This window comes from Kitasatospora sp. NPDC048286, from assembly GCF_043201735.1.
In the GTDB taxonomy this organism is placed as follows: Bacteria; Actinomycetota; Actinomycetes; order Streptomycetales; family Streptomycetaceae; genus Kitasatospora.
The window spans coordinates 115343-173013 of record NZ_JBICZE010000016.1; the positions used below are offsets into that span (position 1 = coordinate 115343).

Annotated in this window: 31 protein-coding genes (2 of these 31 running past the window's edge); 17 read left to right on the forward strand and 14 right to left on the reverse strand. The window is 73.3% G+C overall.

All coding sequences use genetic code 11. From position 1 onward, the window contains the following. From ACGF13_RS32405 to ACGF13_RS32435, 7 genes are all read left to right on the forward strand, one after another. A protein-coding gene (locus ACGF13_RS32405) for an AAA family ATPase (protein ID WP_392882089.1) crosses the window boundary here: on the forward strand, positions 1 to 990 show its 3' end. 1758 nt of this gene lie to the left of the window's left edge; only the last 990 of its 2748 coding nucleotides appear in the window; its start codon lies off the left edge, out of view; the stop codon is at positions 988 to 990. A gap of 165 nt (positions 991 to 1155) precedes the next feature. Then, positions 1156 to 2415 (forward strand): ABC transporter substrate-binding protein, encoded by a 1260-nt coding sequence (locus ACGF13_RS32410; RefSeq protein WP_392882091.1) that lies wholly within the window; start codon positions 1156 to 1158, stop codon positions 2413 to 2415. Then, on the forward strand, positions 2387 to 3325 hold the full coding sequence (locus ACGF13_RS32415) for a carbohydrate ABC transporter permease (RefSeq protein WP_392882093.1): 939 nt from the start codon (positions 2387 to 2389) through the stop codon (positions 3323 to 3325). The genes ACGF13_RS32410 and ACGF13_RS32415 overlap by 29 nt, the downstream gene beginning before the upstream one ends. Further along, the gene (locus ACGF13_RS32420) at positions 3322 to 4140 is read left to right on the forward strand and encodes a carbohydrate ABC transporter permease (protein ID WP_392882095.1); all 819 of its coding nucleotides are present in this window, start codon (positions 3322 to 3324) and stop codon (positions 4138 to 4140) included. Before ACGF13_RS32415 ends, ACGF13_RS32420 begins: the two co-directional genes overlap by 4 nt. Positions 4141 to 4257: 117 nt before the next feature. Next, positions 4258 to 5019: a hypothetical protein gene (locus ACGF13_RS32425; protein ID WP_392882098.1), complete on the forward strand. Its 762-nt coding sequence runs from the start codon at positions 4258 to 4260 to the stop codon at positions 5017 to 5019. Further along, entirely contained in the window at positions 4968 to 5213 is a 246-nt protein-coding gene (locus ACGF13_RS32430) for a helix-turn-helix domain-containing protein (protein ID WP_392882101.1), read from the forward strand. The genes ACGF13_RS32425 and ACGF13_RS32430 overlap by 52 nt, the downstream gene beginning before the upstream one ends. A gap of 334 nt (positions 5214 to 5547) precedes the next feature. After that, complete coding sequence (locus tag ACGF13_RS32435; protein ID WP_392882103.1) at positions 5548 to 8256, forward strand: LuxR C-terminal-related transcriptional regulator; 2709 nt, start codon at positions 5548 to 5550, stop codon at positions 8254 to 8256. 78 nt (positions 8257 to 8334) lie between these two features. On the opposite strand, the gene ACGF13_RS32440 is transcribed toward ACGF13_RS32435, so the two are convergent. Then, on the reverse strand, positions 8335 to 9249 hold the full coding sequence (locus ACGF13_RS32440) for a Crystal protein ET79 (RefSeq protein WP_392882105.1): 915 nt from the start codon (positions 9247 to 9249) through the stop codon (positions 8335 to 8337). A gap of 105 nt (positions 9250 to 9354) precedes the next feature. After that, positions 9355 to 9675: a hypothetical protein gene (locus ACGF13_RS32445; protein ID WP_392882108.1), complete on the reverse strand. Its 321-nt coding sequence runs from the start codon at positions 9673 to 9675 to the stop codon at positions 9355 to 9357. A 368-nt stretch (positions 9676 to 10043) separates the two neighbouring features. Between ACGF13_RS32445 and dnaE the strand changes: the two genes are divergently transcribed. Further along, positions 10044 to 13607 (forward strand): DNA polymerase III subunit alpha, encoded by a 3564-nt coding sequence (dnaE, locus tag ACGF13_RS32450; protein WP_392882111.1) that lies wholly within the window; start codon positions 10044 to 10046, stop codon positions 13605 to 13607. Positions 13608 to 13757: 150 nt separating this feature from the next. On the opposite strand, the gene ACGF13_RS32455 is transcribed toward dnaE, so the two are convergent. Next, on the reverse strand, positions 13758 to 14588 hold the full coding sequence (locus ACGF13_RS32455) for an SAM-dependent methyltransferase (protein ID WP_392882113.1): 831 nt from the start codon (positions 14586 to 14588) through the stop codon (positions 13758 to 13760). A 406-nt stretch (positions 14589 to 14994) separates the two neighbouring features. On the opposite strand from ACGF13_RS32455, the gene ACGF13_RS32460 reads away from it, so the two are divergent. From ACGF13_RS32460 to ACGF13_RS32495, 8 genes are all read left to right on the forward strand, one after another. Beyond that, a complete protein-coding gene (locus tag ACGF13_RS32460; protein WP_392882116.1) occupies positions 14995 to 15558 on the forward strand; it encodes an RNA polymerase sigma factor in 564 nt (187 codons plus the stop codon). Continuing rightward, positions 15555 to 16253 (forward strand): hypothetical protein, encoded by a 699-nt coding sequence (locus ACGF13_RS32465; RefSeq protein WP_392882118.1) that lies wholly within the window; start codon positions 15555 to 15557, stop codon positions 16251 to 16253. Before ACGF13_RS32460 ends, ACGF13_RS32465 begins: the two co-directional genes overlap by 4 nt. Before the next feature lie 156 nt (positions 16254 to 16409). Beyond that, entirely contained in the window at positions 16410 to 17765 is a 1356-nt protein-coding gene (locus ACGF13_RS32470; RefSeq protein WP_392882121.1) for an alpha/beta hydrolase, read from the forward strand. A 50-nt stretch (positions 17766 to 17815) separates the two neighbouring features. After that, positions 17816 to 18889: a trypsin-like peptidase domain-containing protein gene (locus tag ACGF13_RS32475; RefSeq protein ID WP_392882123.1), complete on the forward strand. Its 1074-nt coding sequence runs from the start codon at positions 17816 to 17818 to the stop codon at positions 18887 to 18889. 4 nt (positions 18890 to 18893) lie between these two features. After that, positions 18894 to 19991 carry an effector-associated domain EAD1-containing protein gene (locus tag ACGF13_RS32480; RefSeq protein WP_392882126.1) on the forward strand — a complete coding sequence of 366 codons (1098 nt, stop codon included), beginning with the start codon at positions 18894 to 18896 and terminating at the stop codon, positions 19989 to 19991. A 5-nt stretch (positions 19992 to 19996) separates the two neighbouring features. After that, on the forward strand, positions 19997 to 24142 hold the full coding sequence (locus tag ACGF13_RS32485) for an AAA family ATPase (RefSeq protein ID WP_392882128.1): 4146 nt from the start codon (positions 19997 to 19999) through the stop codon (positions 24140 to 24142). 279 nt (positions 24143 to 24421) lie between these two features. Continuing rightward, positions 24422 to 29569, forward strand: a complete 5148-nt coding sequence (locus tag ACGF13_RS32490; protein WP_392882131.1) for a hypothetical protein — start codon at positions 24422 to 24424, stop codon at positions 29567 to 29569. Between the two features lie 344 nt (positions 29570 to 29913). Next, entirely contained in the window at positions 29914 to 30681 is a 768-nt protein-coding gene (locus ACGF13_RS32495; RefSeq protein WP_392882133.1) for a SpcZ, read from the forward strand. A 42-nt stretch (positions 30682 to 30723) separates the two neighbouring features. Here ACGF13_RS32495 and ACGF13_RS32500 read toward each other — a convergent pair whose 3' ends face one another. The 8 genes from ACGF13_RS32500 to ACGF13_RS32535 form a co-directional block, all read right to left on the reverse strand. Further along, a complete protein-coding gene (locus ACGF13_RS32500) occupies positions 30724 to 31596 on the reverse strand; it encodes a TauD/TfdA dioxygenase family protein (protein ID WP_392882135.1) in 873 nt (290 codons plus the stop codon). A gap of 32 nt (positions 31597 to 31628) precedes the next feature. Next, the gene (locus ACGF13_RS32505; RefSeq protein ID WP_392882137.1) at positions 31629 to 32321 is read right to left on the reverse strand and encodes a hypothetical protein; all 693 of its coding nucleotides are present in this window, start codon (positions 32319 to 32321) and stop codon (positions 31629 to 31631) included. After that, positions 32284 to 33351, reverse strand: a complete 1068-nt coding sequence (locus ACGF13_RS32510; RefSeq protein WP_392882139.1) for a GSCFA domain-containing protein — start codon at positions 33349 to 33351, stop codon at positions 32284 to 32286. Before ACGF13_RS32510 ends, ACGF13_RS32505 begins: the two co-directional genes overlap by 38 nt. A 92-nt stretch (positions 33352 to 33443) precedes the next feature. Beyond that, a complete protein-coding gene (locus tag ACGF13_RS32515; protein ID WP_392882141.1) occupies positions 33444 to 42842 on the reverse strand; it encodes an amino acid adenylation domain-containing protein in 9399 nt (3132 codons plus the stop codon). Further along, positions 42842 to 46927, reverse strand: a complete 4086-nt coding sequence (locus ACGF13_RS32520; RefSeq protein ID WP_392882143.1) for an amino acid adenylation domain-containing protein — start codon at positions 46925 to 46927, stop codon at positions 42842 to 42844. Before ACGF13_RS32520 ends, ACGF13_RS32515 begins: the two co-directional genes overlap by 1 nt. Before the next feature lie 464 nt (positions 46928 to 47391). Continuing rightward, positions 47392 to 48624 carry an alpha/beta hydrolase family protein gene (locus ACGF13_RS32525; protein WP_392882145.1) on the reverse strand — a complete coding sequence of 411 codons (1233 nt, stop codon included), beginning with the start codon at positions 48622 to 48624 and terminating at the stop codon, positions 47392 to 47394. A 236-nt stretch (positions 48625 to 48860) separates the two neighbouring features. Continuing rightward, entirely contained in the window at positions 48861 to 50288 is a 1428-nt protein-coding gene (locus ACGF13_RS32530; RefSeq protein WP_392882146.1) for an amino acid permease, read from the reverse strand. Next, positions 50285 to 51097 carry a gamma-glutamyl-gamma-aminobutyrate hydrolase family protein gene (locus ACGF13_RS32535; RefSeq protein WP_392882148.1) on the reverse strand — a complete coding sequence of 271 codons (813 nt, stop codon included), beginning with the start codon at positions 51095 to 51097 and terminating at the stop codon, positions 50285 to 50287. The genes ACGF13_RS32530 and ACGF13_RS32535 overlap by 4 nt, the downstream gene beginning before the upstream one ends. Before the next feature lie 56 nt (positions 51098 to 51153). On the opposite strand from ACGF13_RS32535, the gene ACGF13_RS32540 reads away from it, so the two are divergent. Next, positions 51154 to 51891: a FadR/GntR family transcriptional regulator gene (locus ACGF13_RS32540; RefSeq protein WP_392882151.1), complete on the forward strand. Its 738-nt coding sequence runs from the start codon at positions 51154 to 51156 to the stop codon at positions 51889 to 51891. Between the two features lie 75 nt (positions 51892 to 51966). Here ACGF13_RS32540 and ACGF13_RS32545 read toward each other — a convergent pair whose 3' ends face one another. The 3 genes from ACGF13_RS32545 to ACGF13_RS32555 all read right to left on the reverse strand — a co-directional run. Continuing rightward, complete coding sequence (locus tag ACGF13_RS32545) at positions 51967 to 53151, reverse strand: cytochrome P450 (RefSeq protein ID WP_392882153.1); 1185 nt, start codon at positions 53149 to 53151, stop codon at positions 51967 to 51969. 352 nt (positions 53152 to 53503) lie between these two features. Continuing rightward, the gene (locus tag ACGF13_RS32550; RefSeq protein WP_392882155.1) at positions 53504 to 55024 is read right to left on the reverse strand and encodes a hypothetical protein; all 1521 of its coding nucleotides are present in this window, start codon (positions 55022 to 55024) and stop codon (positions 53504 to 53506) included. After that, a protein-coding gene (locus ACGF13_RS32555) for a hypothetical protein (protein WP_392882158.1) crosses the window boundary here: on the reverse strand, positions 55021 to 57671 show its 3' end. 3274 nt of this gene lie beyond the right edge of the window; only the last 2651 of its 5925 coding nucleotides appear in the window; its start codon lies off the right edge, out of view; its stop codon occupies positions 55021 to 55023. Before ACGF13_RS32555 ends, ACGF13_RS32550 begins: the two co-directional genes overlap by 4 nt.

Consider the following 57671-nt stretch of genomic DNA (forward strand, 5'->3'; position numbering starts at 1 on the left):
GCCGTGGCGACGCGTCAGGCCATGCTGCTGTGGGCCCGTGGCCAGCACGACCTGGGGCTCGGCCGGCTCGACGACGCCGAGGCGGGCTTCGAGACCATGGAGCGCCTGGAGGACGAACTGCGGGTGCCCGTCCAGCAGGTGAACGGCCGGGTGATCCGCTCCCGGCTCGCCCTGCTGCGCGGCGACCGGGAGGCGGCGCGGGAGCACCTGGCCGCCGCGCGGGAACGCCTGGCGGTCAAGCCGAACCCGGGAAACACGGCCGCGGTGCGCTTCCTGGAGGCGGTGCACGCCGAGGCCGACGGGGACCTCGGGCTCGCCGTCGACCGGATCCGCCAGATCCAGCGGGAGGGGTTCTTCATGCGCTGGCGGCTGCTGCGGGACTGGGTCGACGCCGCGGTCCGGATGGCCCTGCGCGGCGGGGCGCCCGAACTCGCCGAGGACCTGGCCGCGCAGGCCGAGGCCCACGCCGGGCGCAACCCGTCGGTGCCGACCGCCACCGGCCTCGCGGCCCAGGCCCGCGGGCTGGTGGCGAACGACCCCGCCGTACTCGAACACGCCGTGGAGCTGCTCGCGGAGAGCCCCCGCCGGCTGGTCCGGGCCGCCGCGTACGCCGATCTCGGCCGGGCACTCCTGGCAGCCGGGCGGAAGGACCGCGCCACGGCGGCGCTGGCCCACGCCCGGGGCGCCTTCGCCGAGTCGGGCGCCCACGCCGCGGCCGAGGAGGTGCGACGCGCACTGGAGGGGCCGGAGGCCGGCCTGCGGAAGGCGGCCGCCGCGCCGCGCCCCGTCCAGGGGTGGGGGGCTCTGACGGCCTCGGAGCGGAAGGTCGCGCACCTCATCGCCCAGGGCCACACCAACCGGTCGGCCGCCGAGACGCTCGTCGTCTCCCCGCACACGGTCAACACCCACCTGACCGCCGTCTTCCGGAAACTGTCGATCAGCTCCCGGGTCCAGCTCGCCAACCTGGTCGCGTCGCTGCCCGAGGGCTGAGCGGGAGGGCCGTCGAGGAGGGTGGCGATCATGGCGGCGACAGCGACCTGTTTAATGGGCGTTCGAACGGAAGGGGCCGGCTGGACCGCGTTTGACGGCGCTCCTGGAGTCCGGTCCCTCCCGGCGACCGACCAGGTCACCCCGTCACTCGACAAAGGCACCAGCATGTTCTCACCGGCCCGCCCGCCGGCGCGGCGTACCGCCGCCCTCCTGACCGGAACCCTCCTCCTGGCGCTCTCCGCCACCGGGTGCGGCAGCGGTTCCGGCTCCGGCCCCGGTTCGGCCGGGGGCGAGGTCACCTCCATCACCGCGCTCGACTACTACACCGACGATGTCGAGCACGCCCAGTGGGGCGAGATGCTCGACGCCTGCGGCCGGAGCGTCGGTGTGAAGGTCGAGCAGACCAGCGTCCCCGGGGCGTCCCTCATCCCGAAGGTCCTCCAGCAGGCGTCGTCGCGGACCCTCCCCGACCTGCTGATGCTCGACAACCCCGACCTGCAGCAGATCGCCCGGACCGGCGCGCTGACCCCGCTGGACGCGTACGGCATCGACGCCGACGGCTTCGCCGAGGGCATCCGGTCCGCGGGCACCTACGAGGGCACGGTGTACGGGCTGGCCCCCAACGTCAGCACGGTCGCCCTGGTCTACAACAAGGACATGCTCGCCGAGGCCGGTGTCGCCGTCCCGAGGACCTGGGACGAGCTGAAGGCGGCGGCCGCCGCGCTGACCCGCCCCGGGCGCTACGGCATGGCGGTCGACGCGAACCCAACCTTCGAGGGCACCTGGCAGTTCCTGCCCTTCCTGTGGTCCAACGGCGGCGACGAGAAGCAGCTGGACACCCCCCAGGCCGCGCAGGCGCTCCGGTTGTGGGTGGACCTGGTGAACAGCGGGTCGATGTCGAAGTCCGTGCTGAACTGGACGCAGGCCGACGTCCACGACCAGTTCGTCGCCGGGAGGACCGCCATGATGATCAACGGACCGTGGCGGATCCCGGCCCTGAACCAGGACGCGAACCTGCACTGGGGAGTGGCCCCGGTGCCCGTGCCCCAGCTGGGGCAGACCCCGGTCACCCCGCTCGGCGGCGAGGTGTGGACGGTCCCGAAGGGCCCCTCCAAGGCCCGGCAGGAGAAGGCCGCCCAGGTCCTCGCCTGTCTGAACAGCCCGGCGAACATGCTCACCGCGGCCCGGCAGCACTTCACCGTACCCTCCCGCACCGCGGTGGCCGCCCAGTACACCGAGCAGACCCCGTCGATGGCCGCCTTCGTCGGGAGCGTGGAGGCGGCGCGGGCCCGTACCGGCGAACTCGGCGTCAGGTGGCCCCAGGCGGCGACCGGGATCTACACCGCGATCCAGTCCGCGCTGACGGGCGAGCAGACCCCGGAGGAAGCCCTCAGGCATGCGCAGCGGCTCGCGACCGAGAACTGACCCGGTCCCACCGCGGCGCCGGGAGCGGTCGGCGCGGTGGATGTTCCTCGCGCCGGCCGCGGCGTACCTGCTGCTGTTCTTCGGCTACCCGCTCGCCGAGAACGTCGTGACGAGCTTCCGGCACCACACCGTCACGACCTTCTACACCGGTGAGGCACCGTTCGTGGGGCTGCGGAACTACGCGGCGGTCCTCTCCTCGGAGCGGTTCCCCACCACCCTGCTGACCACGGTCCTGTTCACCGCCGGCTCGGTCCTGGGGCAGTTCGCCGTCGGTCTGGCCTTCGCCCTGTTCTTCCGGCGGCGCTTCCCGCTGGGTGGCCTGCTGCGCTCGCTCCTGCTGCTGCCGTGGCTGCTGCCGCTGGTCGTCTCCGGGACGACGTGGCGGTGGATGCTCGACCCCGACAGCGGGGTGATCAACGCGGTACTGCGCGGCCTCCACCTCTCGTCCTCCGGCGTCCCCTGGCTCACCGGCACCTCGCAGGCGCTGCTGGCGGTGGTCCTCGTCAACATCTGGGTCGGAATCCCCTTCAACACCGCGATCCTGTACGGCGGTCTGCAGGACATCCCCACGCAGGTGTACGAGGCGGCGGCGCTGGACGGCGCCGGCCGCCTGGCGACGTTCCGCCACATCACCTGGCCGCTGCTGCGGCCCGTGGTCAGCGTGGTGCTGGTGCTGGGCGTGGTCTACACGCTCAAGGTGCTGGACATCATCCTCGTGGTGACGGGCGGTGGGCCGGCCGAGGCCACGGAGACCCTCGCCACCCAGTCCTACGAACTGTCCTTCCGGCAGTACGACTTCGGGCGCGGTGCCGCGATGGGCAATCTGCTCGTCGTCCTGTCGCTGGTGTCCGCCCTCGCCTACCTGCGCGCCGACCGGCGTGCCCGCGCCGCCTGGGAGGCGAGCCCGTGAAACGCGCCCCCCGCCGCCGCGGCCCGCTCTCCACCGCCGTCGGGATCGCCCTGCTCGCGCTGATGCTGTTCCCCGTCTACTGGATGGTCAACGCCTCCCTCCAGCCCGCGGGCAACACCCTGCGGGGAGGGTGGTTCCCGCTCCACCCGGACCTCGGCGGCTACGCCACCGCGCTGCGCGACCAGGGGCGCAACCTCGTCACCAGTCTCGTCGTGGCCCTCGGCAGCGCGGCGTTCAGCCTCACCCTCGCCGCCCCGGCGGCGTACGCGCTGACGCGGCTGCGGCCGCGCGGCACCGACCTCGTACTGCTGGGCGTCCTGGTCACCCAGATGGTGCCGGGCATCGTCGTGGCCGACGCGCTCTACGGCGCGTACAGCGACCTGGGGCTCCTGAACTCCCACCTCGGGCTGGTCCTCGCCGACTCCACCGCGGGAGTCCCGTTCGCGATCGTCATCCTGCGGGCGTCCATGCGGACCATCCCCCGGGAGATCGTCGACGCCGCGCGCGTGGACGGCGCCGGCAGCCTGCGGATCCTCCGCTCCGTGGTGCTCCCGCTGAGCACCAACGCGTTGGTCACGGCCGCGGTGTTCACCTTCCTCTTCGCCTGGAGCGACTTCCTCTTCGCCCTCACCCTGACCACCACGGAGACGGTCCGGCCGATCACGCTGGGCGTGTACCAGTACATCGGCGCCCACACCACCCAGTGGAACGCCGTCATGGCCACCGCCGTCCTGGCGTCCGTGCCCGCCGCCGTCCTGCTGGTCGTCGCCCAGCGCCACGTCACCACCGCCGCGACCGACGGAGCCCTCAAGTGAGGCACGTGAGGACGGCTCCTCCCTGATCTCACGTGTTCACGCGATGCCCCGCCGCGGGCCGACCGGCAGGCTGTCCCGGAATCCCCGAACCGGGGCGACCGAGCTGAGAGGAACCCGGTGCCCGCGTCTCTCTCCACCGCACCGCTCTCCGCCTCCGACCGGGCGGAGGCGTGGCACGACGCGATGTGCCACACCTTCGTGCCGCTGGAGGTGGACCTCCTGGAGGAGGTGCCGTCGCCCGGGGAGATCGCCGGCCGCCCGCTCGGCCCGATGCGGATCTCGAGGGTCCAGGCGGGGCCCCAGACCTTGACCCGCAACCGGCGCCTGCTCACCGACGACGACTCGCCGACGCTCATCCTCAGCGTTCAGGAGCGGGGCACCTCGCTCAAGGAGCAGGACGGCAGGGAGACGTTCATCCGGCCCGGCGAGTTCTCCTTCACCGACACCTCCCGGGTGTTCCGCAAGAGGATCGACGAGGACTTCACCTTCACCTCCTTCCACTTCCCCCGCGCGGAACTCCACGTGCGGGAGGAGGACCTGCGGGCGCTCACCGCGACGGCGTTCAGCGGCACCGAGGGCAGCGCCGCGCTGCTGGCGACCTACCTCCGGCAGATGGCGCGCCAGGCGGCCGGGCTGGACGAGGCCCTCGGGCGCCGCGCCGCCGCCACGGCGCTCGACCTGCTGGCCCTGCTCGTCGACGACCGGGCCGGGCGCACCCGGCCACAGGACTCGCAGAGCGCGGCCTCGCTGGAGCGGGTCAAGGACCACATCCTGCGCAACCTGCGCGACCCGGACCTCTCCCGGCCACCATCGCGGAGGCGAACTTCATGTCGGTCCGCTTCCTCCACAAGCTGTTCCAGCAGGACGGCCTCACGGTAGGCGGGTGGATCAGGACCCAGCGGCTGAAGCGATGCAGCCGGGACCTGCTGCGCCCGATGGCCGCGGAGCTCGGCGTGGCGGGCATCGCCCGCCGCTGGGGCTTCGCCAACTCCAGCCACTTCAGCCGCGCCTTCCGCACGGCCTACGGCATGTCACCGAGGGACTGGCAGACGGACGGCAAGCCGACGGGCTGACGCCCCCGCGGTCACCGAACACGCGTCCGAGGAATGGCCGAGCCGGACCGTTCCGACGCGAACCACACCGCCGCGACGGATTTCCGCAGGCGGAAAGTTCGTGCGTGAAACGTGATAAAAGCAGCGGGATCCAGCATGGTCATGCACACGATCGCGCCGTTTTCCACACGCTGAGCGGACGCGCCCCGCACCCGGGTGAAGATCGACCAAGAACGAGTTCGTCACGGTGTTCCCGCGGACATCCGGCTCCGGTGCCACGGAGGCCGAATCCCGGCGGGTGGCGCGAGCCCCGACCGGCACCGCGGGACGAACAACCGAAGGGGTTGGTCGACACATGCTCTTGGAGCGCGACGAGGTGCTTGACATGGCCGCGGCAGCAGCGGCATCGGCCCGAGCGGGCAGCGGCCGCTGGGTCCTGCTCTCGGCGCCGGTGGCCGGCAGAGGGCGGAGCACCGCGTTGGAGGCGATCGTCCGGCAGCAGGCCGACGGCGACACCATGCGGATCGGACGCGCGCGCGGCGTACCGGAGGAGACGGCGTTCCCGTTCGGGCTCGTCCGGCAGCTGTTCCCGGACGACGAGGCCGTTCCCTTCTCCGCCCTGGCCGGACCGGACGAACAGCGGCTGTTCCACGGGCTGGTGACGCGACTGGCCCGGTCCGCCGCCGAACGGCCCGCCCTGCTCGCGGTGGACGACCTCCACCTCGCCGACGAGCAGTCCCGGCGCTGGATCGGCTACCTCGCCCGGCGCCTCGCCGACATCCCCGTCCTGCTGGTGCTCACCGAGTGCGCCGACCCGTCGGGCCCGGCGCCCTTCCCGCCCGCCACGGGCGTGTCCGTCGCCCTCCCCGCCCTCAGCGTGTCCGCCGTCGTCCGCCTCGCCCGGGCCGCCGGACTGGACCAGCAGTCCACCGTGACCTGCGTCGAGGCCGGCGCCGGCAACCCGACCCTGGTACGGGCGCTCGTCGCCGACCTCGCCGACGGGCCGCTCCCCCTCCTGCCGTCCGCCCGCCCGCGCGGCCGCTACCGCGACGCGATCGCCGACTGGCTGCGGCGGGAAGCCGATCCGTGCCTGCGCCACACCTGCATCGCCGTCGCCGTCGCGGCCGAGGGCGGGACGCCCGCCGACCCCGCCCTGCTCCACCGGCTCGCCGGCCTCTGCCCGTCCGGGCGGCCCCCGGGCGAGCGGTCGGTGCGCCGGCTGAGCCGGCTGCTGAGCCACCCCTTCGCCCGGGAGGCCGTGCTGGCCGCCGCCGAGCCGCAGGAGGTCGCCGCGCTGCACACCCGGATCGCGGAACTGCTCGACGAGAACGGCGCGCCCGCGACCGCCGTCGCCTCCCGGCTCCTGCACCTGGACCGGCCCGGCGAGCCGTGGATGACCCGCACCCTGGCCGAGGCCGCCGAGGAGGCACTGCGCGCCGGCCGGCCCGCGGAGTCCGCCGGGTACCTGCGCCACGCCCTGAGCGGCCCGCTCGACCCGCAACGGCGCGCCGCCCTCGCCCTGCGCCTCGGCGCCCTGGAGCTGCCGAACAACGCGACCGCGGCCATCCGCCGGCTCCACACCGGCCTGGACCTGCACACCTGCCACCGGGAACGGGCGACCGCGGCGACCGCGCTCAGCGCGGCCCTGGTCGCGGGCCGGGATCCCGACACCGCGCTACGGGTCCTGCGCCAAGCCAGTCTCGTCGCCGACGGCGACGAGCTCGTCCAGGTGCTGCAGACCCTCGGCGCGCTCGTCTCCTCGCACGACAACGACGCCTGGCGCGGCGCCGTCGCCGGTCTGCGCGCGCTCGCCCCGACCGCACCCCCCGCCATCGAGCCGCTGGTGTGCGGGCTGATCACCGAGTACGAGGCCGGGGCCGGCCTCTGCTCGGCGGCCGAGGCGCTCGCCCGGGTCCGGCCGCGCCTGGCGGCCCCGGTGGACCCGCGGCTGCGGACCGCCTGGCTCGGCAGCGCCGCCACCCTGCTGCAGTGGGCGGACTGCCTGGAGGAGGCCCGCAAGCTGGCCGCCCTGTGCCTGCCCGTCCCGCCCGTCCCCCCGGACCTCACGGACGTGGGACTGCAGTGCCTGCTCAGCGTCCGGGCCGAGGCGGCACTCTGGGCGGGCGAGTTCGACCGCGTCATCGCCGAGAACGCCCCGCTGGTGGAGGCGACCGCCGGACAGGGCGTCCGGCTGCCGCACCTGGCGGCCATGGTGGCGACCGCCCGGCGCGAGACCGGTCGGCGCGCCGAGGCGTGGGAGGCGGTGGCCCTGGTCGGCCCGTCCGGCAGCGACAGCTCCTGGGAGTGGAACGAACTCGGCTACACCCGGGCCCTGTTGCACGCGGCGGACGGCGACTGGCAGGCGGCCCTCGACGACTACCTGGCCTGCGGAGCCGGCCAGAGCGCCCATGACTTCGTCAGCCCGGTCGCCACGCCGTGGCGCTCCGGGGCGGCACTGGCCCTGGTGCGGCTCGGCCGGCGGGAGGAGGCCCGCGAACTCGCCGAGGAGGAACTTCGCCACGCCCGGACCTGGGGCACGCCCCGCACCGTCGGCCGGGCGCTGCGGGCGTACGCCGCGGCCGTGGGCGGCAAGCTGGCCCTGGGCTCGCTGACCGAGGGCGCCGAACTGCTCAGGACGAGTCCCGCGCCGGTGGAACTCGCCGAAACCCTGGTCGACCTCGGCCGGGCCCACCTGGAAGCGGGCAACGGCCGCAAGGGCCGCGACACCCTGCGCGAGGCGCACACCGTGGCCCAGCGGCTGGCCGGACCCGTACGGGTGCCCGGCGACCCGGCCGGCGGACCGGGCGCCGACGGCCGTCCCGCCGGCCGCCTCCTCGACCTGACGGAGCAGGCACTGCGCGGCGGCGGAGTGCGGAACAGGAACGGCGGGCACACGCTGACCTCCGCCGAACGGCGGGTGGCCGAACTGGCGGCGGCGGGGCACACCAACGCCCAGATCTCCTCCGCGCTGTGCCTCACCCGCCGCACCGTGGAGACCCACCTCACCAACGCCTACCGGAAGCTGCGGATCGCCCGGCGCACCCAACTCGTGGCAGCGCTCTAGCCAGGACGCGCGCCGCCCTCGCCCGGGGTGCGGAGCACCCGGCCCGGACGAGGGCGGCACCGGTTCGATCCGGCGTGATCAGGCCTTGGACAGGGTGAAGGAGACCGCGGCGTTGTCACCGCTGCCGCCCTGCCAGGTGCACTTGTAGCCGGACGGCGCGTCGCAGCTGTAGCCGTTGCCGCCCCAGTAGGGGTTGTTCCAGTGCACCGTGACACCGTTCTGCTCGCCGACCACGTTGAAGGTGACCGTGCCCTCCGTGCCGGTCATGAAGCCCTCCGACTCACTCGCCCACTTCGCGGTGACACCGGACTGGACCATGGAGGGCGGCATCATGCCGTCGGACCAGATCCCCCACTGCAGGCTCGCGCCGGAACGGGTGAGCAGCTTCCCCGAGTTGTTGGTCAGGTTGACGCTCGTGCTCCGGGAGGCGCTCATCAGGGCGGGCGCCGCGGCGGCCTTGGACTTCTTCCCGATGCTGAACGTGGTGGAGGCGTTGTCCCCGCTGCCGCCGCTCCTGGAACAGGTGTAGCCGTCCGGGACGTCGCAGCTGTAGCCGTTGCTGCCCCAGTAGGGGTTGTTCCAGTGCAGCTTGACCTCGCCGCCGTCGGCGAGGGTGTAGGTGATGCTCCCCTCCGTCCCGGTCGCGAACCCGCAGGACTCGCTCTGCCAGCTGGCCGACTTGCCGTTGGGGATGTAGTCGGACGGCAGCATGTCGTTCGTCCAGCAGCCGTGGTCGAGCTTCTCCCACGTCTTGGTCAGGCCGGACCCGGTGCTGTTGGACAGCGTGACCTTCGTGGAACGATCCGCGGCGAGCAGCGGCACGCCCGCCGACGGGCTCCCGGCGGCCGGGCCCTGCTCCGCGGACGCCTGCGGCCCGGTGGCCTGTCCGGCGGCGGCCTGCGCGGACGGGGCGAGGGCGACCGCTCCGGCCGCCATCAGCACGGCGGTGAGCGCTCCTGCGGCCGTACGGCCCAGACCGGTCATGGAGGTCATGCGCATGGGTCTACCAACTCTCTTCGAGGCTGGGCGAACGGACGTGTGTCACGCTCGCCTTGTTCGCATCGGCGGGCGGCGCGGCTCGGTGCCGGCGCCGGGGGCTCACTGGATGTAGAGCTCCCACCTCGGCGCGTTGTCGGCGTAGGTCTGCTCGATCTTCATCATCACGGCGCTCCCCATGCCGTACAGCACCCAGTACGCCACCTCCGCGGCGAGGTGCGAGTCGTACCGGCCGACCCAGCGCCAGATGTCGATCGCGAGCGCCGACGCGCCTTCCTGGGCGACGGGCGTGACGGCCGCGGGCGCCGCGGCCGGTGCCTGGGCGGGGGAGGCCGCGGCCGCGTAGGCCTGGGCCGTACCGCCGACGAGGACCGCGGCGGCGAGCACGGCGCAGAGCGAGGCCGCACGGATTCGCCTGTTCATGACAATTTCCTTCCTGGAGTTCCCCGCGAACGGCCGGTCCCCTGTGACGGATCCGCCCGGCCCGGTCGCGGGCTGCGGTGGCAGTCACAGACTGGCACGCGGCCACCACGCCCGGGCATCGTGGAAAACCGCGAACTTGGCCCGCCCTGGCTCCCGCGGGCACCCGAACGGCGCGCAACGGCCCACCCGCTGCAACGAGTTCGGTCGACGGTGGTCCCGGCTCCGTCGCGAACGCGCAGGGCCCGTCAGGGAAGCGGGAAGGATGCGTCAAGGTCTCGGCAACCGACCCCCGCCCGGCGCGTCACCGCCGCCGATCGGCTAGCGTGGACCGCTCCCCCTCCCGACACCCGTCCCAGGAGCACAGCGCCGTGTCCGACAGCTTCGCGCACCTGCACGTCCACACCGAGTACTCGATGCTGGACGGAGCGGCGAAGAACGGCAAGCTGTTCGCCGAGGCGGAGAGACAGGGCATGCCCGCCATCGCGATGAGCGACCACGGCAACATGTTCGGCGCCTACGAGTTCTTCCACGCCGCCGCGAAGACCGGCGTCAAGCCGATCATCGGCATCGAGGCGTACGTGGCGCCGTCCTCGCGCTTCCTGAAGAAGCAGGTGTTCTGGTCGCCCGGCGGCCAGCGCCCGACCGGCGCCGACGGCGAGGGCGGCAAGGACGTGTCCGGCGGCGGCCGCTACACCCACATGACGATGTGGGCACAGAACGCCACCGGCCTGCGCAACCTGTTCAAGCTCTCCTCCCTCGCGTCGATGGAGGGCTACTACATGAAGCCCCGGATGGACCGCGAGCTGATCGCCGCGAACGCCGAGGGCATCATCGCCACCACCGGCTGCCCCTCCGGCGAGGTGCAGACCCGGCTGCGGCTCGGCCAGTACGAGGAGGCCGTGAAGGCCGCGGGCGCGTACCAGGACATCTTCGGCAAGGAGAACTACTTCCTGGAGCTGATGGACCACGGCCTGGACATCGAGCGCGACGTCCGCGAGGACCTGCTCCGGCTCGCCAAGCAGCTGAACATCCCCCTGCTGGCCACCAACGACTCGCACTACGTGACCGCCGACCAGGCCGACGCCCACGACAGCCTGCTCTGCGTCGGCGTGGGCAAGAACAAGGACGACCCGAACCGCTTCAAGTTCAACGGCTCGGGCTACTACGTGAAGACCGCCGAGGAGATGCGCGAGCTGTTCCGCGACCTCCCGGAGGCCTGCGACAACACCCTGGCCATCGCCGAGCGGGTCGAGTCGTACGAGGAGGTCTTCACCTACGTCGACCGGATGCCGCAGTTCGACGTGCCCGAGGGCGAGACCCAGGCCTCGTACCTGCGCAAGAAGATCGCGGCCGGCCTCCAGCACCGCTACGGCGACAACCCGAGCCAGGAGGTGCTTGACCGGGTCGAGCTGGAGATGGGCGTGATCACCCCGATGGGGTTCGACGCCTACTTCCTCGTGGTCGCCGACATCTGCCAGTACGGCCGCGACAACGGCATCCCGGTCGGCCCCGGCCGTGGCTCGGCGGCCGGCTCGATGGTCGCCTACCTGACCGGCATCACCCAGCTCGACCCGCTGGAACACGACCTGCTGTTCGAGCGCTTCCTCAACCCCGAGCGCATCAACCCGCCGGACGTCGACATCGACTTCGACGATCGCCAACGCGACCAGATGGTGCGCTACGTCACCGAGAAGTACGGCTCCGCGTACACCGCGCAGGTCAACACCTTCGGCACGATCAAGGCCAAGGCGGCCGTCAAGGACGCCAACCGGATCCTCGGCTACCCGTTCTCGATGGGCGACCGGATCACCAAGGCGATGCCGCCGGACGTGATGGGCAAGGGCGTCCCGCTGGCCGACCTCTTCAACGAGAAGCACCCCCGGTACAACGAGGGCACCGAGATCCGGGGGCTCTACGCGAACGAGCCGGACGTCAAGAAGATCATCGACACCGGCCTCGGCATCGAGGGCCTGATCCGCGGCACCGGCGTGCACGCGGCCGCGGTGATCCTCTCCTCGACGCCGCTGCTCGACCTGATCCCGCTGCACATGCGGGACAAGGACGGCACCATCATCACCGGCTTCGACTACCCGTCGTGCGAAGCCATGGGCCTGATCAAGATGGACTTCCTGGGTCTGCGGAACCTGGGCATCATCGACCACTGCATCAAGATCGTGAAGGCCAACCGGGGCGTCGACGTCGACATCGAGAAGATCCCGATCGACGACCCCACCACCTACCAGCTGCTCGCCCGCGGCGACACCCTCGGCGTGTTCCAGCTCGACGGCGGCCCCATGCGCGCCCTGCTCAAGCTGATGAAGCCCACCGAGTTCGCCGACATCTCCGCCGTCTCGGCGCTGTACCGGCCCGGCCCGATGGGCATGAACTCGCACACCAACTACGCGCTGCGCAAGAACGCCCAGCAGGAGATCATCCCGATCCACCCCGAGCTGGAGGAGCCCCTCAAGGAGGTCCTCGGCCCCACCTACGGCCTGATCGTCTACCAGGAGCAGGTCCAGCGTGCCGCCCAGGTCCTCGCCGGCTACTCGCTCGGCCAGGCCGACCTGCTCCGCCGGGCGATGGGCAAGAAGAAGAAGGAGGTGCTGGAGAAGGAGTTCGTCCCCTTCCACGCCGGCTGCAAGGAACGCGGCTACTCCGACGAGGCCATCCAGGCGGTCTGGGACGTCCTGGTCCCGTTCGCCGGCTACGCGTTCAACAAGTCGCACTCCGCCGCGTACGGCCTGGTCTCCTACCAGACCGCCTACCTCAAGGCCAACTACCCCGCCGAGTACATGGCCGCCCTGCTCACGTCGGTCGCCGACGACAAGGACAAGATGGCGGTCTACCTGGCCGAGTGCCGGCAGATGGGCATCAAGATGCTCTCCCCCGACGTCAACGAGTCGGTGGTCGACTTCACCGCCGTCGGCAGCGACGTCCGCTTCGGCCTCAAGGCGGTGCGCAACGTCGGCGTGCCCGTGATCGAGTCCCTCGTGCGCACCCGCGACGAACAGGGCAAGTACACCTCCTTCGCCGACTTCCTGGACAAGGTCGAACTGGTGGTGTGCAACAAGCGCACCGTCGACTCCCTGATCAAGGCCGGCGCCTTCGACTCGCTCGGCCACTCCCGGCTCTCGCTCAGCACCGTGCACGAGAGCGCGATCGACGCCGTCACCGGGGTGAAGAAGCAGCAGGCCATCGGGCAGGACGACCTGTTCGGCGCCCTCGACGGCGGCGACGGCGGGCCCAGCATCGGACTGGACTTCCAGCTCACCGAGAACGAGTGGCCGCGCCGCCAACTCCTCGCCCTGGAACGCGAGATGCTCGGCCTCTACGTCTCCAGCCACCCGCTCGACGGCGCCGAGCACATCCTCTCCCAGAGCCGCGACACCTCGATCGCCGAACTCCTCGGCTCCGGCCGCTCCGAGGGCGAGGTGCGCCTCGCCGGGCTGATCACCGGCGTCGACCGGCGGATCAACAAGGCCGGCAACGCGTGGGCGATCATCACCCTCGCCGACCGCGACGGCTCGGTCGAGGTGCTGTTCTTCCCCGCGACCTACAACCTGATGGCCGAGCAGATGATCGAGGACAACGTGATCTCGATCCGCGGCCGGCTCAACGAGCGCGACGGGTCACTGAGCGTCTTCGGCCAGGAGATCACCACCCTCGACGTCTCCTCCGCCGAACTCGGCACCAAGCCGCCCGTGCACATCACCGTCCCCGCCGCCCGGATCAACCCCCGGGTCGTCGCCGAACTCAAACTCGCCCTCCAGTCCCACCCCGGCGACGTCCCGGTCCGGCTGCTCACCACCAACTGGGACAAGAACACCCTCTACGAGCTCGGATTCCGGGTGAACCCGGACAACGGGCTCGCCTCGGACATCAAGACCCTCCTGGGCAACCGGGCCTGGGCGGGAGCGAGCATCCGGTCCTGACCCAGGGCGTCACGGTCCGGGCCCGGACGTCACGGTCCGGGCCCGGGGGCGCCGACTCCTTCGGAGGGCGGTCGAAGGTCCGGTGCGAATTCGTCGCGACGGCCTTTCACATCGGGGGCGGCGGCCTGCCAGACTGGCGTCGAGGGCCGGTCAGGGACGGACGGCCACGGCGGCCAGGCAGGACGCCTGAGCGTCGCTGATCCGTTCGGCGTCCGGCTCGGGGCGCCAGCGGGGGGTGGAGGTGATGCCGGGGTCGAGGAGGTCCCAGCCGGTGAAGAACCGGCTGAACTCGTCGTGGTCGCGGGCCCGGACGGGGTTGCCGTTGTCGCGGTAGACCCGTTCCATGCGGGCCGCGTCCTGGGGGGCGTAGTCGGGGGTGAAGTGGCTCATCACGAGAGCCGAACCGCGGACCGTCATCGCGTTCCTGAGGGTCTCGGCGATCTCGTGGGCGCCCTCGGGGACGAAGTGGAGCAGGGCGACCAGGCTCAGGGCTATCGGCCGGGTGAAGTCGAGCACACCGGTGGCCCGGACCGCCTCCAACAGGGCCTCGGGCTCGCGGACGTCGGCCTGGACGTACGCGGTGCGCCCTTCGGGGCTGCTGTGGAGGAGGGCCTGGGCGTGGGTGAGGACGATGGGGTCGTTGTCGGCGTAGACGATCCTGGCCCGCGGTTCGGTCCGCTGGGCGATCTCGTGGAGGTTGGGCGAGGTGGGGATCCCGGTGCCGATGTCGAGGAACTGGGTGATGCCGCTCCGGGCGAGCGCGCGGGTGGCGCGGTGCATGAAGGCCCGGTTGGCGCGGGCCGCGAACGGGGCCTGCGGGAAGACGGCGAGGGCGTGTCCGGCGGCCTCCCGGTCGGCGGGGAAGTTGGTCGTGCCGTCGAGGAAGTAGTCGTACATCCGTGCCGTGTGCGGGCGGTGGATGGCGAGGTTGACCTCGGCGTCCGACGGTGTGACGGTGTCGTCGTGCTGCTCTGCTGCCATGCGTTTCCCCCTGCGTCGGCTGTTGTCACGCCCGCAGGCCGGCGCGCACCACGAACCCCGTGGCGAGGTGTGGCGAACCCCTGGCGCGGGCCATCGTCCACTATGCCCACACCCCGCCGCGGACAATCAAGGTGCCGTCCCGCCCCGCCGGGCGCGGGCTGCCCGGCTCGACGTGGTGCGGCCGACCCGGAGCCCAACCCGATTGCTTCCGATCGAATATGACTGATCATCATTTAACTCATCGTCATATGTCAGGTCGTATAAGCCTTTTTGTGATTGCCTTCACATTCGACTCCCCGGAACGATTGGATGTCCGTAGGGAGGACGGCGAGTCCTCCACGGACCCCACCGTGCCCGACCCCGGGTCGGCCGAACGTCGTCCCCCCGGGGCCGACGAGGAGGATCATTGACCAGTGACGACGAGTGGGCAGCGGTTCGGCCCACTCACCGACTGTCGTACCGGCCGTTCTGCGAGCGCCACGAGAAGGCCTGGCGCGCGGTCGCCCGGGCGCGGCTGCACGACCCGGAACTCGTCGACCAGGCGGTCCGCAGCATCCGCCGGGAACTGCGACAGAACTGGGTCGGCGTCCTGAGCCAGCCCGACGTCGAGGCCCACGCCTGGATGATCGCCAAACGGTGCATCGCCGACCGGGAGTTGAGCACCGGCCAGACCCCGCCCAGGGCGGTCCTCCCGGACTGGGCCGTCGCCATCCGGCGCGCCCACGCTCAGGCCCGGATCAGCCTGGAGAACCTCGACAACGACTACGAGGCGCTCTACAAGGCGATCCTGCGTCTGCCGGAGCGCCAGTACGACATGATCGTCCTCCGCTACATGCTGGAAATCGACTACCCGCTGATCGCCACCTACCTCGGCATCACCGAGACCAACGCCCGCACCACCACCAGTCAGGGCCTGGCCAGGCTCCGCCGGCTCCTCGGCGCCGAAACCACCACGGAGGACATGAAGTGACACGGGGACACGACCGCCGGGCAGCCGCCCCCTGGAACTGGCCCTACGGGTACGACGACGAACCCGATCAACCGGTCGAGCTGCCCGACGGCGTGTCCACCCCCGACCTGCGCCGCCTCGTCCGCGCCCGATCCCCCCTGGGCGCCGAACACCTCCAGGCCCGCCACGAACTCGACCTCGCCGCGGCCCTGATCATCGCCCAGCCCGAGGCCCCCGACTCCCTGAAGGCCCTCACCAACAACCGGCAGCGCGTCCACCCCGGCGGCGCGCTCGTCCTGGCGGCGCTGCTCCACCTGACCGGACACGACGACGGCTGCCAGTTCTGGCTGCAGTTCGCCGCCGGCGGCGGCAGCACCACCGCCGCCAGCTGCCTGTCCTTCCTGCACGCCAGCCGCGGCGAGTTCCGCGACTCCGACTACTGGCGCAACCAGGCCGACCGGCTCGCCGCCGAACCCCGCGACCGGGCCGCGCCGACCGCGCCCTGGCCCGGCCGGCCGCTCCCGCCCGCCGTGTGGGCCGAGACCCTCGCCGCCTGCCACGAGGGCCTGACACTGCGCCTGCCGGCCCGCGTCGCCGCCGTCGTCCACCAGCTGCCCGTCCACTCCGACGACGAGGACCACGGCGAGATCCCCCAGCCCTCCCCCACCCTCGTGGACGACCTCGCCCACGCCTCCAGACACTCCCGCCACCTCTGACCCCCGGCCCGGACCCGCCCCTGGCACCCGCCCCGGGCATCCGCTTCGACCCGCCGTTCGACGTGCCCGTCCACCCAGGCCCTATGATGCGATCGATCCGGTTCGATACCGTTGTCACACCGTCGGGTTCATCGCGAACGATCCAGTTGGGGGCCGATGTTGGACGCGTGGGAAGTGCTGGAGCCGGCCGTCGCCCGGGTCTGGCCGAAGGTGCCCGACAGTCTGTCCGAAGCCGAGCGCGAACGCCTGGAGGCCGAGGTCCTGGTGGCGCTGCGCGCCCTGGAGGCCGCGCTCGACCAGGCGCCGTCGGCCCTGTCCGGCGCGCCCGGGGATGGTGCGCCCGGAAACGGCGCGCCCGACGCCGTCGAGCAGGCCGCCCACACGGTGGCCGCCGCCTTCGAGGCGCACCCGCCGCTGGGCGACCTCCTGGCCGCCGAGTTCGACGCGCTCACCGAGGGCCGGGAACGCTTCGGTCCGGACGCCCCGCCGCCCTCCTGGGACACGATGCCGCGGTCGCTGCTCGTCCCCGTCCTCTACGCCACCGACCGCGCGCCGGCCACCGGGAACGGCGGCCCCCGGACGGGGCCGGGGTACGGCGGCGAGCGCGGACAACTGTCGTACGGGCAGGCCCTGGTGAACGTCCCCGACGACCACCGGGTCGGCGCCGTCGAGAAGCCCCGCTGGTGGCGGCTGCACTTCCGCACCAACCCGGCCCGGGACACCCACCTCGGCGACGTCAGCCCGCTCACCGCCACCGAGTTCGCCGAGCTGGCCCGGGGCCACCACCTCCCGGAGGGCGCCGGCGGCCCCCGGTCGGCGCTGGTGTTCGTCCACGGCTACAACGTCTCCTTCGCCGACGCCGCCGTCCGCGCCGCCCAGATCGCCTACGACCTGAACTTCACCGGCCTGCCCATGCTGTACAGCTGGCCGTCCAAGGCCTCCGTCACGGACTACGCGGCCGACGGCAACGCCGCCCGCCGGGCCGTCCCGTACTTCCAGGAGTTCCTGCGGCACGTGCTGACGGACACCGGCGTCGACGAGCTGCACATCGTCGCCCACAGCATGGGCAACCGGGTGGTCGTCGACGCCCTGGCAGACCTGGACACCACCGCCCTCCCCGCGGGCGCGGGCCGGCTCGGGCAGGTCGTCTTCACCGCGCCCGACGTCGACGCCGAGGTGTTCCGTCAGCTCCTGCCGCGGATCGTCCGCCAGGCGCGCGGCTGCACCCTCTACGTCTCCACCAACGACCTGGCGCTCGCCGCCTCCCACCGCCTGGCCGAACACCCGCGGGCGGGCCAGGCCGGACCGAGCCTGGTGGTCGCCCCCGGCCTGGACACCGTCGACGTCTCCGACCTCGACACCGGCCTGATGGGCCACTCCTACCCGGGCGACCACCGGTCCGTCCTGTCCGACCTGCACGGGCTGCTGCGCCACGGCCACGGGCCCTCCCAGCGCTACGGGCTGGCCCGGGTCCCGCACCCGGACGGCGCGTACTGGGCCTTCCAGCCGTAGCCCGCCAGATGGCGGCCCCTCCCCCTCCCCGACGAACGAACACACAGGGCATGGCGACGACGATCCCCTCGCAGGGCGGGACCCCCTCCCCGCGACCCCACTTCCTGGACAGCTACCCCTTCCGGTGGACCGACCCCGGCGCCGTCGAGCTCCGCGACCTGCTCGCGTCCGTCCACTTCCGGGTCAACCCGGTGCTGGAGCTGGCCCAACAGGCGGGCATCCCCCCGGCCGCGATCAACTGGGATCAGCCGATGACGCTCGTCTGGTTCGAGCTGATCACCGTCGCCCGGAACCAGGAGAAGCTCCGCCCCCTGCTCGAACGAATCGCCGCCGGCCCGGACGTGGCCCTCGCCACCCGCATCCGCGAACTGCTCGCCGCCCGACCCGTGCTCCCCGCCCCCGAACCGGAGCCCCCGGCCGACACCTGGGCCGCCTTCCGGGACCCGGACGAGCAGGAACGCCAGATCTTCCGCACCTCCGAGTACCAGGACGTCGCGTTCCTGCGCCGCGGCGCCGAACTCGCCACCGCCGTCTGCCGACTGCTGGTCACCCACGCCGACGGCACGAGCTGCTACGGCACCGCCTTCCGGATCGGCCCCGAGCTCCTGCTGACCAACCACCACGTGCTGTACTCCGGGAACCGGCCCGCGAAGGCGGTCGAGGCCTGGTTCGGCTACGAGCAGGACCTCGACGGAAGGGAACTCACCTACCGCACCGTCCGGTGCTACGCCGGCACGGCCGTCGGCCGGCCGGAAGCCGACTGGGCCGTGATCCGCGCCGCCGACCCCCTGCCCGAGGACGCCCTGGTGGTGACGCTCCCCGAACGGGTCTCCGTCGCCGAGGGCGACCGGGTCTGCATCATCCAGCACCCGCACGGCCTGGTGAAGAAGCTCGCCGCCCGCCACAACGTGGTCCGGCACGTGGACGAGCAGGTCGTGCAGTACTGGACGGACACCGCGTACGGCTCCTCCGGCTCCCCCGTCTTCGACGAGCGCTGGCAGTTGGTCGCCCTGCACCGGCGCAACACCCGCGTCGGAGGGCTGCTCAGCACGTCGGAGTTCCGCAACGAGGGCCTGCGCATCGAACGGGTGGCCGCGGACCTGGCCGCCGCCGGGGTGAGGTGAGCCGGTGGCACTGCTGGACCAACGCTCGTTCCCGCAGGACGACCCGAGAGCCCAGAGGCTGCTCAACACCCTCATGGATTCCTACGGCCTCCAGCCCGCGTCCCGGCAGCTCGCCGCCCTCGCGGGCATCGGCGCGGCGGAGATCCACTGGCAGGAAAGGATGTTCGACGTCTGGCCGGACATCGTCGAGCTGGCGGCCGCGACCGGGCGGCTGCGCAAGCTCGTCCAGGCCGCCGCCGACGATCCCAACTCCCAGGCCAACGCGGTGGTCTTCAGGTACCTGCTCACCGAGGAGGCGGCCGAGCAGCCCACCGACCCGTTCGGCCACGGCCTGATCAACGACCGGCAGCGCGCCTTCTTCGACCGGAAGTCCCTCCGTGACCGGCTGCGGGAGATGGTCCAGGACCGCGGCCAGCGCGTGCTCACCGTCGAAGGCGGTCCGCGGACCGGGCGGACCTTCACCTGGTTCCTCCTCCACCACGTGCTCACCAGCCAGGGGATCGACCCGTGCCGGATCCGGATGAGCCTGTACACCGAGCCGGTCCGGGTGGCCGAACTGACCGCGTTCCTCAACGACGAGTTCCGGGAGTGGAGCATGGACATCGACCACCACTCCTCCGAGGACCAGCAGGCCGACCGGCTGATCAGCCAGCTCAGGGGGCTGATGCGCGAGGAGAGGCGGTCCGGCCCGGCGCGGCCCCGGCACTGGCTCGTCTTCGACGACTCGGAGTCCCTCCGCTTCACCGAACCCGCCCTGCGCGCGGTCAGCCGGCTGGTCGAGGCGGTGGTCGAGGAGGAGATGGCGGACCGGCTGCGGATCGTACTGCTCGCCTACGACGGCTGGCTGCCACCCGACATCGAGTGGCACGCGGCCAGGGAACGGCTGACCCCGATCGGCGTCGCGGACCTCCACGAGTACTTCCACGCGGTCGCCGCGGACGCCGGCTGCCCGATCGACGCCGAGACGGCCGGCGACCTCACCGCCAAGCTCCTGAACGAGACCGGCCACGACGCCTGCCTCCCCGACGGCCCGCTCCCCCTGACCGCCGCGATCCAGCACACGGCTGTCGGCCTCGGCCGAAGCCTCTACCAGGGACGTTGACGACGGTGACCGAGACCATCACCCTGCCGCCCCGCGCCGGCTACCGCGAACGGACCGCCCTGCTCGGCGCGTTCACCGCCGAGAGCCTGGAGACGGCCACGGCGGAGACAGCCGCCGCGGCGAGGGACGCGGACGAAGTCGACGCGTCCCTGCGGGACTTCCTCACCCAGGACTGCGAACGGGTCACCACCCGGGAGGGTCGCCGCTGGCGGCTCACCCCCGAGGTGCGCACCCTCACCATCGAGGCCCTGGGCGGCCCGGAACGCCTGCGGGCCGCCCTCACCGCCGCGCCCCGCGCGGATCGCGACGCCGCCCGCGACTGGGTCGAGCGGTTCCTCACCGAACGGAACCCCCCGCTGGAGCAGCAGGGCTTCGACGAGCTCTACGCCGCCCTCACCGTGGTCGGCTGGTTCCGTGACACCCCCGGCACCCGGGCCGCGCTCGCCGACCACGGACTGACCCTGCCGTCCACCGACGAGCTGCAGCACAACCTCAAGCGCGCCCGGCTGCTGCAACCGCTCCGGGCGCTCGCCGACGAGACGTTCACGGGCCGGCGGGACGAACTGAGCACCCTCGGCGGGTACGTGGACGGCCAGGACGGCTACTCCCCCTGGCTCCTGGTCCACGGACCGGGCGGCGTCGGCAAGTCCACACTGCTGTCGCGCTTCCTGCTGGACCGTGACGCCCGGGGCTCCGTCGCCCACCTCTACCTGACCTTCGAGCGTCCCGAGCTGGCGCCGGAACGCCCGCTCACCGTCCTGATCGAGGCCGTCCGCCAAGTCGCCTTGCTGGCACCCTGGTTGAGCCCCAGGGCCGAGGCCCTGGAGCGTTCCCTCCGGCGCGCCGTCGCCGCCGACCTAGGCGCGGAGCAGGACCGCAGTTCCTCGTCCAAACACCGAGGCTCACAGGCACGGGACACCGACCTGCTGCTCCACCGGTTCGGCTCCTTCCTGACCGCCTTCGGGTCCGAGTACGGCGGCCAGGTGCCACTGCTCGTCCTGGACACCTTCGAGCGGGTGCAGCGCCGCGGCCGACACGCCCAGGAACGTCTGCTGCACGCCCTGGACAGCCTGCGCTGGACCTGCCCGAATCTGCGCGTCATCGCCGCCGGCCGCGCGCCGGTCGACGACCCCCGCTTCCGTCACGTTCCGCTCGACGGCTTCGACCCGGCGACGGCCCGCCGCTTCCTGCGCCGGCACGTCACCGAACTCACCCGGGCCACCGACGAGGAGCTGGACCTGGTCACCGACACGGTCGGCCGGAGCCCGCTCAACCTCAAGCTGGCCGCCGCCCTGCTCCGCCACGAGTCCGACGCCCTGCGGGACCCAGCGCTACATGACCAGCTGCGGGAGAAGCTGGAGGCCGAGACCGTCCAGGGCGTGCTGTACCGGCGCATCCTCGACCACCTGGACGACCCGGACCTGCGCCGCATCGCCAGCCCCGGCCTGGTCGTCCGGAAGGTCACGCCGGAGGTCATCCGGCACGTCCTGGCCGATCCCTGCGGCCTCGGCACCGTGGACGAGGACCGCGCTTGGGAGCTGTTCGACCGGTTCCGGAAGGAGGTCTCCCTGGTCGAGGAGGTACCGGGGCAGTTCTCGGTCGTCCACCGGGCGGACGTCCGCGCCGTCATGCTGCCACTGCTCCGGCACGACCATCCCGAGGTCGTGGAGCTGATCCACCAGCGGGCGGTCGCCCACTACGAGGAGAACGGCGACCGGGTCGAGGAGCTGTACCACCGGCTGGCCCTGGGCGAGCCGACCGCGACCCTCGACGACCGGTGGGACGAGGAGGCGGGCCGACTGCTGGAGCCGGCCTACGACGAACTGCCACCGCGCTCACAGGCCTACCTCGCCGAACAGTTGGGGAACATCGCCCCCGAGGAGATCCGGGCGCAGGCCGACGACGAGACCTGGGCCCGACAGGCGCTGCGGGCAGCGGATCAGCTCCTCGTCGACGGCCATCCTGACGAGGCGCTGGCGGTCCTTCAGGAACGTCCCCAACAGGTGGGCGAGAATGGCCTACTCGCCGCTCAGTACATCAACGTCCTGGCCGCCTTGCGCCGCTGGGACGAGGTGGACGCCATGGCCGACGCCATTCTCGACGACGAGACCGACCCGATCACCACCGCCGCCATGCTCATTCTGCGCGCCCAAAGTGCCACGGGTCGTGGAGACTTCGGCCTGGCTCACGAACTGCTCAACCGAGCCCTGCTCGCGGCGGAAGCCATCCAGGACACGTTGGTCCTGCTCGGCATCAATGTGGTCCTCCTACGCCTGCACAGGACGGGCGGTTCGCTGGACTCGCTCGACGCCCGGCGACTTCGCACCCGCACACTCGCCATCGTCAGCGAGCTGGACCCGCGCGACATCGCCCGGAATCCTGACCTCGTTCGCAAGATCGCCGCTGAACTCGGCGACGATGCACCCGAGTTGGTCGCCATGACTGCCCAGCAGTCCGGCGTCGACCTCTCCGACGGGGGTGACGCCGCCCTGCGCGACACCCTCACCCCTGACGAGTTGCAGGACTTCACCCGGACCACCGGCGTCGACGTCCCGGTCGCCACGACCGACGCGGACACCGACACCGACCCGTCGGGCCCCGCTCTCACCAGCGTGGACTTCGGCGACGCCGTCAACACCTACCTCGGCCGGGACGGCGAGTACCCCGAAGCCTGGAACACAGCAGTGGTCCACAACCTCCGGCACGAGGTGGACACCGTACTGCTGCCCCCCGCCGCCGACCACCCGACGGCCCGTGACATCACCCACGACGCCGTCGTCTTCCTTCCCGGCTTCATGGGCAGTGCGCTCCTCGACACCGAGACCGGCCGACGCGTCTGGGGCGATCCGAAACCCTCCAACCTCCTCCGGCTGGGTCTCCGCAACCTCCCCTCGCTGCACGTCACCCCCGCCGAGCGCGCGGGCAGGCCCGGCCGCCTGCGCCCCGACGGTCTGCTGCGCGCCCCGGCCTGGCTCTCGACACTCGGCGGCCTGGAAAACTACCAACCCCTGCTCGACGTCCTGCACACCACCGTCCCCCACCAGGACGCCGTCCTGCCCTTCCCCTACGACTGGCGACTCTCCGCCGAGGTGAACGCGCGCCTGCTGGCCGAGGCCGCCCACCACCACCTGGCCGCCTGGCGCGCCAGCCCGCACCGCCTCCGGGCAGCAGGGCCCGGCGAGGAACCCCGGCTGGTCTTCGTCGCCCACTCCACCGGCGGACTCGTCGCCCGGGCGGCGCTGGCGGCCGACTCCCGGCTCGCCGCGCTCACCCGCGACCTGGTGACCATCGGCACGCCCTTCCACGGCACCCCCGCCGTCGCCGAGATGCTCAGCAGCCGCCGCCGGTTCCTGCCGCGCTCCCTGCACGGCCTGGCCGCCACTCTGCCCGGGGTGTACGACCTGCTGCCCGACTTCCGCTGCGTCGAGACCGACGACGGACCGCGCCGACTCCACCTCAACGACATCCGCCGTCTCGGCGGCAACCCGAACCTAGCCGCCGCCGCCCTGGCCGCACGGGCCGCGGAGTCCCGCGCGCCCTTCCTGCCCCGCACCCGCGCCGTGGTCGGCATCGGCCAGCCGACCGTCCAGGGCTTGCGGCTCACCGAGGACGGCGTCGAGCCGCTGCTGACGGCGCCACGCACCCACGCCGACGGCCACCCGTACCGGAGCGAGACCGGCGAGATCGTCCGCTGGGACCGCGGCGGGGACGGTCTCGTCCCCCGCGATGCCGCCGCGCCCTCCGCCTCGAACGCCGTCCTGTACGTGTCCGGCCGGCACGGCACCCTCCCCTCGGATCCGAACGTCCTGGAGCTCGTCCGGTCCGTGCTCACCGACCGGCGGCCGGCCGCCCACCGACCCCGCCCGGCCACGGGCGCCCTCCAGCGCCCCGGGCTCGGCCTGTCCCTCCCCGAAACGGCCGTCTCCGGGCAGCCGTGGGCGCTGATGGTGCACGGCGCGCCGCCGGAGGGCACCGCCTGCCACATCGTCGACGAGGCCACCGGGGTGACCGTGGCCGCACCCCGACTCCTCCTCAGCGAGGAGACCCTGGTCGCCGCCGTCACCCTCCCCCGGCCGGGCCTCTACCGAGTCACCGTCACCTCGGGCGCCGAACGGGTCAGCGACCTCCTCCTGGCCACGGGCCTCGTCTGACAGCACCACAGGAAGGGCGGCCGGGGCGCACTGCTCCGGCCGCCCTTCCGCATCCCCGGGGCCGATCGGCCCGCTCTCCCACACACCAGGGTGAATGCCTTCTCATTTGGAGGAATTAAAGCTATTTGTCGGATTTTCAGACGTCATACTACACCCGTACGGTCACTGTGGGTAGCGACTCATTCACTGCACGCCCCTGCCCCACGGTTGCCCGCCCACATCACCACCACCGCCCAGCACACCGTGTGACACCGGGTCACTCAATCGAAGGGAACCGTCATGAGGCGCTGTCCACGCATCAGCGGAGGCGAGCGAAGACGCCATGGACCGGTAGCGCTGCGCGATCGCCTCACCCGGGCGGCGCTGCCCCTCCTCGTCGCGTTCGCCACGGCGTCCGCATCCTTCGCCGGGCCCGCCTCGGCGCACGCCGCCGACAGCCCGACCACGTCCACCGCCCGCGGCGCCGACGCGACCGGCCGTCACACCGGCCGTCAGCTGCCGGTGACCCTGACGAAGACCGGCACCGACCTCGCCACCGGCAGCACCACCACCGCGGCGCCGGGCGACCCGATCCGCTGGGTGGTCTCCGCCACCAACCCGGAGAACACGCCGGTCTCCACCACGATCACCGACGTGATCCAGGGCGGACCGGGCAGCACCCCGCAGACCCAGACCTACGTGCCCGGCTCGCTCCAGGTGCCCCCGGGCTTCTCCAAGGAGTGGTCCACCAACGGCGGCACCACCTTCACCACGACCGACGAGGGCACGGCCACCAACGCCCTCCAGGCGAGCAACCCCAAGCTCTCCGCGCCCGCGACCGGCGCGGTGGTCCCGATCCCGCCACCGTTCAAGCCGGTCAACACGGCCACCGGCGGCGACGGCTTCACCCCCATCCTCTTCACCGCCACGATCAACGGTGTCGCCACGCCCCAGGCCTGGAACATCTACCACCACGGGTCCTCGAACACCGCCGCCGTGGTCTGTACGGACCTGCTGAGCAACGGCCCCTGTCCGGCCCCGAGCGGCGCACCCACCACCTGGCCGCAGCCGCTGAACTCCTCGGTACCCGGCGCGACCACCGGCGACCTCGGCAGCACCCGCACCCCGACCTACGTGCTGGACGGCTCCAAGCTGTACTACGCGGCGGTCGACCGGGTCGTCTTCCAGCGCATCGGCGTCGGCTGCATCGACCTCCAGGCCCAGGCCAGCTGCGGATTCACGGTCCTCCAGGAGGGCAGCGGCACGGTCATCGGCGGCGTGGTCGAGGGACCGAACGGGTTGATCTACGCGGTCTCCAGCACGGGAGAGATCCTCTGCTACGACCGCACCGCCAACGCCTCCTGCGGCACCTTCAACATCGGGCTGCCCCCCAACGAGGCCGGCGGCTTCCCCGGTGACTACGTCGGCACCATGACCGTCGTCAACGGCAAGGTGTACGCCACCGACAACCAGCGGAACCCGCTGCCGTCGGTGATGGGCTGCTTCGACCCGTCGACCGGCGCCGCCTGCACCGGCTGGGCCACCCCCAAGGTCGTGGTCACCCCCATCAGCAGCGGGCCCGCCCGGGTCGACAACGTCTTCGCGATGCACGACTCCTCGGGCGCCGCCACCGGCGTCTGCACCATCGCCGGCGGCGTCGACCAGCAGACCAACCCGCCGATCGGCACCCCCGTCTGCTTCGACTTCGCCGGCAACCCAATCGCCGCGCCCCCCGGCCTCCAGACCCTGGTCAGCACCAACGTCGGCCCCGGTGAGGCCAACTACCAGGTCCCGTTGACCATCACCTCCCCCAACGGGCACCTGGAGACCGAGTTCCCGTTCTGGCTCTACACGGGCAACACCCCGACCCTGAGCAGCACCCTGTTCTGCTACGACTGGACGATCCAGGGCCCGTGCGCCCAGTACGGCACCAACGGTGTCGTCGACGGCCCGCCCAACGTCAACGGCGGCCTCACCACTCCGTACGGCTTCGCCTACGACGGCCAGTGCAAGTACAGCCTCGGCGACGCCGGCTACCTGTTCTCCCTCGACCCGGTCACCGGCGCCTCGCCCTGCCTCAAGACCAGGGCCCAGAGCACCATCAACCCCTCGGCGTACTACTGCGACGGGGCGACCGGACACGTCCGGTCCTACGGGACGGTCAGCCTCTTCGGCATCGACCCGACGACCGTCAACTTCAACCAGTCCACGGTGACCGTGCTGGCGGCCGACGGCACCACCATCGGCACCTTCCCGTTCGACCCGGCCACGGGGACGGCGGACATCTCCTCGGTACCGATCGCCGACCAGCCCATCCAGGTCATCGGCAACATCGACCTCATCAACGACTCCTCCTTCACCGGAGGCCAGCCGCAGATGCAGGTCACCTTCGTCGGTGACGCCCCGCAGATCTGCTACGACACCACGGTGGGCACGGACTGCGCCATCACCTCCGTCTCCGACCACGCCTCAGCCGTCACCAACGGCAGCGCTCCCGTCACCTCCAACACCGCCACCCTCCAGGTCACCCCCGGGCCGGACTGCGCACCGCAGCTGACGATCAACAAGGAGGTCTGCACCTCGGGCAACGCCGCCGACTGTGGGAACGGTGGTGTCGGGCCATGGGCGAAGAACGCGACGGTCGCTCCCGGCGGCACCGCGTACTGGCGGATCACCGTCACCAACACCGGCACCGTCCCCATCACCGGCATCACCCTGACGGACAGCGTCTCGCCGTCGTGTGTGACAGCCGCGGGGACGTTCGACCTCGCAGCGGGTGCTTCGCACCAGGTCTTCTGTGACCTGACGAACGTCACCGCACACACCGTCAACGCCGTGACGGCGACGGGCCACGGCCCCGACGGTACGCCCATCACCACGCCCCCGTCCGAGGCGACGGTGGACGTGCCGTCGATCAGTATCAACAAGGAGGTCTGCACCTCGACGAACGCTGCCGACTGCGTGGAGGGCGGTCCGGGTCCGTGGGCCAAGAGCACCACGATCCCCTCCGGGAACACGGCCTACTGGCGAATCACCGTCACCAACACCGGCACGGTTCCCGTCACCGGCATCACCTTGACGGACAGCGTCTCGCCGTCGTGTGTGACCGCTGCGGGGACGTTCGATCTCGCCGCTGGGGCTTCGCACCAGGTCTTCTGTGACCTGACGAACGTCACCGCACACACCGTCAACACGGTGACGGCGTCGTTCCCGGGTCCGGGTGGCACACCGATCACCACGCCCCCGTCCGACGCGACGGTGGACGTGACCCCGCCCGCCGCACCGTCGATCAGCATCAACAAGGAGGTCTGCACCTCCACCAACGCTGCCGACTGTGTCGAGGGCGGCCCGGGCCCGTGGGCCAAGAGCACAACGATTCCTTCCGGGGACACCGCGTACTGGCGAATCACGGTGACCAACACCGGCAACGTCCCCGTCACCGGCATCACCCTCACGGACAGCGTCTCGCCGTCCTGCGTCACCGCCGCGGGAACCTTCGACCTGACGGTTGGTGCTTCGCACCAGGTCTTCTGCGACCTGACGAACGTCACCGCACACACCGTCAACGCCGTGACGGCTTCGGGCCACGGCCCGGACGGAACCCCGGTCACCACACCCCCGTCCGAGGCCACCGTCGACGTGACCCCGCCCGCCGCACCGTCGATCAGCATCAACAAGGAGGTCTGCACCTCCACCAACGCCGCCGACTGCGTCGACGGTGGTAGCGGCCCCTGGGCCAAGAGCACCACCATCCCCTCCGGGAACACGGCCTACTGGCGAATCACCGTCACCAACACCGGCACGGTTCCCGTCACCGGCATCACCCTCACGGACAGCGTCTCCCCGTCCTGCGTCACCGCCGCCGGCACCTTCGACCTCGCCGTCGGCGCGTCGCACCAGGTGTTCTGCGACCTGACGAACGTCACCACACACACCGTCAACACCGTGACGGCGTCGGGCCACGGCCCGGACGGAACCCCGGTCACCACACCGCCGTCCGACGCGACGGTGGACGTGCCTGCGCCCACTCCCTCGATCAGCATCAACAAGGAGGTCTGCACCTCCACGAACGCCGCCGACTGTGTGGAGGGTGGTAGCGGCCCGTGGGCCAAGAGCACGACGATCCCCTCCGGGAACACGGCGTACTGGCGGATCACCGTCACCAACACCGGTACGGTTCCCGTCACCGGCATCACGCTCACGGACAGCGTCTCCCCGTCGTGCGTGACAGCTGCGGGAACGTTCGACCTCGCCGCTGGGGCGTCACACCAGGTCTTCTGTGACCTGATGAACGTCACCGCACACACCGTCAACACCGTGACGGCGTCAGGCCACGGCCCGGACGGCACCCCGGTCACCACACCCCCGTCCGACGCGACGGTCGACGTGACCCCGCCCGCCGTCCCCTCGATCAGCATCAACAAGGAGGTCTGCACCTCCACCAACGCCGCCGACTGCATGGCGAGCGGCCCCGGCCCCTGGGCCAAGAACACCACCGTGCCTTCGGGCAGCACCGCCTACTGGCGGATCACCGTCACCAACACCGGCAACGTCCCCGTCACCGGCATCACCCTCACGGACAGCGTCTCGCCGTCCTGCGTCACCGCCGCGGGAACGTTCGACCTGACGGTGGGCGCGTCGCGGCAGGTCTTCTGTGATCTGGCGAACGTCACCCAGCGCACGGTGAACACCGTGACGGCGTCGTTCCCCGGCCCCGGCGGCACCCCGATCACCACGCCCCCGTCCGAGGCCACCGTCGACGTGACCGGCACCCCGTCGCTGATCGTCGACAAGAAGGTCTGCGAGTCCGACAACGCCGCCGACTGCGGTGCCGGCGGGACCGGGCCGTGGGTCAAGGAGGTGACCCTGCGCAAGGGGAACGGGCCCGAGGACATGTGTGAGCCGGACAAGTGCCTGGCCTTCTGGCAGATCACCGTCACCAACAACGGCACCGCGGACCTGACCGGCATCACCCTGAACGATGCCCAGGAGCGGGGTTGCGAGGTGGCGGCCGGGTCGTTCGACCTGGCGGCGGGAGAGACGAAGACCTTCTACTGCTCCAGCCTGATCAGTAAGGACACCGTCAACACCGTCACCGCCTCCTACGTGCCGCCGAACTCCCCGCCCGGGACCGCGCCGGTGACCACCCCGCCGTCCTCCGCGCTCGCCCGGTGCCTCCCGCCGTGCGAGGAGAAGTGCGACCAGCACCACCCCGGCCACGGCCACGGCCACGGGGACGGCTGGGATCACGCCGAAGGCCCGAAGCAGGACAACACCGGCGGCGGCAGCCACCTGGTGGCGTGGGAGAACCCCTACCTCCAGTACCAGGGTTGGACACTGCCGGCGGAGTTCGACTCGAAGCTGCCCTACCTCACCACCGGTTTCATGCTGACCGACTTCGACTGGCTGATGCCCCTCCTGGCCGCAGAGGGAGGAGCGGCCTTCTGACCCCGATCGGGCTGAACCAGCCCTGAACGGAAGAAGGGTGGTGGGGGGGGGGGGGGGGGCGGGCGGGGCCCCCCCCCCCCCCGCCCCCGCCCCCCCCCCCGCCCCCCCCGGGGGCCACCAGGGGCACCGGAGCCGGGCGCGGGGCCGCTGGGGGGGGCGCGCCCTTCGCCCCCCGCGGGGGCCCCGGCCCCCGGGGCGCACCCGGGGGGGGGGCGGGGCCCCCCCCCCCCCCCCCCCCCACCACCCTTCGTACGCTCCGGCGCGGACCTCGACGCCGAGGTGACCCGAGTCGTCCGCGTGGGTAGGCGAGGGGTCGGATCGTCCACCACTCAGGAGCAGACCAGATGACCTCACCCGAGACCGTTCCCGCCGCCCACTCCTCACTCGGCGCCGACTCACCGGCCTCCGGCGGGGCGGCACCGACAGGAGGCGGGCCAACCGGGCCGGCCTGGCTGGCGCAGGTGTCGGAGGAGCTGTGCGACGGCATGGACGCGGACGCGGCTCGGGCCTGGGCGCGCCGGGTGCGGCAGGAGTTGGCGCGGTTGAGCGGCCGGGTTCCGTTCAGCGTGATCCACGACTGGCACTGTTCGGCTGTCGGCCCGGTGCTGGCCGAGGCGAGCGAGCGGCACGGCCGGTCCGCCGCGTCCCTCCAGGCCGTCCTGGCCTTGCACGCGGGTGCGCTGAGCGGTCGTCGGGTCGACGAGGTCACCTGGCGCGCGGCCCTCGAACCGGAGCTGCGGGAGCTCTTCCACCACGCGTACCCGTACGCCGAGGCCCATGCCACGGCCGCTGCCGCCGCCGGCTCCTTCGCGCTGGCGAACGGCTACGACGCGGCCGAGGCCGCCCGGTACGGCGAGACCTACGCGGAGCTCAACACCACGGCCAACGTGCGGGCCCATGCCGACGCGAACGCGCTGGCCAACTCGGCGGCCCTGGCGGCCGCCTACGCGGCGGCGGACCCCGACGCCTATGCCGAGACCTGCCCGTTCGCCCGGGTCCGCGCGGTGGTGCGGGTGCACGCCGACCGGCGGGACGAGCAGGGCGAGCGCGCCACCTGGGCGCGGCTGGCCGACGGCCTCGCCGACTGCCTGGCCCGCGCGGCCGCGGCCTGAGCCGGGCCGCTCAAGGACCGGGCGGCCCGGGCCGGAGCCGGTTCAGCCCTTGAGCGGCCCGCCGTTGATGGCGACCCTGCGGCCGTAGCGGGTGTGCGGGTGGTAGTCGTAGGTGGCGTGGTGCTGGACGCAGCGGTTGTCCCAGAACACCAGCGTGTTGGGGGTCCAGCGGATGCGGCAGGTCAGCATGGGCCGCTGGGCCGGCAGCGCGCAGAGCAGGTCGAGCAGGGCCCGGCTCTCGTCGGCGGACAGCTGGGGGATGCGCGCGGTGTAGGCCTTGTTGACGTAGAGGATCCTGCGGTCGGTCTCGGGGTGCCGCACCACCAGCGGGTGCTCGTTCCTGGGGATGACGTATCCCGGCGGCGGGGTGTGGCCCTGGAAGGCGACGAGGCCGTCGTGCACGGCGGTCAGGCCGTCGAGCAGCCCGCGCATCGTCGGGGACAGCATCTCGTACGCCAGGTGCATGTTGGCGAACAGGGTGTCGCCGCCGCTGCCCGGTTCCGGTACGCGGGTGATGTGGAGCATCGACCCGAGCGAGGGTTCGGCGTCGGCGGTGCCGTCGGCGTGCCAGCCGTTGCCGGCGACGTTCTCGGCCGCGGCGTCGGTGCTGATCTCCAGGATGTACGGATCGGCGTCGACCGGGGGCGGGTTGACGGGGCGCAGTTCGCCGAAGTGCGCGGCGAAGCGCTTGTGGTCCTCGTCCGTCAGGTGCTGGTCGCGGAACACCAGGACGTGGTGGTCGAGGAACGCCTGCTTCAGTTCGGCCAGTTGCTCGCCCGGCAGCTCCTGCGAGAGGTCGACGCCGGTGACCTCGGCGCCGATCACCGGGGTGACGGGGTCGACGGTGATGGTCCGGTACTCCTTGGCGGGCCTGGTGGTGACGGCCCTGACGGCGTCCAGTTCGTACTGCTCCATGACCTGCTCCTGTGGTGGGGTGCTTGGTTTCGTCACAGCCCGCGGGCCAGCAGGTCCGCGAGGACCAGCCGGCCGAAGGCCAGGTTGCCGTGGATGGCGTCGTCGGCCTCGCACAGTTCGGGGCGCTGGAGGCCGTCCGGTCCGGTGGTGCGGGCCCGGAGGTCGACGAGCTCGACGCCGAGTTCGTCGAGCGCGGTGCGGACGGTCTCCTGCGCGGCCGTGAACACCGCCGGGTCGGACTGCTCCGGCACCCGCTGCGGCGGCAGCACGGCCAGCACCCGCAGGCCGAGGCCGAGTGCGTGGCGGTAGAAGGCCAGTGCGTCGCGGACGGTGGCGCGGACGACGGCGTCGAACAGCGGTCCGGTGAGGAAGCCCGGGGCGAAGCCGCCGTCGCGGCGGTAGAGGTGCCAGTTCTCCCGGGTGGCGACGAAGTGCGAGCTGAGGCCGAAGGTGCACACCAGCGGGACCGCGAGGTGCCCGAGGCCGTCCACGTCCAGGTCGGCCAGGAAGCTCCGGTAGTAGGCGTCGGCCTCGGCCTTGCGGAACACCACGTCGTGCTCGCGCGGCTCGAAGAAGTCGTCGGTGAACTCGCGCCCGGCGCCGATCGGACCGCCCTGGAAGGGGATCCGGGCGGCCTTCGCGGCCCGTCCGATCGGGCCCGCGTGCGAGTCGCCGAGCAGCAGGAACCTAGCGGGGGCGGTAGTAGTCGAGGACGGCGTCGTCACAGGTGTCCACCCCCTTCGGCTCCGCCGCCGGCGCGCCGGTCCGGACCGGTCGCGGGTCGGCCGCCGGGCGCGGGCCGGCCGCCGGGCGGGACAGCCCGGCCATGAAGTGGCGCATGACGAAGTCGACGCCCTCGGGCGTCACTTCACGCAGGTTCGGCGCGTAGAACCGGCTGCGGAACGGGAGGCCGGTGATGAGTTCGTACGACGGGAAGTAGTCCACGTCGTCGAGTTCCTGGCTCAGTTGCCCGGCCACCGTCCGCAGCAGCGACTTGGAGTAGGTGTTGGCGGTGAGCGCGTGGCCGCCGGTGGCGGTCGCGGTCAGGGGGTGCGGTGAGACGGTCAGCAGGACCCGTAGCCGCGGGTTGGCCTCGCGGGCCAGTGCCACGGCCTCCGTCAGGTCGCGGCGGACCTCCTCGAAGGTGAACTGGTGGAAGACGTGGCGGTCCGGGTCGAAGGTGCCGCGCACGGTGCCGGGGCAGGACGGGAGGACGGTGCCGTCGGCGCGGTCCCGCCACGCCTCGGTCAGGCCCAGGGTGAAGACCAGGCAGCCGGCTTCGGTGACGGCCTCGCGGATGGCGGCGAGAGTCTGTGCCCGGGCGGCCAGCATCTCCTCGGCGGAGGCGTGGCCGCCGGGTTCGACGGACGGGCGGCAGGGGTCGTGGTACCGGCAGTCCTCCAGCCACGCCTCGGTGGGCTGGGTGGTGCGGCCGAAGGCCCAGGAGAGCCACTGGCGCAGCATGGCGGCGGTGTAGATGTTCCCGGTGCGGAACGAGAACACCCCGTAGTGGCGCGCCCTGCGTTCCTCCTCGGTCAGCCCGGGCGGGGCCGGTTCCGCGTCGTACCAGTTCATGCCCCGCTCCAGCAGGGCCCGGCCGATGTGCGCGGCGAAGCAGGATCCCGCGGTGAGGACCGGTTCGTCCTGCCCGATCTCGAACGCGGGCGTCCACAGGTCGTCGATGGCGAGCGGGTCGGGTTCGGCCACGGCGGAGCGCCAGAACGAGCGCGCGGGGAGGGACTGGTAGGGGTTCACGAGGGACGGTCTCCGATGGTCGGGCGGGGCGTCGGTGCGGGACGGGAGCGGCTGGTGCGGCCCGGATCGCCGGGGCGGGGAGCGTGCCGGGATCACCTCCGGGGGCGGTCGCCGCTCTCCCCGGGCGGGTCGTCCGAGGCCGCGTCGATCGCCGCCGCCACCGCGTGCGCATGGGGCGGGCGGACGATGCCGTAGTGCGTCGTGTCGAGCCGGTGCCAGGTGCTGGGTTCCGGGAGGTGCGGGCGCCACAGCTCCCGCTGCCGCTCCGGTGACCCGGGCGAGGGCAGCCCCGGCACCGGCCGCCCGGCCAGCCACAGCCGGCTGGGCGTGGCGCTCAGCAGCGGCATCCGGTACTCGGCCATGCTCCGCAGGTTGGCCCGGCAGCACCGGGCCAGGCGTTCGGCGTAGCCGTGGGCCTCGGGACCGGCCGGCCCGGGCCCGCCCTGGCCGAGTTCGTGTTCGAACACCGCCTGGAGCTGGGCGTCGTCGTAGCCCTGGAAGAGCGCGCCGGAACCGGGCGGCGGCGGGTCGATCAGGTGGACGCCGTGGACCGGCCTGCCGATCGCCTCCGCCTCCGCGGCCATGCCCATCACCGCCCAGGCGCCGAAGGACCAGCCGGCCAGGTGCAGCCGCCGGGTGCCGTCCGCGAAGCGGGCGCGCAGGGCGGCGGCGTAGCGGCGGGCCCGTTCGGCCAGCGTCCAGTCCGCGGCCCCGGGCCGTTCCAGCGCGGGATCGGCGATCAGGCAGACGGTCAGCCGGGGGCCCAGTGCCGACACCAGGGACCGGTAGGCCTGGATGTCGCCGCCGACCGGGTGCACCAGGCACAGCACGTCGTCTCCGGTGCCGTGCTGCCAGACCACCGGGACCACGTCCTCGGTGGCGACGGCCCCGGTGGGTGCCGCCTCGGACAACCGGGTGAGGATCTCGGTGAGGGAGACCCGGTGGCTGAACCGCGTGACGTCAAGCTCGACATCGAGGTGACGTTTCACCACGCCGATCAGGTCGAGCAGGGTCAGCGAGTCGGCCCCCAGGTCGTAGAGCGGGGCGTCGGGATCGATGTGGTCGACGTCCAGCCAGTCGCACAGCCAGTCGCGGAGCAGGACGGCCGCGCTCGCGTCCGATGCGTCGGTCGCGTCGGTCGCGTCCGCCGCGTCGGTCGCATCGGCCGCGTCGGCGTCTTCGGCGGGCACCGCCTTCGGGTCGGCAGGCACGAGGGCCCGGGCGCCGGGCGCCGCGTAGAACGCCCGGGACTCGTGGAGGTCGGTGGTGGAGACCAGCACCTGCGGCAGCTGCAGTCCCACGGCCCGCGCGAACACCCGCCGGCCCTCGGCCACCGTCAGGCCGACCGAGAGGTGCGCCCGGTGGCGTGCGTCGGCCCGGGGCACGCGCAGCGCCATGCCGGTCTCGCTCCACACGTCCCAGTTCACGCCGAGCCGGACGGTGGAATCGGTGTCGCCGGACTCGTACTGGGCGAAGCCGTCGAGCAGGCTGTTGGCTGCCGCGTAGTCGAACTGGCCGACGCCGCCGAGCTCCGCGGACATCGAGGAGCAGTACACCGCCGTCGACGGCCGGTAGCGCTCGATCAGCTGCTCGACCAGCAGCGCGCCCTGCAGCTTGGCGGCGGAGGCGCGGCTCATCGCCGCGGCGTCGCGCCGGGTGATCATGCCGCCGCTCGCCACCCCGACGGCGTGGATCACGCCGTCGAGCCGCTCGGTGTGACGGCCGATCCGGGCCAGGACCTCCTCGGGCGTGGACTCGGCGAGGTCGGCTTCGACCAGTTCGACCCGGTCGGCCCAGGGCGTCAGCTCCTCCGGCAGCCGGGGGCGCCTGGCCAGCAGCAGGACCCGGGCGGCGCCGTTCTCCAGCAGCCAGGCGGCGATGCCGCGGCCGATCCCGCCGGTGCCGCCCAGGACCAGGTGCACGCCCCGGTCGGGCAGTCCGGCGAGGCCCGGGCCGGCCGTGGACACCGGCAGCGTGACCTGCTCCCACCAGTGGCCCCGGCGCAGCGCCAGCCGGCGCGGAAGTACGGCCGCGTCCGCCGTGGTCGCGGCCTCGGCGAGCAGCGCCGCCAGGGGTGCGGCCCAGTGGGCGGGGTCGGCGTCGGGGAGGTCGACCCAGTGGCCCGCCGTGGCTCCCTCCTGGGGTGCCACCTCGGCGGCGCCGGCCAGCAGGCCCGCTTCCGGCCGACCCACCGGGCCGTCCACCGGCCTCGCCCGGTAGGACAGCCACCACGGCCTGAGCCGGAGTGACCCGGCGGCCTCGGCGGCGGCCCGCAGCAGCGCGGCCGGCGTGTCCAGGCAGGCCCAGCCGGCCCGGGCCAGGCTGTCCCGGCCGACCGGCCCGCCGATCCCGAGCGGCAGCGCGTGCAGCCAGTCGATGCCGCCGTCACCCGCTCCGGTGGCCGCCAGGGCGTCCAGGAGCCGGCCGAGCGAGGCGGGGTCGGCCGGGTCGACCTCGTAGGCGTCGTCGCCCCGCCGGGCGAACACCTCGGCGACGCGGACCCGCACCACCCGGGCGTGGGTGGCCTCGAAGGCGCGGACCGCGTCCGGGGGCGCCGGTCCGTCGGTGAGCAGCACCAGGAGCCGGGAGGTGGGCGCGCCGATCGCCGTGCCCGCGCGGCGCAGCCGGGCCCAGTGCGGCTGGTGCAGCCAGGCGGCCTCCGGCAGGCGCCGCGGGACGTCGGCGGCGGCCGGAACTGCCGAGCGGGCCGGGTGCGGGGCCGGGGTCGCGGTGGCGCGGGGGAAGTCGAACTCCGCCGGCGCGAAGGCGGGCGGCGGGAAGTCCCACGGTGCCTGGGCGGGGCCGGCGGGCCAGTCGATCCGCGTGCCGGCCAGCCAGGCCGCGGCCGTCTCCTCGGCGGTGCGGCCTTCGCCCGGGACGGGTGCCCCGGTACGGGCCTCCTCCGTTCCCGCGTCCGTGATCGGCCCCGCGCTGCGCAGCCAGGCGACGGCGGAGGCGGCGTCGGGGCAGACCGCGGCCAGCCGTCGGCGGCGGGCGGGACGGCCCGCCTGGAGGTGGCGCAGTACCTGCGGATAGGCGGCGGGCCTGGCCTCCAGGTAGTCGGCGATCCGGGCGGCGTCGGCGCGCAGGCCCGCCTCGCTGCTGCTGGAGAGCAGCAGGCAGGGAGCCACGGCGGTGTCCGACGCCGCCGCGCCCGCCGTCCCCGGGGCCGGCCGGTCGGCCTCCAGCACGGCGTGGGCGTTGGTGCCGCCGATCCCGAAGCTGCTCACCGCCGCGATGCGGTCCCGGTCGGCGGGCCAGGGCCGGGCTTCGGTGGGGATGTAGAACGGCGTGGGGTCGGCGCCGAGCTGCGGGTTGAGGGCGTGGAAGCCGACGTTGGGCGGGATCACGCCGTGGTGGACGGCGAGCGCGGCCCGTACCAGCCCGACCACTCCGGCCGCCGCGCCCAGGTGTCCGATCTGGCTCTTGACCGAGGTCAGCGCGCAGTGGCCGGAGCGGTCCAGGTCGAAGGCCTGGCGCAGGGCGCCGACCTCGACCGGGTCGCCGAGCCGGGTGGCGGTGCCGTGGGCCTCGACGTAGCCGAGGTCGGCGCCGCTGCGGCCGCTGCGGCGCAGGGCGGCGCGGATCACCTCGCGTTGCCCGGCGAGCGAGGGGGCGCTGTAACTCAGCTTGTCGGAGCCGTCGTTGTTGAGCGCCGAGCCGGTGATCAGGGCGTAGACGGTGTCGCCGTCGCGGCGGGCGAGGCGGAGCGGCTTGAGTACCACCACGCCGACGCCGCTGGCGCCGATGGTGCCGCTCGCGTCGTCGCTGAAGGGCCGGCAGCGGCCGTCCACGGAGAAGATGTGCTGCGGCTGGTAGCGGTACCCGTCGGTCAGGGTCGGGTCGACCAGGACTCCGCCGGCCAGCATCACCTCGGCGTCGCCCTGGCGCAGCATCCCGGCGGCGACGTGGACGGCCACCAGGGAACTCGCGCAGGCCGCCTGGGCGGTGAAGGCGGGGCCGGTCAGCCCCAGGTGGTAGGCCGCCTTGGTGGCGAGGAAGTCCTTGTCGTGGTGCAGGGCCAACTGGAAGCCGTCGGGCAGGCGTTCGGGGTCGGCCTCGCGGAGCATGGACTGGAAGTAGGTGTTCTCGCCGGCGCCGGCGACCAGGCCGACGCGCAGGCCCGACGGGTCGGCGATCCCGGCGTGTGCCAGTGCCTCGACGCAGCTCATCAGCAGGTGCCGTTGCTGGGGGTCCATCAGCCGGGCCTCCGGCCGGATGATGCCGAAGTGCTCCGGGTCGAAGTCCAGTGGGCCGTCCAACTGGCTGCGCGCCCCGACCAGGCCGTCGGCGGCGTCGAAGTGTTCGATGCCGGTGCCGCCCGTGGTGACCATCCGCCAGAACGCGGAGAGGTCGGACGCGCCCGGGAGCCGGACCGCCATGCCGACGACCGCGATCGGCTCGTCCACGGCGGGCGGGGTGGCCTCGGCGGGCGGGGCAGTCACAGCGGGCGGGTCGGTGGCGGCGGCCGTCGCGGGCCGGTCCAGGAAGGCGGCCAGCGCCCGTACGGTGACGTGTTCGAAGAGGTCGGCGACGGTGAAGCGCAGGCCCGCTTCGGTGGTGCAGTGGAGGTGGAAGCGCATCAGGGCCAGGCTGGAGGCTCCGGCGTCGAAGAAGGTCTGTCCCGGGTCGATCGTCAGACCGGTGACCGCCTCGAACGCCTCGGTCAGCAGGGCTTCGCGTGCCGTCAGGCCGGCCGCGCGGGCCGTCAACCGGCGCAGTTCCCGCCCGGCGGAGCGCAGCGCGCCCCGGCGGTCCAGCTTGCCGCTGGGGGTCCTGGGCAGCTCCTCCACGACCCGGAAGCGGGCGATCCGGACGTGGCCCGGAAGCAGCGGCGCCAGGTGCGCGGTGAGGTCCTCGGCGGTGGGCGCCTCGCCGCGGCACTGCAGGCAGGCCACCAGCTCCCCGCCGTCGGGGGCCACCACGGCGTTGACGACGGCCGGGTGCCGCAGCAGGGCCGCCTCGACCTGTCCCGGTTCGAGCCGGTGTCCGCTGAGCTTGATCTGGTCGTCGTCGCGGCCCAGGAAGTGCAGCCGGCCCTGCCGGTCGAACCGGGCCCGGTCGCCGCTGCGGTAGCAGAGGCCGAGGCCGGGCAGCTCGACGAAGCGCGTGTCGTCGAGCTTCGGGTCGCCGAGGTAGCAGCGCGCCACCATGGTGCCGCCGATCAGCAGGGCGCCGGCGCGGCCGGGGGGAACGGGCTCGTCGGCCTCGTCGACCACCGTGAGCACCGCGCCCGCCACCGGCCGGCCGATGGCGGGGCGCTCGGGCCACCGGGACGGGTCGCCGTCCAGGCACAGGCTGCTCACCACGTGGGTCTCGGTCGGGCCGTAGTGGTTGAACAGCCGTGCGCCGGGCAGACCGGCGAACCAGCGGCGGATCGCGTCGGTGCACACCAGTTGCTCGCCGGCGGTGACCACCTCCCGCAGCCGGGAGGGGTAGCGGCCCAGGTGGACGGCGTGCTCGGCGAGGAGCTGGAGGGCGACGTAGGGCATGAAGACGCGCTCGATCCCGGCCGACTCCAGCTGCTCCAGCAGTGCGGGGGCGTCCTGGCGCCAGCCGGGCCGCACCAGGTGCAGGCAGCCGCCGCCGCACAGCGTCCCGAAGACCTCCTGGAAGGACACGTCGAAGGAGAGCATGGAGAACTGCTGGGTGGCCGCCGGGGCCGCCAGTCCTCCCGACGCGGCCTGCCACTGCAGCAGGTTGGCCAGGGTGCGGTCGGACACCTGCACGCCCTTGGGGACACCGGTGGAGCCCGAGGTGAACAGGGTGTAGAGCGGACGGGCTCCGCGGTGCGCCGGGGCGGTGGCGGGTGCGGGTGCCGTGGTGAGGGGTGACAGCACCACCGGGTGGCGTGCGACGCGGCCCGGGTCGACGGCGTCGAACTCCGGGTCACCGCCCGGTGGGAGCAGCACGCACAGCGGCTCCGCCTGGTCCAGCACCTGCCGGCGCAGGGCGGGCGGGTAGGACGGGTCCAGCGGCACGATGGTCACGTTGAGCCGGGCCAGTGCCAGCAGCGCCACCACGTGCTCGACCGACGGCCGCAGGTGCAGCGCGACGCGGCACGGGCGGTCGTCCTCCTCCGGCAGCGGGTGCGCGGCCCGCAGTTCGGCGGCGAGCGCCGCCGCGTGGGCGTCGAGTTCGGCGTAACTCAGCGACCGGCCTTCGGACTTCAGGGCCGGTGCGGCGGGTGTGCGCGCGACCTGCCGGGCGAAGCCCTCGGCCACCGTCGTCCAGGCGAGCGCCGTCGAGGCGCCGCGGCCGGGCTCCGGCAGTGCTCGGCGGTAGGGTGCCGCGAGCTGGGCCGGGGTCGCCGTCCCGCCGTCGGCGAGCAGGTCCAGGCCGCGCCGGAACAGGCCCGCCATGGCCGCCACCTCGGCGGCGTCGAAGCGGTCGTCGGCGTACTCCCACAGGCAGTCGAGCCCGCCCTCGTGCTCGACGACGGACAGCGTCATCGGGCACTTGGCCTCGGCCGGGGCCCACCACAGCGGGCGGGAGGCGCAACCGGGCAGGGCCAGCGCGGCGAAGTCGGTGTTCTCCAGGACGAAGAGGTAGTCGAAGGGGGTGTCGCCGCCGGCCGGTTCCCGGTCGGCCAGGACGTCGGCCAGCGCCACGTCCTGGCGGTCCAGCACCCGGCGGGCGTCGGCGCCCAGGCGCAGCAGCTGGCCGCGCAGGTCCTCGCGGGGCGCGACGGCCTGCGGCAGCAGCACGGTGTTGGCGAACATGCCGACGCTGGCCTCGAACTCCTGGACCGGCCGGTTGGCCACCGGGGCGGCGATCCGCGGCCGGGCCGCGCCGGTCACCCCGTACAGGCTCCAGGCGAAGACGCCGAGCAGCAACTCGAAGCGGGTCATGCCCAGTTCGGCGCAGAGCCGGTCCACGGCGGCGCGCCGTACGACGTCCAGCGAGGTGTGCAGCAGGCGGGCCGCGGAGGCGGGCTGGGGGCCGGCCGGGTCCAGCGGGTCGTGGTCGAGCGCCTCGTGGTCGGGCGAGTCGTCGGTCCGGGCGTAGTGGGCCCGCAGTTCGGCACGCTGGGCCCGGTAGGCGGGGCCGGCGAACCAGTCGGCCTGCCAGGCGGCGTAGTCGAGCGGGGTGCGCGCCGGGGCGCCGTCCGTGGGACGCGCGGCCTCGGCGGCGCCGTCGTGCGCGTGCCGATAGCCGGTCGACAGGTCGGCCAGCAGGACGTTGAGCGACCAGCCGTCGACGGCGATGTGGTGCAGGTGGAGCAGCAGCACCCCGCCGCCGTCCTGGGGCAGCCAGCGGGCACGCAGCATCCGGGGGCGCGCCAGGTCGAACGACGCGGCGAAGAAACGGTTCGCCTCGGCGCGGGCACCGTCCTCGGTACGGGCACCGTCCTCACCGCGCGCACCGTCCTCACCGCCGACCCCGACCTCCTCCGGGGAGCAGCCGGGTTCGGGTTCGGTCCACGGGTCGTACGGCTCCCCGACCAGCTGGCGCAGGCCCTCGGGCGCGGCCCGGAAGGCGGTGCGCAGGGCCGCGTGCCGCCGCACCAGCTCCCGCAGCGAGGCCCGCAGCGCGTCGGCGTCGACCGCGCCGTCCAGCCGGAAGGCCAGTTCCACCGCGTACGCCCGGGAGCGCGGCGCCCGCTGCTGCAGCAGCCACAGGCGTTGCTGCTCGCTGGTGGCGGGCGCCGAGCGCGCCCGGGTGGGGGCGGGCGGCACCGGGTAGGGCGTGGCGGCGGCCAGCCCGGCCTCCGCCACGGCCCGGGCGATCCCGGCCACGTCCCCGGTCAGCACGCGGGCCTGGGGCAGTTCGCAGCCCCAGCGCCGGCGCACCTCGAAGCGCAGCCGCAGCGCCTTGAGCGAGTCCCCACCGGAGGCGATCCAGCGGTCGTCCAGCCGCAGGTCCGGCACGCCGAGCACCTCGGCCGCCAGGGCCAGCACCTCGCGCTGCCGGTCGGTGGTGGCCTCGGCCTCCGCGCGGTCGCCCTCCGGGCGGCGCCAGGGCCGGTCCTCGCGGCGCAGCAGGGCGGCCTGGTCGACCTTGCCGTTGGCGGTCAGCGGGAGCGCGTCCACCAGGTGGATGTGATGGGGCCTCATGTAGCCGGGCAGCCCGGCCGCCAGATGGCGGTCGAACTCCTCGAACGGGACGTCCTCGCCGAGGACGACGTACGCCAGCAGCTCGTTCGGGCCGTGCTCCCCGGCCCTGCGGGTGCAGACGTACGCCTGCCGCACCGCCGGGTGCCCGAGGATCTGCCGCTCCAGCTCGCCGGGCTCGATCCGGAAGCCGCGGACCTTCACCTGGCGGTCGGCGCGCCCGACGTACTCGATCAGGCCGCCGGCGTCGGCGCGCACCAGGTCCCCGGTGCGGTAGTGCGTCGCGCGGCCGTCGTCGTACCAGGGCAGCCGGACGAAGCGGCGCTCCGTCTCCTCGGGCAGGTTGCGGTAGCCGGCCGCCAGACCGGCACCGGACAGGAGGAGTTCGGCCACCTCGCCGGGCGCCGCGGTCCGGTCGCCGTCCGGGACGACCAGCACGGCCCCGGTCCGCGGCAGCGCCCGTCCGATCGGGACCACGTCGCCGTCGAAGTCGCGCGGGACGGGGTGGCACAGCGCGAAGGTGGTGCCCTCGGTGGGGCCGTAGACGTTGTGCAGCCGGGTGGGGGCCGCCGCGTTGTGCCGGTACCAGCGGCGGATCAGCCGGGCGTTCAGCTGCTCGCCGCCGACCAGCAGCTGCCCGACCCCGGCGAAGCAGGACGGCTCCGTGTCCACCACCGCGTTGAACAGGGCCACCGTGACGAAGGCCGTGTCGATGCGCTCCCGCAGCAGGGCGGCCGCCAGTCGGTGCGGCGTCTGGACGGCTTCGTCACCGAGGACGACGCAGCAGCCGCCGGTCAGCAGCGGCACCCAGACCTCGAAGCTGAGGGCGTCGAACGCCGGATTGGACAGGCAGGCGTAGCGGGCCCCCTCCTCGATGCGGATGTACCCCGGGGCGGCCAGCCGCAGGATCCCGGCGTCCCGCACCTCGACGCCCTTGGGGCGGCCCGTGGTGCCCGAGGTGTAGAAGAGGAAGGACACCGGTGCCCCGGTGGAGACCGTGTCGTCCTCGGCCGGTCCGGCGGCGAGCAGCGCCGCCGCCGCCAGCGCGAGCAGCCCGCCCGGCAGGTCGTCGGGTGCCGTCCCGCCGTGGACCACTGCCACGCTGCCCGAGTCGGTCAGGATGTGGCGCCGGCGGTCCGCCGGGCTCTGCGCGTCCAGCGGGACGACCTGGGCGCCGAGCCGCAGGACGCCCAGCATGACGCAGACCAGCTGCCAGGAGCGCGGCAGGCAGACCGCCACCGCCTGGCCGGGGCGGACGCCGGCGCGGCGCAGCCCGTGGGCCACCGCCACGGCGGTGGCGTCCAGGCCGGAGTAGTCCAGCCGCACGTCTCCGTCGACCAGCGCGGCCGCACGGGGGGTGCGCAGGGCCTGCTCGTGCACGGCCCGGGCCAGGCCGGTGGCCGGGGGCGCGGCGGGTACGGCGCTCTCGGCGCGCATCAGGCCTCCACGGCGGGCTCGGCGGACGGCTGTCCAGGCGGCGGGGGCACCGGGAACCGGTCCAGTTCGGCGGCGATCAGCTCGGCTATCCGGGGCACCGCCGCGCTCTCCAGCAGGTCCCAGTGGCCGCCGGCGACCGGCTCGACCAGCAGGCCGCCGCCGGCCCGCCGCTGCCAGAACGCGCGTACCTCCAGCGCCTGTTGCCGCTGTTCCTGTTGCCGCTGTTCCTGTTCCTCCGCCCCGTCCCCGGCGGCCTCGACCAGCACCAGCCGGGCCGGTGAGGGCGGCGCCTGGTAGTCGCGGGCGGTCATCCGGTTGTGGTTGTAGATCCGGAAGTACCGCTCGATCTGCTCGTCCTCGATCCCCGGGTACATCCCGTTGAACCGGACGAGCTTGTCGCGGAACTCCGCCATCGGCACCGGCTCGATCGAGGCGAGCCGCTCCGCGTCCTCGGTGCCGTGGGTGTCGAGCAGCACCACGCTGAACCGGGTGTGCCCGGCCAGGGCCAGCCGGCGCCCCATCTCGTGGGCGACCAGCCCGCCGTAGGAGAGCCCGCACAGCACCAGCGTCTCGTCCGGCCGGGGGTCGACCAGGGCCAGGTACCGCTCCGCCATGGCCTCGACGGTGGGCAGCGGCGTCTCCCCGGGGTTGATCCCGGGCGACTGCATCCCGAGGACGCCGACCCGCTCGGGCAGCGCCGCGGCCAGCGGCAGGTAGCAGAAGGCGGTGCCGCCGGCCGGATGGACGCAGACCACCCGCTGCCGGCCGTCCCCCGCGCGGAACTCGACCAGGTTGCCGTCCGGTGCGCCCGCCGCGGTGCCCGACGCCCCCGCCCGGATCCGTTCGGCCAGGGCCTCGATGGTCGGGTTCTGCACGATCTCGCGGATCGGCAGGGTCTCGCCGAACTCCTCGCGGACGGCCAGGGCCACCTTGATGGCGGAGATCGAGGTGCCGCCCAGCTCGAAGAAGTCGTCGGATATCCCGATGCCGGGATGGAGCAGCACCCGCCGCCAGATGGTGTGCAGCGCCATCTCCACGTGGTCCCGCGGGCTCGCCGTGTTGACCTGGGTACGGGTCGCCGAGCGGGCGGCGTCCAGCAGCGCTGCGCGGTCCAGCTTGCCGCTGCGGTTGAGCGGCAGGCGCGGCAGTTCGACGAACAGCGCGGGGATCATGTAGTCCGGCAGCCGCCGCGCCAGGGCGGCACGCCACTCGTGCGGTCGGCGCGACTGCGCGTCGTCCCGGCCCTCGTCCAGGCCCTCGCCCAGGCCCACGCCCGCCACCAGACGCAGCTCGCCCGTGGCGTCGCGGTCGGCCAGCACCGCCGCCTCCCGCACACCGGACAGGGCCAGCAGCGCGGCCTCGACCTCCCCCGGCTCGATCCGGAAGCCGCGCAGCTTGACCTGGTCGTCGGCGCGGCCGAGGAACTGGGCGTTGCCGTCCGGGAGCCAGCGGGCCAGGTCGCCGGTGCGGTAGAGGCGTTCACCGGGCACGAAGGGGTCGTCGCGGAACCGCTCGGCGGTCAGGTCCGGGCGGTGCAGGTAGCCCCGGGCGAGGCTCGCCCCGCCGAGGTGGACCTCGCCGGTCACCCCGGTCGGCACCGGCCGCAGCCGGCGGTCGAGCAGGTAGAGGCGGGTGTTGTCCAGGGGGCGGCCGATCGGGCAGGGCCGGTCCAGCGGCTGCGGGTCGGTGTAGGCGGTGCTGTAGAGGGTGGCCTCGGTGGGCCCGTAGCCGTAGCAGACGCGCAGGCCCGGCAGCGCCTGCCGGAGGCGGTGCAGCGCCCGCTCCGGGAGGGGCTCCACCCCGGTGAGCAGCTGACGGAGCGTCAGCCCGGCCAGGCGGGCCCCGGGGTCCTCGTCGATCCACGTGACGTAGGACGGCGGCAGGAAGGCCTGTACGACGCGGTGCTCGCGCATCCAGGCCAGCAGTTCCTCCGGGTCGCCGCGCAGCTCCTCGGGGACCAGGTGGAGCACGGCGCCGGTGGTGAGCGGCAGCAGCAACTCGTGCACCGAGGCGTCGAATCCGATGCTCGACCAGGCGGAGGCCGCCTCGCCGGGGGTGGCGCCGAACCGCGCCAGCCAGGTGTCGAGGAGGTTGGTGACGCTGCCCCTGGTCACCGCCACGCCCTTGGGGCGGCCGGTGGAGCCCGAGGTGTAGATGACGTAGGCGAGCTGCGACGGCCCGGCCGTGACCTCCGGCGCGTCGTCGCGCCGCGCCTCGGCCTCGACCGCGCGCAGGGAGTGCCGGCCCTCGGAGGGGAGTTCGGCGTCGCTGAGCACCAGGGCCGGCGCCGCGTCCTCGACCATCGCGGCCAGCCGCTCGACCGGCTGCCCCGGGTCCAGCGGCAGGTAGGCGGCGCCCGCCTTGAGGATGCCGAGGACGCCCACGACCAGCTCGGTCGAGCGTCCGGAGTGCAGGCCGACCACCTGGTCCGGGCCGACGCCGCGGGCGATCAGCGCGTGCGCCAGCCGGTTGGCGCGGCGGTCCAGCTCGGCGTAGTCGAGCCGCTGCCCCGCGCAGACCAGGGCCGGAGCGGTGGGGCGGGTCCGCACCTGGGCCTGGAAGCGCTCGACCAAGCCGGCCGAGGCCTCGTCCCGGCCGTCACGGCGGGTACGGTCGGCGCGGTCGGCGCGGTCGGCTCCGCTCCAGTCCGACAGGACCAGGCGGCGCTCCTCCTCGTCCATCAGCTCCAGGTCGTCCACGCCCAGGTCGGGCCGGTCGACCAGCTGGGTCAACACCCGGCGCAAATAGCCCGCGTAGCGCTCGACTGTCCGGCGGTCGAACAGCGCGCAGGCGTAGTCCAGGTACCCGGTCACCCGGCCGTCCTCCTCCTCGGCCAACGACAGGGCCAGGTCGAACTTGGCCGCGGCGTACGGGATCGGGAACGGCTCGACCTCGATCCCGGGCAGGTCCAGCGCGCCGTTCCGGGAGGGCTGCCAGGCGAGCATGGTCTGGAACAGCGGTGTGTGGGCGGTGCTGCGCGGCGGGTTGACCAGTTCCACCACCTGCTCGAACGGCAGGTCCTGGTGCTGCAGGGCGGCCCGCAGCGCGGCGCGCGTCTGCTTGAGCAGGGCCGATCCGGTCGGCGAGTCCGCCAGATCGACCCGTACGGCGAGGGAGTTGACGAAGAAGCCGACCAGCTCGGAGAAGCCGCCGCGGCGGCGGTTCGCGCTCGGGACGCCGACGACGATGTCGCTCTGGCCCGTCAACCGCGACAGCACCACGGACCAGCCGGCCAGCACGGCCGTGAACAGCGTGGCGCCCTGCTGCCGCGCGAGCTCCTTGAGGGCGGTGCCGAGCTCGCCGTCGACGAGGACCGGCACCCGGCCGCCACGGTAGTCCTGTTCCGGCGGACGGGGGCGGTCGGTGGGCAGTTCGAGCAGGGTCGGCGCGCCGGCGAGCGCCGCCCGCCAGTGGGCGGCCTGCACCGCGGGTTCGTCCCCGGCCGCCCACGCGCGCTGCCAGCGGGTGTAGTCGGCGTACTGCAGGGACAGCGGCGGCAGCGGGGAGTCCGCGCCGTCACGGAAGGCCGCGTACAGCGTTCCGACCTCGCGCAGGATCACGTTCATGGACCAGCCGTCGAACACCGTGTGATGCAGTGTCAGCAGCAGCACGTGGTGCTCCTCGGCCAGGGCGATCAGCCGGCCGCGCGCCAGCGGGCCCCGACCCAGGTCGAACGGCGTGTCGGCCTCCGCCCGTTGCAGGGCGGCGACGCGCGCCCCGGCGTCCGGAAGCCCGGTCAGGTCGTCCGTCACCAGGGCGTAGCCGGAGTCGGGCGGACCGACCAGCTGGTGGACATCGTCCCCGGTGGCGACCAGCCGGGTGCGCAGCACCTCGTGCCGGGAGACCAGTTCGTCGAAAGCCCGGGCGAGCACCGCGCGGTCCAGCGGCCCGCGCAGGGCGAAGGCCAGGGTCTCGTTGTACGCCGTGTCGGCGCCGTCCAGTTGTGCCAGCATCCAGAGCCGCCGCTGCCCCGGCGACAGCTCCGGGAGCGGGCCTCCGGCCGCCGCCGGGCCGCCGTCCTGTCGCGCGGGAGGCGCGTCCGCCTGGTCGGTGGTGGTGCCGTGGGGCTGGTGCGTCTGCGACAAAGCCGGACCTTTCCAGGGGAGGGTCACTGCAGGGATCGACGGCGCAGTGGGGGCGGCGGTGCGTGGCGGCAGCGGGTCGGTGACCCGGCGGCGCGGAGGGATCGCCTCGATCGGTGCCCGGTCAGACCGCTTCGACCGCGCACCGGGCTCTGGGATGACGGGTGGTCGGCACCCGTCGGGGCATGGGCGAACCGGGGCAGCGCACAGGGGTGCCGGTGAGGCCGGCGATGACGAACCGCAGTGGATCTACGGCCATGGGTGCCTAGTTAAGATGACTAATTCGGCCGGGGCAAGAGTCCGGATCTTCTTCCCCCGTCCGAACGTTCGTCTCCGGACACGACCGGCGGAGACCGGCTCGACCTTGACCGGAATCGTTCGCCGAGGACGCCCCGGCCCCCGGGGCGGGCCGGAGCGCACCGGGGCGGACCAGGGCAGACCGGGCCGGATCCGCCGAGCCGGCGGGCCTACTTGGCGAAGCGGACCTCCGGATAAGCCGCCGAGGGCCCGTCCAGCAGCCGGCCCGGGCGGTCGAGCAGGTGCCGGTCGAAGAACGCGCCGAGGTACGCCCGGGTGGCGGCGAGCGCGCGGTCGCCCTTGATGCTGCCGTACTGCTCCGCGAGGCCCTCGGGCGGCAGTTGCTCGCGGATGCCGAGGGCGTCCACCAGCCAGTGCACGTCGCAGAACGACAGGTGTCCGGCCTCCGGCAGGTCCAGCCAGCGCTTCCAGCCGGTCAGGTGCCGCCAGGCCTCGTCCCAGTTCGCCGTCGGGGACTGGCCGGCGTGGCGCTGCGCGCCCAGCAGCAGCACCGGGCGGGAGAGGCCGTCGGCCGGGAGCGGGACGAAGAAGTCGCCGTCCAGGTTGGCGGCGGCGCGGATCCGGCCGTCCTGGCGCATCGCCTCGACGGCGCTCGCGCCGCCGATGGAGTGGCCGGCCGCGCCGATCCGGTCGCGGTCGATCCGCAGGCCGCGGACGAGGCCTGGCCCGGGCGCGGTCAGTCGGTCGATCAGGAAGCCGATGTCCTTCGCCCGGCTGCGGATCACCTCGGCCGCCAGCCGGTCGTCCACCTTGTCGCAGATCAGGCACGCCTCGATCCGCCCGTCGGGGAACTGCACGGCCGTCTCGTAGGTGTGGTCCAGCGCGGCCACCGCGTAGCCCCGGGCCGCGAGGTCCTCGGCGAGGGCGGTGAGCGAGGAGCGGTCGTAGCCGAAGCCGGGCGAGAGCACGACCAACGGATGCCGCCCGGGCGCCGGCACCGTGCGGGCCTTGACCCCCGTGCGCACGGCGGCGAGGTCCGGGGTGCCGTACCGGGCGGTGGACAGCTCCGGGGAGAGGTACGGCAGTTGCTCGCCGCGCGCGGACTGCGCCGGGTACCAGAGGGTGGCCATCAGTTCGCGGGTGGCGGTGTCCGGCCGCCAGGGGTCGGGCCGGCCGGTGTCCACCAGGTGGACCGAGGTGGCGCCGATCGGGCGGCGCGTGGTGGGCGCGGGCACCCGCACCTCGGCCGCCGCGCCGGCGGGCGAGGCCGACAAGGCTGACGAGCCCGACGAAGCCGAAGAGGCCGAAGAGGCCGCGGCGGAGGGCGGCGGTCCGGCGGCCGGGGAGACGGCCGAAGCGGTCTGCGGGCCGGCCAGCGAGAGGAGGGCGGCGATGGGTACGGCGAACCGGGCGGCGCTGCGCCACCGGGGAGTTGTCGACATGACGCCACGTTAGGTTCGCGGCCGGCGCCGGCGCGTCCTGCCCGCGACGTAACCGGCTCAGCCGCTGGTCGGACCCGCCGCGCCGGACGGACCCCGCCGCTCGGGCGGAGCCGCCTCCACCCTGAGCGGGCGGGTGGGTCCGGAAATGTGCGGCCAGGAGCGGATCACGAACTCCGCCCCCGGCCGCATCCCCCCGCGCGGTACGCGCTGTCGGTCGGCTCCGACCCGGCCTGCCCTCAGGCCGACGGCGACGACTGCCTCCGTTGCAGCCACAGCCCCGTGAGGGACACGGCCACGGTGAGCGCCAGCGCCAGCAGGGCGTCGACGCGCGAGTCCGCCAGGACGATCATCACCGTGTACAGCCCGAGGAGCGCGAGCAGCGCCGCCCAGGTGAGCCCCGGGAACAGCCAGACGCCGGTGCCGGGGACGGGCCGGCGCCCGCCGGCGCGGTCCTGACGGCCGAGCACCAGGTGGGCCGCGGCGATGCCGATCCAGGTGACGTAGACGGTGTCGCCGGTGATGTCGACGAGCCGGCTGAAGGCGGTCGTCGGGTGGAAGACCTGCAGGAGCAGGCAGAGCGCCGCCAGCGCGGAGGTGAACAGGATCGCCGCGTGCGGTGCCCCGCGCCGGGAGATCCGGGCGAAGAGCGACGGCGCGTCGCGGTCCCGGGCCAGCGCGAACAGCATCCGGGAGCTGGCGTAGACCTGGGAGTTCATCGTGGAGAGCATCGCCGCGAACAGCACGATGTTCAGCACGGTGGACGCACCGGGCATGCCGAGGTACTCGAGGGTGGCGGCGAACGGGCTCTCGCCGACGGCGGCGCTGTTCCAGGGCAGCAGCAGGACGACCACGGACAGCGAGCCGAGGTAGAAGACGGTGACCCGCCACATGATCGTCCGGGTGCTCTTGCGGATCGCGGCGGCGGCGTCCTCGGCCTCGCCGGCGGCGATGGTCACGATCTCCGTACCGGAGAAGGAGAACATCGCGCCGGAGGTGGCGATCACGACACCGCTGAGGCCCATCGGGAGGAAGCCCCCCTGGCCCAGCAGGTTCCCGGTGCCGGGCGCGGACGTGCCCGGCAGCAGGCCGGCGACCGCGACCAGGCCGACGGCGATGAACAGGGCGATCACCGCGACCTTGACCCACACCACCCAGAACTCCATCTCGCCGTAGGCGCGCACGGAGACGAGGTTGACGGCGGTCACCGTGCCGAGCATCACCAGGGCGACCAGCCAGACCGGGAGGGCCGGGAGCCAGCCGTGCACGATCTGGCCGGCCGCGATGGACTCGATGCACATGCCCAGCGGCCAGCCGACCCAGTAGATCCAGCCGCTGGCGAACCCGGCCCAGCGGCCGAACGCCAGTCGGCCGTACACCGCGAAGGCGCCGGTGTCGGGGCGGGTCACGGACATCTCGGCGAGCATCCGCATGACGACCACGACGATGGCGGCCGTCAGGCCGTAGGCGATCAGGACGCCCGGGCCCGCCTGCTGGATGCTCACGCCCGAGCCGACGAACAGCCCGGCGCCGACCGCTCCGCCGATGCTGATCATGGTCATGTGGCGGCTGAGCAGGCTCCGCGACAGCTGCGGCCCGCCGCCCGCCGCGCGGTCCTGCCCGGCCTCGACGGTAACGGCGTCCGCGCGCCCCTTGGTGTCGCTCACGACTGCGGCTCCACTCTCGGTTGGGCGCCCGCCGGGGCGTCCGCCGGGCCGTCCGTCTGGGCGTTCACCTGGGCCAGCAGCGCGCGGAACAGCGGCAGCCGCAGCTCGGAGTCGGGTTCGAGCGCCTCCGGGTGCCACTGGACGCCGACGGTCCAGGCCGCCCGCGGGTCGCCGGACGCCTCGACGGCTTCCACGCACCCGTCGTCGGCGCGGGCCGACACCCGCAGTCCGTCGCCCACCCGGTCGACCGCCTGGTGGTGCCCGGAGGCCACCGGGATCCGGCCGCGCCCGAACGCCTCGGCCACCGCGCTGTCGGCCGACAGCGCGACGTCGTGGACGGCCCACTCGACACCGGGCTCCGGGTTGTGCGTGACCGGGGTCGGCGCCATGTCGACGTGGAGGCTCCCCCCGCGGAGGATGTTGAGCAGCTGCATGCCGCGGCAGATCCCGAGCATCGGCCGCCGGTGCTCCAGGGCGTACCGGACCACCGCGGCGTCCAGCCCGTCCTGTACGGGGTTGACGTCGTACAGCGACGGGTGGTCGGAGTCGGCACCGTACAGGGCCGGGTCGACGTCCCCTCCGCCGGGCACCACGAAGCCGGCGCAGTCGGCGAGTCGCTCGTCCAGCGGGCTGTCCGCGGAGTCCGGCTGCAGCAGGACGGGCTCGGCGCCGGCGGCCCGGACCAGGCCGACGACCTCGTCAAAAATGCGGTTCGCCTCGCCGATCCGCACGTCGGCGTCCGGGGCGTCGCCGTCGCTGAGGCGTACGGGTATCCCGATGAGGGGTGCCGGGTGGTCGGTGACGCTCATAGGCTCTCCTGTTGAACGGCTTGCGGATGAGATGCGAAATCTAGAAGATAGATTTCATGGATGGCAAGGGGTGGACTCAACACATCGAGCCGGTGCGTTCTGCGGGGGCCGCGGAGGCCATCGCCCGCCGGCTCGGCGAACTGATCGGCGCGCGGATCCTCGTCGGGGGTGACCGCCTACCGCCGGAGAAGACCCTGGCCGAGCTGTTCGGGGTCGCCGTGATGACGGTCCGCCACTCGATGGCGGTGCTGCGCGAGGACGGCCTGATCGAGACACGGCGCGGCCACGGGGCCGGCACCTACGTCGTCCCCGACATCCTCACCCGCATCGGCGAACTGACCGCCCTTCACCCGTACACGCTCGCCGACATCGAGGAGCTGACGGCCTGGCGGATCGCCGTGTCCGGAGAGGCCTCCGCCCGGGCCGCCCGGCGGGCCTCCGAAGCGGGACTGGCCCGGATGCGCGAGCTGGAGGCCGCCGCCGACGCGGCCCTCGCCGACGCGGAGGCCTACCGCACGGCGGACGCCGGACTCCACCTGCACATCGCCGAACTCTCCGGCTCCAAGCGCCTGTTGGAGGCCGAGCAGGGAATCCAGCACGAGCTGACCCGGCTGCTCGCCAACCACCCCGGCGGCACCGAGGCCCGCAGCACCCCCGACCAGCGCCACCGCGCCCTCGCCGCCGCGATCGAGGACCGCGACCCGGCCCGGGCCCGCGAACAGTTCACCGTCCACGCCGAGGCCACCGCGGACCTCTTCCTCCCCTTCGTCCAGCAGCCGCCCCGCCCCGCCTGACGGACCGGCGAACGCCGCCCGGTACCCAGGTGCGCGTGCCGCCGCCCCGGCCGTCGGTCGGGGCGGCGGCACCGGTCACCAGGTGACGGGCAGCGCGTGGAGACCGTAGACCTCGTTGTTGACCCGGTAGGCGACGTCCTCGGCCGGGCACGCGAGGGCAAGCCCGGGCAGCCGCCGCAGCAGCGCGGGCACCGCGACCCGCAGTTCGACGCGGGCCAGCGGTGCGCCGAGGCAGCGGTGCGGGCCGTGCCCGAAGGCCACGTGCGACACGGGCGCGCGTCCGATGTCGAAGCGCTCCATCCCGGCGCCGAGCGCCGGGTCGCGGTTGGCCACGGGCAGTTGGCAGACGACCTGGTCACCGGCCTTGATCGGCACGCCGCCGACCTCGGTGTCACGCCGCGCGGTCCGGGCCAGCGCGGTGCTGGACACGGACAGGTAGCGCAGCAACTCCTCGACGGCGGTGTCGATCACCGGGTCGTCCTCGGCGGCGGCGCGCAGCCGGGCGGCCTGTTCCGGGTGCGACAGCAGGGCCAGCACGCCCAGGCCGATCGTGTTGGACACGGTGACGTGGCCGGCGAGCAGCAGCAGCTCGCAGACACCGACCAGTTCGGAGTCCGACACCGCGCCGCCGTGCTCCCGGACGAGCATGCCGATCATCCCGTCGTCCGGGCTGCGCCGTTTCTCCGCGACCAGGGAGGCCATGTACGCGTGCGACTCCCGGCCGGCCGCGAGCCGTTCCTCCATCGGCAGTCCGAGGTCCAGCGTGGTGCGGGACCAGCGGTGGAACTGCCCCTGGTCGGGGTCGGGAACGCCGAGCAACGCGCAGATCACCCCGAGGGGCAGCGGCAGGGCGAAGTCGTCCATCAGGTCCGCCGAGCGCCCCCGCGACTCCATGGCGTCGATCAGCTCGTCGGCCAGGGTGCGGATCATCGGCTCCAGTGAGCGGATCCGCTTCCCGGTGAACTCCGGCGTCAGGACCCGGCGCAGCCGCGTGTGCTCCGGCGCGTCCATGTTGAGGAGCTCGTTCGGCAGGACCGGAGCGCGTTCCGGGTCGTACATCGCGAACGTCTCCTGGTCGGCCAGCACGCGCCGCACGTCGGCGTGCCGGGTGACGAGCCAGTACTCGCCGACCCGGTGCAGCCAGAAGTCCCGGACGCGCCGGACCGGCTCCCCCCGCTGGGCCTCGCTCAGCGCCGGGCCCGGGCCGAGCCCGTCGCGACGGTAGAAGATCGAGACCGGCGGCGCTTCCTGCTCACTCATGGACCCTCCCGAGACCACCCGATATCCACTCCCGATACCCAGGTGCTCGCGCCGCCGCGCGCTTCGGCGCCGATCCCGTGCGGCGTGCGGGCGCGCGCGGGCCTCGTGCGCGCGCCCTCCCCCGGGCCGGAGCCGCCCCCTGCGCCGCCCGGTCCCCCCGCGCTCCGGTCAGCGCCGCCCCTCCTCGGACCTGACCGTGACGGGTGCCGGCTATGACGTTGCTCATCGGGACGTCCGGTTTCGGAAGGGTTTCGGGAGGTTCGGGCGGTAGGAGCCTTCCTCCTGCGCGGCACGGCCGCAACCGAATTCCCACTGCCCGCCCCGCCGGGCCACCCCTCACCGGGCGCGGGTGTCAGAAGCCGGAGAGCGCGTCCAGCAGGTCCTGGAGCAGGGCATCGTCGATGGGCGTGCGGTGGGCGAGCTTGTTGCGGGCCCGCCGGAGCGTGCGCAGCCGGGCGAACTGGACCTCGGTCAGGGTGATGTCCCGGTGCACCGCCGCGTCGTAGAGCTCACCGAGTTCCATGGATGCCGCATCCGCCGACGAGCCGTTGGCGTCGCGCAGGGACCGCCGGACATAGGTGTCGACGAGTCGGGTGACACCGCGCACCGCTATGCGTGGAAGCAGCTCGACGAAGCCGAGGCGGGCGTCGTCGATGAGCGGCAGCAGGACGCGGTTCTGGGCCTGCCAGACCAGCTTGTCGAGTTCCGTGCCACCGGAGCTCCTCGCACCGGCGCGGGGGCTGTGCCGGACCTGCCCCTCCCAGCTGTCGACCAGCCCGGCCGACCAGCGTTCACGCAGGCCGTTCTCGGGGAGCGGCGCGTACGCCGCTCCGGGCGTGGCCTGCCCCTGGGCGCCCTGCTCGACGGCGGTGTCCACGGGGCAGCACGCACGGAGGGCGGAGGCCAGGTCGCCGGTCCTGCCGTTCCAGGCCCTGGCGAGCTCCACCGCCAGTCCCAGATCCGGCCCGGCCGTCTGGACCACGGTCTCGCGGCGCAGGGCGTGCCGGATGAGCTTGGCCGGCGTCATGCGGTCGTGGGCCTGTCCGAAGCCCGTGTGCGGGATCGCGTCGGCGACCACGGTGGCCGTGTCGAGGTGGTTCCAGACTCCCCACCACCAGTGTGGCCTCGACACCGTTCCGTCGAGCAGCCCCATGGTGTCCGCCTCCAGGTCCTGGAGGCGGGAGGCCACCAGGAGGCGCGGGCGATCGCTCGGCTTGAGGCCGGCCTCCTTCACGGCGGCCTGGAAGCGTCGTACCAGCCGCGAGACCGCGTGCGGGTCCGCCTCGGCCCAGGCCCGGACGACGAGCACGGGCGTACGGCCGTCCGCGCCGCCGACCAGCCCGGAGACCAGGTCCCCGTCCAGGCCGAGGCTGCGGGCCAGGCGCGCGGCGACGTCGGTGTCCGGGCCGTCGGACGACCGGTCGTCGGGGGTGGGGGCCGGCGGCAGGCCGTCGGACGCCCGGTGGCCGCCACCGCCGACAGCCCCGAACGCGTCCCAGTCCCCGAAGCCGTCGTCGACGTCGAAGAAACCGTCGTCGACGTCGAAGGCGTCCTCGAAGCGGTGATCGCCCGGTTCGCCCCCGCTGCCGAGCGGCTCCCAGGAACCCCACGGCTCCGGCGGGTCCGCGGCCGGAGCCGGGCGCGGAACCGGCTCCCGGCCGGGAACGTCCACGACGTCGTCCAGGCCGTGGATCACCTGCTCCACGGCCCGGTCGGCGCGGCCCGACTCCACCTCGGCGTCCGGGAACAGCCAGACGCAGCTCAGCCCGGCGCGCAGGTCGGCGAGCACCCCGGCACAGTGGCGCCGTGCGCCCGGCAGGTACCGGACCGCCTCCGCGGACAGCGCGCCGGCCGGATCGACGAGCTCGGTCACACCGCCCCACCCTGCGCGCCCGCCACGGTCTTGAGTGCGCGGAAGGTGACGCTGTCGACGGTGAGGACCTCGCCGTCGTCGTCGAGGACCCCGAGGGCCTCCAGGTCCGCCAGCAGCGCCTCGGCCTCGTCCAGGTCGTCGTCGAGCACCACGGCCAGGTCCTGCGGGATGGTGTGGGCCCTTCCCTGCCGGTGCTCCTCCGGGCTGAACATGTCGGCCCAGCCGGCCATCTGCCCGACCCGGCGGTCGGAGAGGCCGACCCGCCGCAGGTGGTCACGGGCGAACTCCGGGTCGTCCGTCCGGGCCCGGAGGTCGTCGAAGACCGTCTCCCGGGGGGTGCCCTGCAGGTACTGGGCGATGGCCCGCTCGACGAAGCCGGGCCAGCCCCCGGTCACCTCGATCAGGTTGCGACGCTCCTGGACCGAGACGAAGGGCTGCTCCGGCCAGGCCCGCAGGCTGGTCGTGTTCCAGCGCCGCGGCTGCGTCCGGGAAACCTTCGGGAAGTCGGGGCGCAGCGCGGTCAACGGGTCGACGACCACCAGCGCGCGCCGGCGCGGGATCTCCTTGCCCTCCTCCTCCGACGCCGAGGCGTACTTGGCGAGCCGCTCGACGTCGGCCCGCACCCGCGCCACCGGAACGCCCCGCAGGTCGACGAAGAGCAGGTGCGGGGAGCGCTCCCGGGCCCACTTGGTGACCGTCTGGGTCAGCTCCGCGGGCGCCACGGGCACCACCTGACACGCTCGTCCGACGTGCTGCTCCGCGGCCCTGGCCAGGGAGCCGGCACCGAGCGCCGCCGTGGCCGTGACCACCGCCGTGCGCCGGAACAGCGCGTCGTGCCACTGCTCGTCCGTCAACGGGCTCATCCGCATGACCCGCTTGCGGTCGACGCCGATGGACCGGCGGGCGACGCGCGGGTTGTAGTCGTACTTCTGGGTGAACTCGCTGGTACGCAGCTCCGCTTTCAGCTCGTCACGGGTGCCGAGCATGTTGACGAGGTTCGGGCTGCGCATGACGAAGCTGTTGCTCCGGCCGGGGAGCGGGAGGACCAGGCCGAGGCCCTCCATCTCCACCAGGTCGGTCCTGACCTCGTCCACGCCGTTCTGCTCCGGGAACCCGTCCGGCCAGACCCGGTGCGCCTCCTCCTGGAGCTCCTGGGGCGTGTAACCGCGGGCGTAGCCGTCCGTGAGGCTGCGCAGGGCCAGGATCAGCGTCAGGACCCGGTACCTGTCCTCCAGGTCGATGGTCAGGCGGAGCCGGTCCCGGATCTTGTCCCGGATGCCTCCGTTCTCGACGACCTTCTGCACGTCGGCGTTGGTGATCCGGGGGCGCCCGCCCTCCGCGGACAGGGAGCGGCCCTGCATCTCCTCGACCAGCCCCTCGCAGACGATCTGCACGAGGTTGGCCTGGTTGTTGGTCAGGGCCAGGATGCTCCAGACCAGATCGGGGTTCTCGAAGAAGAGTCCGGCCGCGGCCAGCGGCTCGACGACCAGGTCGATCGCGGCCTTCGCGCGCAGCGGACCGACCAGGACCGGTTCGCCGCCGTGCCCGGTGATGGAGTTGGTGAGCCGGTTGTAGCGCTGCACCTGGTGCAGGCCCGCGAACACGATCTTGAAGCGGCGCTCGGTGTCGGCCATCAGCTTCATCAGGCCGGTGAGGGTCCGGAAGGTCGACTGCGCCCCCACCGTCTCGACCGGCCGGGCGTCCGCGTTGAGGAAGGCGTCCGCCTCGTCGGCGAGGAAGAGGATACGGCGCTCCTCGCTCGCGTTCAGCCACTGCTGGACCTGGTCGCCGATGGCGGTGGGGGCAGCGTGCTCCGAGACGCTGCGGTCGAGCACCCCGGCGGCCTTCAGCTGCTGCGCCAGCACGCCCCAGATCTCCTGCGGAAGCCGGCTGAGCCCGATCTCGGCGAACCGGAGGTCGGTGTAGACCGCGACCTGGTTGCCGCCGTGCCCGGACCGGAAGCTGTCGGCCACCTGCTGGAGCAGCGAGGACTTGCCCAGCTGCCGCCCGCCGTAGAGGAAGAGGCCGCCCTCGCGGGCCATGATCGTGCGCTTCTCGTGGTCGCGGCCCTTGAACACCTCGGCGGCGACCTGACCGGCCCGGAAGGGCTCGTACGGCCGGTACGCGGCCCACGGCAGCGTCACCCGCTGCACCGCGCGGAAGGATCGGGCCTCACCGGCGGCGATCCAGCCGAACACCGCCGGGTCGACGACGATCGCCTGCTGCGGCTTCTGGTGGGAGGCCTGGGCGAGCCGCCGGCGCCCGCCGATGCCGAGCGGCTGCAGGTAGAGGATGATGTTGGCGCCGAGCGCGGACTCGGGCAGGTGACGCAGCAGGGCGTCGGCGCCGACCTCCTCGGTGCCGACGAGGAGGACCCGGTAGACGCCCTTGGCACGGGAGCCGATCAGGGACACGTAGCCCGGGACGTTGTCGCTGATCTCCGCGGTGATCGAGAGCGTCATCACCTGCCAGTCCTTGCGGTCCTGGTCCACCAGCCGGACCGGGCCCTTGACGCTCAGGCCGAGCATCCGCAGCACGCTGGGGACGTGCTTCTGGAAGGAGTTGCGGCGCTCGTTCAACCGTCCGAGCGCCTCCCAGGCCGCCAGGGCCGCCGTGACCGCGTCGGTCTCCGCCTGTCCGGAGCGCC

What these genes read in the sequence shown, in the direction of transcription:
- ACGF13_RS32540 (WP_392882151.1), top strand. Translation starts at nt 51,154, where the DNA reads ATGGATGGCAAGGGGTGGACTCAACACATCGAGCCGGTGCGTTCTGCG.
- ACGF13_RS32490 (WP_392882131.1), top strand. Translation starts at nt 24,422, where the DNA reads ATGAGGCGCTGTCCACGCATCAGCGGAGGCGAGCGAAGACGCCATGGA.
- ACGF13_RS32525 (WP_392882145.1), bottom strand. Translation starts at nt 48,624, where the DNA reads ATGTCGACAACTCCCCGGTGGCGCAGCGCCGCCCGGTTCGCCGTACCC.
- ACGF13_RS32545 (WP_392882153.1), bottom strand. Translation starts at nt 53,151, where the DNA reads ATGAGTGAGCAGGAAGCGCCGCCGGTCTCGATCTTCTACCGTCGCGAC.
- ACGF13_RS32415 (WP_392882093.1), top strand. Translation starts at nt 2,387, where the DNA reads ATGCGCAGCGGCTCGCGACCGAGAACTGACCCGGTCCCACCGCGGCGC.
- ACGF13_RS32515 (WP_392882141.1), bottom strand. Translation starts at nt 42,842, where the DNA reads ATGCGCGCCGAGAGCGCCGTACCCGCCGCGCCCCCGGCCACCGGCCTG.
- ACGF13_RS32500 (WP_392882135.1), bottom strand. Translation starts at nt 31,596, where the DNA reads ATGGAGCAGTACGAACTGGACGCCGTCAGGGCCGTCACCACCAGGCCC.
- ACGF13_RS32535 (WP_392882148.1), bottom strand. Translation starts at nt 51,097, where the DNA reads ATGAGCGTCACCGACCACCCGGCACCCCTCATCGGGATACCCGTACGC.
- ACGF13_RS32495 (WP_392882133.1), top strand. Translation starts at nt 29,914, where the DNA reads ATGACCTCACCCGAGACCGTTCCCGCCGCCCACTCCTCACTCGGCGCC.
- ACGF13_RS32445 (WP_392882108.1), bottom strand. Translation starts at nt 9,675, where the DNA reads ATGAACAGGCGAATCCGTGCGGCCTCGCTCTGCGCCGTGCTCGCCGCC.
- ACGF13_RS32470 (WP_392882121.1), top strand. Translation starts at nt 16,410, where the DNA reads ATGTTGGACGCGTGGGAAGTGCTGGAGCCGGCCGTCGCCCGGGTCTGG.
- ACGF13_RS32440 (WP_392882105.1), bottom strand. Translation starts at nt 9,249, where the DNA reads ATGACCTCCATGACCGGTCTGGGCCGTACGGCCGCAGGAGCGCTCACC.
- ACGF13_RS32435 (WP_392882103.1), top strand. Translation starts at nt 5,548, where the DNA reads ATGCTCTTGGAGCGCGACGAGGTGCTTGACATGGCCGCGGCAGCAGCG.
- ACGF13_RS32475 (WP_392882123.1), top strand. Translation starts at nt 17,816, where the DNA reads ATGGCGACGACGATCCCCTCGCAGGGCGGGACCCCCTCCCCGCGACCC.
- ACGF13_RS32430 (WP_392882101.1), top strand. Translation starts at nt 4,968, where the DNA reads ATGTCGGTCCGCTTCCTCCACAAGCTGTTCCAGCAGGACGGCCTCACG.
- ACGF13_RS32455 (WP_392882113.1), bottom strand. Translation starts at nt 14,588, where the DNA reads ATGGCAGCAGAGCAGCACGACGACACCGTCACACCGTCGGACGCCGAG.
- ACGF13_RS32410 (WP_392882091.1), top strand. Translation starts at nt 1,156, where the DNA reads ATGTTCTCACCGGCCCGCCCGCCGGCGCGGCGTACCGCCGCCCTCCTG.